At 71.4% G+C, this 57671-nt stretch carries 46 protein-coding genes and 1 pseudogene (1 of these 47 cut by a window edge); 14 read left to right on the forward strand and 33 right to left on the reverse strand.

The genetic code is table 11. The annotated features are described in order from the left end of the window. Positions 1-115: 115 nt before the first annotated feature. The 7 genes from ACFXOA_RS02185 to ACFXOA_RS02215 form a co-directional block, all read right to left on the reverse strand. On the reverse strand, positions 116-532 hold the full coding sequence (locus ACFXOA_RS02185; RefSeq protein ID WP_385021123.1) for a VOC family protein: 417 nt from the start codon (positions 530-532) through the stop codon (positions 116-118). A 118-nt stretch (positions 533-650) separates the two neighbouring features. Next, positions 651-1619, reverse strand: a complete 969-nt coding sequence (locus ACFXOA_RS02190; RefSeq protein WP_385021126.1) for an ArsR/SmtB family transcription factor — start codon at positions 1617-1619, stop codon at positions 651-653. A gap of 514 nt (positions 1620-2133) precedes the next feature. Then, positions 2134-4845, reverse strand: a complete 2712-nt coding sequence (gene ppdK / locus ACFXOA_RS02195) for a pyruvate, phosphate dikinase (protein WP_385021128.1) — start codon at positions 4843-4845, stop codon at positions 2134-2136. A 574-nt stretch (positions 4846-5419) separates the two neighbouring features. Continuing rightward, entirely contained in the window at positions 5420-6568 is a 1149-nt protein-coding gene (dusB, locus tag ACFXOA_RS02200) for a tRNA dihydrouridine synthase DusB (RefSeq protein WP_385021131.1), read from the reverse strand. A 390-nt stretch (positions 6569-6958) separates the two neighbouring features. Then, a complete protein-coding gene (locus tag ACFXOA_RS02205; RefSeq protein ID WP_385021134.1) occupies positions 6959-7159 on the reverse strand; it encodes a DUF6243 family protein in 201 nt (66 codons plus the stop codon). Positions 7160-7337: 178 nt separating this feature from the next. Next, the gene (locus ACFXOA_RS02210) at positions 7338-7541 is read right to left on the reverse strand and encodes a hypothetical protein (RefSeq protein ID WP_385021137.1); all 204 of its coding nucleotides are present in this window, start codon (positions 7539-7541) and stop codon (positions 7338-7340) included. 95 nt (positions 7542-7636) lie between these two features. Further along, positions 7637-9019: a glycine--tRNA ligase gene (locus tag ACFXOA_RS02215; RefSeq protein WP_385021140.1), complete on the reverse strand. Its 1383-nt coding sequence runs from the start codon at positions 9017-9019 to the stop codon at positions 7637-7639. 217 nt (positions 9020-9236) lie between these two features. Here ACFXOA_RS02215 and ACFXOA_RS02220 point away from each other — a divergent pair, with 217 nt between their 5' ends. From ACFXOA_RS02220 to ACFXOA_RS02235, 4 genes are all read left to right on the forward strand, one after another. After that, positions 9237-10208 (forward strand): metal ABC transporter substrate-binding protein, encoded by a 972-nt coding sequence (locus tag ACFXOA_RS02220; RefSeq protein WP_385021143.1) that lies wholly within the window; start codon positions 9237-9239, stop codon positions 10206-10208. A 77-nt stretch (positions 10209-10285) separates the two neighbouring features. Further along, the gene (locus ACFXOA_RS02225; RefSeq protein WP_385021416.1) at positions 10286-11026 is read left to right on the forward strand and encodes a metal ABC transporter ATP-binding protein; all 741 of its coding nucleotides are present in this window, start codon (positions 10286-10288) and stop codon (positions 11024-11026) included. Continuing rightward, positions 11026-11925: a metal ABC transporter permease gene (locus ACFXOA_RS02230; RefSeq protein WP_385021419.1), complete on the forward strand. Its 900-nt coding sequence runs from the start codon at positions 11026-11028 to the stop codon at positions 11923-11925. The genes ACFXOA_RS02225 and ACFXOA_RS02230 overlap by 1 nt, the downstream gene beginning before the upstream one ends. Before the next feature lie 65 nt (positions 11926-11990). Continuing rightward, positions 11991-12425 carry a Fur family transcriptional regulator gene (locus tag ACFXOA_RS02235; protein WP_385021146.1) on the forward strand — a complete coding sequence of 145 codons (435 nt, stop codon included), beginning with the start codon at positions 11991-11993 and terminating at the stop codon, positions 12423-12425. A gap of 63 nt (positions 12426-12488) precedes the next feature. Here the strand turns inward: ACFXOA_RS02235 and ACFXOA_RS02240 are convergent, their stop codons facing one another. The 4 genes from ACFXOA_RS02240 to leuA all read right to left on the reverse strand — a co-directional run bounded on the left by ACFXOA_RS02240 (position 12489) and on the right by leuA (position 16882). Then, the gene (locus tag ACFXOA_RS02240) at positions 12489-13301 is read right to left on the reverse strand and encodes an isoprenyl transferase (protein WP_073747053.1); all 813 of its coding nucleotides are present in this window, start codon (positions 13299-13301) and stop codon (positions 12489-12491) included. A gap of 22 nt (positions 13302-13323) precedes the next feature. Beyond that, entirely contained in the window at positions 13324-14070 is a 747-nt protein-coding gene (gene recO, locus ACFXOA_RS02245) for a DNA repair protein RecO (RefSeq protein ID WP_383560716.1), read from the reverse strand. An 81-nt stretch (positions 14071-14151) separates the two neighbouring features. Further along, a complete protein-coding gene (locus ACFXOA_RS02250) occupies positions 14152-14853 on the reverse strand; it encodes a TerB family tellurite resistance protein (protein ID WP_385021149.1) in 702 nt (233 codons plus the stop codon). A gap of 235 nt (positions 14854-15088) precedes the next feature. After that, positions 15089-16882, reverse strand: a complete 1794-nt coding sequence (leuA, locus tag ACFXOA_RS02255) for a 2-isopropylmalate synthase (protein ID WP_385021152.1) — start codon at positions 16880-16882, stop codon at positions 15089-15091. 292 nt (positions 16883-17174) lie between these two features. Between leuA and ACFXOA_RS02260 the strand changes: the two genes are divergently transcribed. Next, positions 17175-18251 (forward strand): M4 family metallopeptidase, encoded by a 1077-nt coding sequence (locus tag ACFXOA_RS02260; protein WP_385021155.1) that lies wholly within the window; start codon positions 17175-17177, stop codon positions 18249-18251. A gap of 48 nt (positions 18252-18299) precedes the next feature. Beyond that, entirely contained in the window at positions 18300-18566 is a 267-nt protein-coding gene (locus tag ACFXOA_RS02265; protein WP_385021158.1) for a protealysin inhibitor emfourin, read from the forward strand. 48 nt (positions 18567-18614) lie between these two features. Here ACFXOA_RS02265 and ACFXOA_RS02270 read toward each other — a convergent pair whose 3' ends face one another. Genes ACFXOA_RS02270 through ACFXOA_RS02280 form a run of 3 tightly spaced genes read right to left on the reverse strand, consistent with a single transcriptional unit; the run spans position 18615 to position 20919 of the window. Next, positions 18615-19643, reverse strand: a complete 1029-nt coding sequence (locus tag ACFXOA_RS02270; protein WP_385021161.1) for a GTPase Era — start codon at positions 19641-19643, stop codon at positions 18615-18617. Positions 19644-19694: 51 nt separating this feature from the next. Then, on the reverse strand, positions 19695-20048 hold the full coding sequence (locus tag ACFXOA_RS02275) for a cytidine deaminase (RefSeq protein ID WP_385021164.1): 354 nt from the start codon (positions 20046-20048) through the stop codon (positions 19695-19697). Positions 20049-20097: 49 nt separating this feature from the next. Next, a complete protein-coding gene (locus ACFXOA_RS02280) occupies positions 20098-20919 on the reverse strand; it encodes a helix-turn-helix transcriptional regulator (protein ID WP_385021422.1) in 822 nt (273 codons plus the stop codon). A gap of 200 nt (positions 20920-21119) precedes the next feature. On the opposite strand from ACFXOA_RS02280, the gene ACFXOA_RS02285 reads away from it, so the two are divergent. After that, the gene (locus ACFXOA_RS02285) at positions 21120-22529 is read left to right on the forward strand and encodes an MFS transporter (RefSeq protein WP_385021167.1); all 1410 of its coding nucleotides are present in this window, start codon (positions 21120-21122) and stop codon (positions 22527-22529) included. 39 nt (positions 22530-22568) lie between these two features. Here the strand turns inward: ACFXOA_RS02285 and ACFXOA_RS02290 are convergent, their stop codons facing one another. The 5 genes from ACFXOA_RS02290 to ACFXOA_RS02310 all read right to left on the reverse strand — a co-directional run bounded on the left by ACFXOA_RS02290 (position 22569) and on the right by ACFXOA_RS02310 (position 28097). Continuing rightward, positions 22569-22922: an MmcQ/YjbR family DNA-binding protein gene (locus tag ACFXOA_RS02290; RefSeq protein ID WP_385021170.1), complete on the reverse strand. Its 354-nt coding sequence runs from the start codon at positions 22920-22922 to the stop codon at positions 22569-22571. Then, entirely contained in the window at positions 22919-24205 is a 1287-nt protein-coding gene (locus ACFXOA_RS02295; RefSeq protein ID WP_385021173.1) for a hemolysin family protein, read from the reverse strand. Before ACFXOA_RS02295 ends, ACFXOA_RS02290 begins: the two co-directional genes overlap by 4 nt. Beyond that, on the reverse strand, positions 24202-24699 hold the full coding sequence (gene ybeY, locus ACFXOA_RS02300) for an rRNA maturation RNase YbeY (RefSeq protein ID WP_277334053.1): 498 nt from the start codon (positions 24697-24699) through the stop codon (positions 24202-24204). Before ybeY ends, ACFXOA_RS02295 begins: the two co-directional genes overlap by 4 nt. Positions 24700-24711: 12 nt before the next feature. Further along, on the reverse strand, positions 24712-26853 hold the full coding sequence (locus ACFXOA_RS02305) for a PhoH family protein (protein ID WP_385021177.1): 2142 nt from the start codon (positions 26851-26853) through the stop codon (positions 24712-24714). Between the two features lie 140 nt (positions 26854-26993). Beyond that, positions 26994-28097, reverse strand: a complete 1104-nt coding sequence (locus ACFXOA_RS02310; RefSeq protein ID WP_385021180.1) for a carbohydrate kinase family protein — start codon at positions 28095-28097, stop codon at positions 26994-26996. A gap of 377 nt (positions 28098-28474) precedes the next feature. Between ACFXOA_RS02310 and ACFXOA_RS02315 the strand changes: the two genes are divergently transcribed. Next, positions 28475-29830, forward strand: a complete 1356-nt coding sequence (locus tag ACFXOA_RS02315) for an MFS transporter (protein ID WP_385021183.1) — start codon at positions 28475-28477, stop codon at positions 29828-29830. Here the strand turns inward: ACFXOA_RS02315 and ACFXOA_RS02320 are convergent. The 8 genes from ACFXOA_RS02320 to hrcA all read right to left on the reverse strand — a co-directional run bounded on the left by ACFXOA_RS02320 (position 29794) and on the right by hrcA (position 39695). Further along, positions 29794-30786, reverse strand: a complete 993-nt coding sequence (locus ACFXOA_RS02320) for an adenosine deaminase (RefSeq protein WP_385021186.1) — start codon at positions 30784-30786, stop codon at positions 29794-29796. The two genes, ACFXOA_RS02315 and ACFXOA_RS02320, sit on opposite strands and share 37 nt — an antisense overlap. A 15-nt stretch (positions 30787-30801) precedes the next feature. After that, on the reverse strand, positions 30802-31710 hold the full coding sequence (locus ACFXOA_RS02325; RefSeq protein WP_385021189.1) for a ribonuclease Z: 909 nt from the start codon (positions 31708-31710) through the stop codon (positions 30802-30804). Between the two features lie 12 nt (positions 31711-31722). Beyond that, a complete protein-coding gene (locus ACFXOA_RS02330; RefSeq protein ID WP_385021192.1) occupies positions 31723-32082 on the reverse strand; it encodes a histidine triad nucleotide-binding protein in 360 nt (119 codons plus the stop codon). Between the two features lie 173 nt (positions 32083-32255). Further along, on the reverse strand, positions 32256-35489 hold the full coding sequence (locus ACFXOA_RS02335) for a S41 family peptidase (RefSeq protein WP_385021195.1): 3234 nt from the start codon (positions 35487-35489) through the stop codon (positions 32256-32258). Between the two features lie 85 nt (positions 35490-35574). Continuing rightward, positions 35575-36318 (reverse strand): 16S rRNA (uracil(1498)-N(3))-methyltransferase, encoded by a 744-nt coding sequence (locus ACFXOA_RS02340; RefSeq protein ID WP_385021198.1) that lies wholly within the window; start codon positions 36316-36318, stop codon positions 35575-35577. Next, positions 36315-37388 (reverse strand): nitronate monooxygenase, encoded by a 1074-nt coding sequence (locus ACFXOA_RS02345; RefSeq protein WP_385021201.1) that lies wholly within the window; start codon positions 37386-37388, stop codon positions 36315-36317. Before ACFXOA_RS02345 ends, ACFXOA_RS02340 begins: the two co-directional genes overlap by 4 nt. A gap of 153 nt (positions 37389-37541) precedes the next feature. Continuing rightward, entirely contained in the window at positions 37542-38678 is a 1137-nt protein-coding gene (dnaJ, locus tag ACFXOA_RS02350) for a molecular chaperone DnaJ (protein ID WP_385021204.1), read from the reverse strand. Continuing rightward, positions 38679-39695 carry a heat-inducible transcriptional repressor HrcA gene (hrcA, locus tag ACFXOA_RS02355; protein ID WP_014156352.1) on the reverse strand — a complete coding sequence of 339 codons (1017 nt, stop codon included), beginning with the start codon at positions 39693-39695 and terminating at the stop codon, positions 38679-38681. It abuts the gene before it with no gap. A 164-nt stretch (positions 39696-39859) separates the two neighbouring features. Between hrcA and ACFXOA_RS02360 the strand changes: the two genes are divergently transcribed. The 3 genes from ACFXOA_RS02360 (at position 39860) to ACFXOA_RS02370 (ending at position 44432) form a co-directional block, all read left to right on the forward strand. Beyond that, complete coding sequence (locus tag ACFXOA_RS02360) at positions 39860-40582, forward strand: MBL fold metallo-hydrolase (protein ID WP_385021208.1); 723 nt, start codon at positions 39860-39862, stop codon at positions 40580-40582. Between the two features lie 25 nt (positions 40583-40607). Further along, positions 40608-41426, forward strand: coding sequence for a DUF3097 domain-containing protein (locus ACFXOA_RS02365; RefSeq protein ID WP_385021211.1), 819 nt, complete (start codon positions 40608-40610; stop codon positions 41424-41426). A 120-nt stretch (positions 41427-41546) separates the two neighbouring features. After that, complete coding sequence (locus ACFXOA_RS02370; protein WP_385021214.1) at positions 41547-44432, forward strand: ABC transporter substrate-binding protein; 2886 nt, start codon at positions 41547-41549, stop codon at positions 44430-44432. A 99-nt stretch (positions 44433-44531) separates the two neighbouring features. Here ACFXOA_RS02370 and hemW read toward each other — a convergent pair whose 3' ends face one another. From hemW to lepA, 4 genes are all read right to left on the reverse strand, one after another. Further along, the gene (gene hemW, locus ACFXOA_RS02375) at positions 44532-45764 is read right to left on the reverse strand and encodes a radical SAM family heme chaperone HemW (RefSeq protein WP_385021217.1); all 1233 of its coding nucleotides are present in this window, start codon (positions 45762-45764) and stop codon (positions 44532-44534) included. Between the two features lie 11 nt (positions 45765-45775). Continuing rightward, complete coding sequence (locus tag ACFXOA_RS02380; protein ID WP_385021220.1) at positions 45776-47716, reverse strand: SpoIIE family protein phosphatase; 1941 nt, start codon at positions 47714-47716, stop codon at positions 45776-45778. A 247-nt stretch (positions 47717-47963) separates the two neighbouring features. Further along, entirely contained in the window at positions 47964-49853 is a 1890-nt protein-coding gene (locus tag ACFXOA_RS02385; protein ID WP_385021223.1) for an AMP-dependent synthetase/ligase, read from the reverse strand. A 333-nt stretch (positions 49854-50186) separates the two neighbouring features. Beyond that, positions 50187-52061, reverse strand: coding sequence for a translation elongation factor 4 (gene lepA / locus ACFXOA_RS02390; protein WP_385021226.1), 1875 nt, complete (start codon positions 52059-52061; stop codon positions 50187-50189). 214 nt (positions 52062-52275) lie between these two features. Here lepA and rpsT point away from each other — a divergent pair, with 214 nt between their 5' ends. Further along, positions 52276-52542, forward strand: coding sequence for a 30S ribosomal protein S20 (gene rpsT / locus ACFXOA_RS02395; protein ID WP_014156344.1), 267 nt, complete (start codon positions 52276-52278; stop codon positions 52540-52542). Between the two features lie 722 nt (positions 52543-53264). Here rpsT and holA read toward each other — a convergent pair. Continuing rightward, a complete protein-coding gene (holA, locus tag ACFXOA_RS02400) occupies positions 53265-54254 on the reverse strand; it encodes a DNA polymerase III subunit delta (RefSeq protein WP_385021230.1) in 990 nt (329 codons plus the stop codon). A gap of 90 nt (positions 54255-54344) precedes the next feature. On the opposite strand from holA, the gene ACFXOA_RS02405 reads away from it, so the two are divergent. Next, a complete protein-coding gene (locus ACFXOA_RS02405) occupies positions 54345-54590 on the forward strand; it encodes a hypothetical protein (RefSeq protein ID WP_385021233.1) in 246 nt (81 codons plus the stop codon). Between the two features lie 296 nt (positions 54591-54886). Then, positions 54887-55016 (forward strand): annotated as a pseudogene (locus ACFXOA_RS02410) (pyridoxamine 5'-phosphate oxidase); the annotation flags it as partial. A gap of 139 nt (positions 55017-55155) precedes the next feature. On the opposite strand, the gene ACFXOA_RS02415 reads toward ACFXOA_RS02410, so the two are convergent. Beyond that, on the reverse strand, positions 55156-57671 hold the 3' portion of the coding sequence (locus ACFXOA_RS02415) for a ComEC/Rec2 family competence protein (RefSeq protein WP_385021236.1). It continues 28 nt past the right edge of the window; the window shows 2516 of its 2544 coding nt (coding positions 29-2544); the start codon falls outside the window, past its right edge — the gene reads right to left on this strand; the stop codon is at positions 55156-55158.

Here is a 57671-nt window from a genome sequence, read left to right on the forward strand (position 1 = left end):
CTCCTGCGGCCCTCCTGGGGCGGGCTAATCTCACGTGGGGGGGCGGCCCCCCCCCCCCCCCCCGCGGGGGGGGGGGGGGGGGGCCCCCCCCCCCCCCCCCGCCGCCGTCCGAAGGTCAGCCCTGGCCCTCGACCGCGGCCGGGTCCATCCAGACGACCTCCCAGATGTGGTGGTCGGGGTCCTGGAAGGAGCGGCCGTACATGAAGCCCTCGTCCATGGGGTCGTTGGCGGGCGACCCGCCGTTGGCGAGTGCGGCGTCCGCCAGCTCGTCGACCCTCTCACGGCTCTCGGCGCTCAGGGCGATGAGGACCTCGGTCGTTCTCGAGGAGTCGGCGATCTCCTTCTTGGTGAAGTCCTTGAAGCGCGACTCGCTGATCAGCATGGCGAAGATGGTGTCGCTGATGACCAGGCAGGCGGTCGAGTCGTCGCTGAACTGCGGGTTGAAGCCGAAGCCGAGCTTCCCGAAGAAGTTCTTCGTCGTCTCCAGGTCCTTGACGGGCAGGTTCACGAAGATCATCTGAGGCTGGGGCATGGTGTCCTACTCTTCCGTCCGGCACGTCGAGGTGCTTGAGCGTTCGTGCGCTTACGGAAGGTAGACGGCCGCGCGGCCAGGAACTCATCGGTGCGCGCGGGATGTTCCGGCGGGGCCGTCAGGACACGGGCAGCGGGGCCCCGCCCCTGAGCAGGGCCGCGCCCAGCGGGGTGAGCGTGTGCAGTACGGAGCCCCCGTGGCGCAGGGTACGGACCAGCCCGGCCTCCCGCAGTACGCAGGCGTGCTGGCTGGCCGATGCGAGGGAGACACCGGTCCTGCGGGCCAGCTCGCTCGTCGTACAGCCGTTGCCTATGGACCGCAGGACCGTGGAGCGGGTGTGGCCCACGAGCCGGCCGAGCCAGGGGCCGGGATCCGCGGAGGCCGGCGCCTCGGGATGGGTGACGGGGTAGACGAGGACCGGCGGCAGCGAGGGATCGCGGTAGACGACGGGGGTGCCCCGGCAGAAGAACGACGGCTGCAGGAGCAGCCCTCTGCCGTCCAGTCGCAGTTCGCGGTCGACGGGGTAGTCCGCCTCCAGCACGGGGGCGCGCCATCGGATCATCGGCGGCAGGGTGGCCAGCAGTTCGTCCGCCCCGCCGTCCATCAGGGCCCTGCCCCGGATCGCCCGGTCGGCCTCGACGCTGGCACGGATGTGCGGCCAGTAGGGCTCGACCGCCGAGCGGTGGTAGGCGCGCAGGGTGGAGATGAGGTGGCCCAGGGGCTCCGTACGCCCTTCGCCGAGCCCCTGGGGCACGGTCGTGGGCAGCAGCCCGAGTTCGGTGCGGACGCGCTCCTCGGGTGTGTCGCGCAGTGCCTCCGTGCCCGCGTCGAACCCGAGGGGCCCGGCGCCGCCCCCGGAGGGCGTCAGGAAGTCGGGGAAGTAGCCGCGGGGAGGGATGACGGCGGACAGCAGGCGCCCCTCACCGTTCAGCCGGGTGCGGGATTCCTTCCGCCATTTCCCGAACACCGTCGACCCCCGCCGGTCCCGCAGCCGGTGAAAGCTGAGAACCGTCTCCCACATGGCGTCCGGGCGGGTTGCCATCCGCACGCGCGAAAGGTCGACCCCGGACACATGGATACGCAGCACTCTTCCCCCACCTGTTGCACCCGCAATTGCCCCCGCAGAAGCGTATGCAAAGGGTCACAGGAGGTCACCACGGGGTTTCGGCCAGAGTTGAAATGTCTCGCCCGAATCGCCGCCAACCGAAAGGCTGTACGACGTCGGGTGCGTATCCGGCGTCACCGAATGGGCGGGTGAGGGCCGTGGGGGGCTTCGTTCGTCCGGCGGCGGTGATCGACGGTGCGGCTCCGTACCCGGCAGGGGTAAGCGGGCGCGGTCCGGGGGTGGGGATCCCCTGGCCGCGCCCGGGCCCGGCGCCTTCGCTTTGCGCACCGAATGGTGAAAAGCGAACCAAGTGAACGCGAGATTCGTTCGCTGTTCAATTTCCCGTGAACCCGGTGAAACCGGCAGAGCGAAGCGGCGGCACCCCCGCACAGGGTGCCGCCGCTTCCGGTAATCCGGTTCCCCGCCGCCGGGCGAATGAGGGTCTCCTTCCCGCCGGCGGTTCCCGGACGTGTCGCGGGCTGCCGCCCGCCCGGTCTCAGCGGCTGTCGCTGCCGTGCGACGCGGCGGCGGCGCGGCCCGCTTCCAGCCGGGCGACCGGAATCCGGAACGGGGAGCAGGAGACGTAGTCCAGGCCGACCTCGTGGAAGAAGTGGACGGACTCGGGGTCACCGCCGTGCTCACCGCAGACCCCGAGCTTGAGGTCCGGGCGGGTGGCCCGGCCGGCCTCGGCGGCGCTGCGTACGAGCGAGCCGACGCCGTCCTTGTCGATCGTCTCGAACGGCGACACCCCGAAGATGCCCTTCTCCAGGTAGGCGGTGAAGAACGAGGCCTCCACGTCGTCGCGGGAGAAGCCCCACACCGTCTGGGTGAGGTCGTTCGTGCCGAAGGAGAAGAACTGCGCGGCCTCGGCGATCTGAGCGGCGGTCAGCGCGGCGCGCGGCAGCTCGATCATCGTGCCGATCGTCAGCTTCAGCCGGGTGCCGGTGGCCTCCTCGACCTCCGCGATGACCCGGTCGGCCTCGTCGCGGACGATCTCCAGCTCCTGGACGGTGCCGACGAGCGGGATCATGATCTCCGCGCGCGGGTCGCCCTTGGCGTTCTTGCGCTGCGCCGCCGCCTCCGCGATCGCCCGGACCTGCATGGCGAACAGTCCCGGGATGACCAGCCCCAGACGGACACCGCGCAGCCCCAGCATCGGGTTCTGCTCGTGCAGCTTGTGCACCGCCTGGAGCAGCCGCAGGTCGTTCTCGTTGGCGTCCTTGCGGGACTCGGCGAGGGCGACGCGCACGGAGAGCTCGGTGATGTCGGGCAGGAACTCGTGCAGCGGCGGGTCGAGCAGCCGTACGGTCACCGGCAGTCCGTCCATCGACTCGAACAGCTCGATGAAGTCGGCCTTCTGGAGGGGCAGCAGCGCGGCCAGCGCCTCCTCGCGCTCGTCGTCGGTGTCGGCGAGGATCAGCTTCTCGACCATCCCGCGGCGCTCACCGAGGAACATGTGCTCGGTGCGGCACAGGCCGATGCCCTGCGCGCCGAAGCGACGGGCCCGCAGCGCGTCCTCGGCGTTGTCCGCGTTCGCGCGGACGCGCAGCCGGCGCACCCGGTCGGCGTAGGCCATGATCCGGTGCACGGCGGCGACGAGTTCGTCGGCGTCGTCGGCTCCCGCGTGCATCCGGCCCTCGAAGTACTCGACGACGGGGGACGGTACGACGGGAACCTCACCGAGGTACACCTTGCCGGTGGAACCGTCGACGGAGACGAGGTCGCCCTCCTCGACGACCGTGTCCCCGACGGTGAGGCGGCGGCGCTTGGTGTCGACCTCGATCTCCTCGGCACCGCAGACACAGGTCTTGCCCATGCCGCGGGCGACCACGGCGGCGTGCGAGGTCTTGCCGCCGCGTGAGGTCAGGATTCCCTCCGCGGCGATCATGCCGTCGAGGTCGTCGGGGTTGGTCTCCCGGCGGATCAGGATGACCTTCTCCCCCGACCTGGACCACTTGATCGCGGTGTACGAGTCGAAGACGGCCTTGCCCACCGCCGCGCCCGGCGACGCCGCGATGCCCCGGCCCAGCAGGACGGTGGCGGCCTCGTCGTCGAAGCGCGGGAACATCAGCTGCGCGAGCTGCGCGCCGTTGACGCGCTGCAGCGCCTCGGCCTCGTCGATGAGGCCCTGGTCGACGAGCTGGGTGGCGATACGGAACGCGGCACCGGCGGTGCGCTTGCCCACGCGGGTCTGGAGCATCCAGAGCTGACCGCGCTCGATCGTGAACTCGATGTCGCAGAGATCCTTGTAGTGGGTCTCCAGCGTCTCCATGATCTTCATGAGCTGGTCGTACGACGTCTTGTCGATGGACTCCAGCTCGGCGAGCGGCACGGTGTTGCGGATACCCGCTACGACGTCCTCCCCCTGCGCGTTCTGGAGGTAGTCGCCGTAGACGCCCTGGTGGCCGCTGGCCGGGTCACGGGTGAAGGCGACACCCGTACCCGAGTCGGGACCGAGGTTGCCGAAGACCATGGAGCAGATGTTGACGGCCGTACCGAGGTCGCCGGGGATGCGCTCCTGGCGGCGGTAGAGCTTGGCGCGGTCGGTGTTCCACGAGTCGAAGACGGCCTTTATGGCCAGGTCCATCTGCTCACGCGGATCCTGCGGGAAGTCCCGCCCGGCGTCCCGGGTGACGATCTTCTTGAACTGCTTGACGAGTTTCTTGAGATCGTCCGCGTCGAGATCCACGTCGACCGAGACGCCCTTGGCCTGCTTCGCGGCCTCCAGCGCCTCCTCGAAGAGGTCACCGTCGACCCCGAGGACGGTCTTGCCGAACATCTGGATGAGGCGGCGGTAGGAGTCCCAGGCGAATCGCTCGTCACCGGCCTGGGCGGCGAGACCCACGACCGAGGCGTCGGAGAGGCCGATGTTGAGCACCGTGTCCATCATCCCGGGCATCGAGAACTTGGCGCCGGAGCGGACGGAGACCAGCAGCGGGTCGTCGGCCTGGCCGAGGCTCTTGCCCATCCGCTGTTCGAGCGCCGTGAGGTGTGCGCTGACCTCGTCACGGAGCTCGGCCGGCTCGTCGCCGCTGTCGAGGTAGACCTTGCAGGCCTCGGTGGTGATGGTGAAGCCCGGAGGGACCGGGAGTCCGAGATTGGTCATCTCGGCGAGGTTGGCACCCTTGCCGCCCAGAAGGTCCTTCAGATCCTTGTTGCCCTCGGTGAAGTCGTAGACGAACTTCTGGCGATCAATGTTTTCCGACACGGGTCTCGACTCCTCGAGGACGCGGTGGCTGCCCTGACGGCGAGGAACATACCCAGATCGAAGGTGTCTCGGTACGGCCACTTGCGCGTCACGAGGTCTGAACCACCCGTCCGCCAGCAGATCGAAAGTGAGGGCACCGGCGCACCGTCCGCAGGCCCTCGTTCACTTCCTGAAGCCATCGTGACGGCATGTACGCGTACCACGCGATCACGATGACCTGGAGTGACGCACGCTTTGATCGATCAAAGCGAATGCAACTGGCACCCAGTGCCGCCATTTGAGAAGTGCAGCACCCGAAAGAGCGCTCATCTGAGCCGCGCACATCTCAAGGGTGGCGAGAATCACGCCCTCTGCCGCGCTCAGATGTCACGATGCGGATGCCTGGAGGCCTGCCATCGGTCACACTTCGTCCACCATGTGGTCACCCAAGGTGACAAAGGTCGGGCAGCAGTGCGCGCACTTCGCGCCATGTTCCGGGAGGAGCGCGGGATCACCGGCGATCTCGACGAAAAGGCCCGCTCGTTTGAGCGGGCTTTTTCCGAGGCACCGGGTGCCCCGGGACGGCAGGGGCCGATCAGCCGCCCGAGGTGTCCAGCTCGGCCTCCGCGCCCACACCCGCGCAGTCGTACGGGTCGTTGAGCCAGCCGTCCGGCAGCGCCACCCGGTTGTTGCCCGAGGTACGCCCCCGGGGGCCGTCGGCTCCGTCCGGCCAGGGCTGGTCGAGGTCCAGCTCCTGGAGCTGGCCGCCCAGCTCCTCCAGCGACGAGGTGACCGCGAGCCTCCGGCGCATGTCCGAGCCGACCGCGAAGCCCTTGAGGTACCAGGCCACGTGCTTGCGGAAGTCGATGACGCCCCGGCTCTCGTCGCCGATCCACTCACCCAGCAGGGTCGCGTGGCGCAGCATCACGTCCGCGACCTGGCGCAGGGTGGGCGCCTGCCTGGTGCCCGTCCCCTCGAAGGCGCTGACGAGGTCACCGAAGAGCCAGGGCCTGCCGAGGCAGCCCCGGCCGACGACGACGCCGTCGCAGCCCGTCTCGCGCATCATCCGCAGGGCGTCGTCGGCGCACCAGATGTCGCCGTTGCCGAGCACCGGGATCTCGGGGACGTGCTCCTTGAGGCGCGCGATGGCGTCCCAGTCGGCCGTGCCGCCGTAGTGCTGGGCGGTGGTCCTGCCGTGGAGTGCGACGGCGGTGATCCCCTCCTCGACGGCGATGCGGCCCGCGTCGAGGTAGGTGGTGTGGTCGTCGTCGATGCCCTTGCGCATCTTGATGGTGACCGGGAGCTCGCCCGCCTGCGCCACGGCCTCGCGGAGGATCGCCCGGAGCAGGGGCCGCTTGTACGGGAGCGCGGAGCCGCCGCCCTTGCGGGTCACCTTGGGGACGGGGCAGCCGAAGTTCAGGTCGATGTGGTCGGCGAGGTCCTCGTCCACGATCATCCGGACCGCCTTGCCGACGGTGACCGGGTCCACTCCGTAGAGCTGGATGGAGCGCGGGGTCTCGCTCGCGTCGAAGTGGATGAGCTGCATGGTCTTCTCGTTGCGCTCGACCAGCGCCCGCGTCGTGATCATCTCACTGACGAACAGCCCCTTGCCGCCGGAGAACTCTCGGCACAGGGTACGGAAGGGCGCGTTGGTGATGCCTGCCATGGGGGCGAGCACGACCGGCGGCTGCACGGTGTGCGGGCCGATCCGGAGCAGCGGGAGGGCGGGGGCGAGCGTGGTCATGTGCCCCATTGTCCCGCACCCGGACCGCGACGCGGATGCCGCCCGGCAGGCCCCGGGGGACGCCTGGTCACAGGCGTCGCGAGGGCCGGCTCCGGCCGGCCTCTCCGGTCCGGCCGCGGCCCCTCGTCGGTGCGGCCGTCACGGGACCGCGGCCCCTCGTCGGTGCGCGTCACCGGACCGGGGGCCCGTCGCGGGTGCGGCGTCACCGGACCGGGGGCCGTCGTGGGTGCGGCCGTCGCACCGACGGTGCTCCTGATCCTGCGGCTCCCACGCGCCGTCCGCCCGGGCGTCCCTGCGGACGCGAGCCGTGCAGCGGGTCGCACACGGGCACGGGCCCGGACCGCCGAGGTGGCGGTCCGGGCCCGTGCCGTCGTGGGTGGTGCGAGGGTGTCAGCTCTCGGCCGGTGCGTCCTGCTCCGGTGCGGCCTGGGTGGCGGCGCGCTCACGCATCTTGCGTACCAGCTCCTGCTTCCTGTCCTCGGCGGCCTTGCGGTCGTCGTTGCGCGCGGGTCCCGCGCCCTGCTGTTCGGCGCGGGACAGCTTCTTGCGCTGTCCGCCCACGCCGAGGAGGTTGTTGCGGCCCTTGGCCATGTGGTTCTCCCGTCCGGGATGCGAAGTGAGGATGACGTGTGGTGTATCGATCCGATGGGCGACGGGCGCCGGGCCCGTCGCGCGCTCACTCGTAGATCTGGAAGAACGAATACATGGCCTCAAAGTACCCCGGCGCGGCGGGAGTCTCACCTGGTTTTCCGGCGCGCCGCCGCGGCTGTCAGGCGGTGGGGTCGACGTTCGCCTGGTGCGCCTCGGTGAGGTGCTCCTCGGCCTTCAGCCAGGGCAGGAACTGAGCCCCCTTGCGCCAGCCGCAGGTGTCGCAGCTCAACTGCCGCTGCATCCCCGACTTCCGTACGTGGACGGTGTGTTCACGTCCGTGCTGGTCCCATCTGCTGACCTTGCTCGTGGTCGTGGACGGCATGCCGGCCTCCCCTGTGGACGAATGGCGCCCAGTGTGCACGATGCCCCCGGTTCCGTGGACCGGAACCGAGGGCATCGTTACGGGGCCGAGGGGCGTCAGCAGCCCAGCAGGCGGGAGCCGAGGTAGCTCTGGATCTGGTCCAGGGAGACGCGCTCCTGCTTCATGGTGTCGCGCTCGCGCACGGTCACCGCGTTGTCGTCGAGGGTGTCGAAGTCGACGGTGACGCAGAACGGGGTGCCGATCTCGTCCTGACGGCGGTAGCGGCGGCCGATGGCGCCGGCGTCGTCGAACTCGATGTTCCAGTTCTGCCGCAGGTCGGCGGCGAGGCCCTTGGCCTTCGGCGAGAGCTGAGCGTTGCGGGACAGCGGCAGCACGGCGACCTTGACCGGCGCCAGGCGCGGGTCGAGGCGCATCACTGCGCGCTTCTCCATGACGCCCTTGGCGTTGGGCGCCTCGTCCTCGCTGTACGCGTCGAGGAGGAACGCCAGCATCGAGCGGCCGACACCGGCCGCCGGCTCGATGACGTACGGCGTGTAGCGCTCGCCCTTCTCCTGGTCGAAGTACTGGAGGTCCGTGCCGGAGGCCTCGGAGTGCGCCTTGAGGTCGTAGTCCGTGCGGTTGGCGACGCCCTCCAGCTCGCCCCACTCGCTGCCGCCGAAGCGGAAGCGGTACTCGATGTCAGCGGTGCGCTTGGAGTAGTGGGAGAGCTTCTCCTGCGGGTGCTCGAACCACCGCATGTTCTCCTCGCGCAGGCCGAGACCGGTGTACCAGTTCCAGCGCTGCTCCATCCAGTACTCCTGCCACTGCTCGTCCTCGCCCGGCTTGACGAAGAACTCCATCTCCATCTGCTCGAACTCGCGCGTGCGGAAGATGAAGTTGCCCGGAGTGATCTCGTTGCGGAAGGACTTGCCCATCTGGGCGATGCCGAACGGCGGCTTCCTGCGCGAGGTCTGCAGCACCTGGCCGAAGTTGGTGAAGATGCCCTGGGCGGTCTCGGGGCGGAGGTAGGCGACCGAGCCGCTGTCCTGCGTCGGGCCGAGGTGGGTGGAGAGGAGCCCGGAGAACGCCTTGGGCTCGGTGAAGGTGCCCTTGTTGCCGCAGTTGGGGCAGTTGAGGTCGGCCAGGCCGTTCACCGGGGGCTTGCCGTGCTTCTCCTCGTACGCCTCCTCCAGGTGGTCGGCGCGGTAGCGCTTGTGACAGGAGGTGCACTCGGTGAGCGGGTCGGTGAAGGTGGCGACGTGACCGGAGGCCACCCAGACCTCGGGGGCCAGGATGACGGACGAGTCGATACCGACCACGTCCTCACGCGCGGTGACCATGTAACGCCACCACTGGCGCTTGAGGTTCTCCTTCAGCTCGACGCCCAGCGGCCCGTAGTCCCAAGCGGCGCGCTGGCCACCGTAGATCTCGCTGCAGGGGTAGACGAAGCCACGGCGCTTGCTCAGGCTGACGATGGTGTCGATCTTGTCGGCGGCCACGGTGCTCTCTTCATTACGACGGCGGAACTGGACAGGGACGGCGCGCGGCGCCTCGGCGGGGTGGTGATCGGGAGACGGGCGGGCGAATACCCCAGATTACCGGCGGGCGCACCCCCTGGATCAAATCGGTGGGACACATCGCGGTCACCGGGTTCGGATCCGGGCATCTCGTCCAGCTTGTTGACAACCGTTTCCAGTTTTGTTGAAAATGACTGTCATGAACGTACGCCGCCTCATACCCGCAGCCGCCGTCGCCGGCGCGGTCGCCCTCGGCCTGACCGCACTTTCCGCCTGCTCCTCCTCGGACGCCGCCGAGGGCGGGAGCGACGGCAAGCTGGACGTGGTGGCGTCCTTCTACCCGATGCAGTTCCTGGCCGAGGAGATCGGCGGGTCGCACGTCTCCGTCACCACCCTCACCAAGCCGGGGACCGAGCCGCACGACCTGGAGCTCTCCCCCCGGCAGATCGGCGGTCTGTCGGACGCCGACTACATCCTCTTCCTCAAGGGCGTGCAGCCCGCCGTCGACGACGCCGTCGCCCAGGCGGGTGTGAAGAACACCGTGGACGCCGCGAAGCTCACCACCCTCGAGAAGCACGGCTCCGAGGTGGGCCACGACCACGGGCACGAGGAGGGCGGCGAGGAGGAGCACGAGGGCGAGAACGAAGCCGGACTCGACCCGCACATCTGGCTGGACCCGGTGAAGTACGCCGAGGTCGCCGAGGGCGTCGGCAAGTCCCTGGAGAAGGCGGACCCCGACCACGCGGCGGACTACCGCAAGAACACCGGCACCCTGGTCTCCGAGCTGAAGGCCCTCGACAAGGCGTACGCGAGCGGGCTGAAGGACACCGCGACCAGGACCTTCGTCACCACCCACTCCGCCTTCGGCTACCTCGCCGAGCGCTACGGCCTCACCCAGGAGGGCATCGCGGGCATCGACCCCGAGGCCGAGCCGAGCCCCGCCCGGATCGACGAGATCCACCACGTCGCCGAGGAGTCCGAGGCCACCACCGTGTTCTTCGAGACGCTCGCCAGCGACAAGACCGCCAGGACCCTGGCGAAGGACCTCGGCCTCAGGACCGATGTACTGGACCCGCTGGAGGGAATCACCGGCAAGTCCGCCGGCACCGACTACATCGAGGTCATGAAGTCCAACCTGGCCGCGCTGGAGAAGGCTCTCGGCGCGAAGTGACCCAGGCAGCACCCCGAACCGCAGCAGCACCGGAGGCGATCGTGACCGAGCCCACCACACAGGAAGCCGTGATCCGTATGCGCGGAGCCACGGCCACGCTCGGCGCACGCCCCGTGCTGCGAGGAGTCGACCTGGACGTCCACCGCGGCGAGGTCGTGGCACTCCTCGGCGCCAACGGATCCGGAAAGTCCACCGCCGTACGCTCCGTCATCGGCCAGGTACCGCTGACGAGCGGGACGGTCGAGCTGTTCGGCACCCCACTGCGCCGCTTCCGCCGGTGGTCCCGCATCGGATACGTGCCCCAGCGCACCACGGCCGCGGGCGGCGTCCCCGCGACGATCCGCGAGGTCGTCTCCTCCGGGCGGCTCTCGCGCACGGGGCTCCGGCTGCCGGGCCGTGCGGACCGCGCGGCCGTGGACCGGGCCATCGAGCTCGTCGGCCTCACGGACCGTGCCAAGGACTCGGTGAACGCCCTCTCCGGCGGACAGCACCAGCGCGTCCTGATCGCCCGCGCGCTCGCCGCCGAACCCGAGCTGCTGATCATGGACGAGCCGATGGCCGGTGTCGACCTGGCCAGCCAGGAGATCCTCGCCTCGACGCTGCGCGAGCAGGTCGCCGGCGGCTCGACGGTGCTGCTCGTCCTGCACGAGCTGGGCCCGCTGGAGCCGCTGATCGACCGGGCGGTCGTCCTGCGCGACGGCTGCGTCCTGCACGACGGACCGCCCCCCGAGGCAGTGGGCCAGCACGCCCTGCCCGGCCACGACCACGTACACCCCCACGCGGCCTCCGAGCCCGTCCGGACGGGACTGCTGACCTGATCATGCTCGAATTCCTGAACCCTCCCTTCATGCAGCGGGCCCTGATCGCCGCCGTCCTCGTCGGCATCACCGCGCCCGCCATCGGCATCTACCTGGTCCAGCGCCGCCAGGCCCTGATGGGCGACGGCATCGGGCACGTCGCGATGACCGGCGTCGGCCTCGGCTTCCTGCTCTCCACCAGCCCCGTCTGGATGGCGACCCTCGTCGCCGTGGCCGGCTCGGTCGTGATGGAACTGATCCGCTGGTACGGCCGCACCCGCGGCGACATCGCCCTGGCCATGCTCTTCTACGGCGGCATGGCGGGCGGGGTGATGCTGATCAACCTCTCGGACACCGGCTCCAACGCCAACCTGACCTCGTACCTCTTCGGCTCCCTGTCGACGGTCTCCGAGGAGGACGTCACCGCGATCGTCGCGCTGGCCGCCTTCGTGGTCCTGGTCACCGTGGGCCTGCGGCGGCAGCTGTTCGCCGTCAGCCAGGACGAGGAGTTCGCCCGGGTCACCGGGCTGCCGGTGCGCTTCCTCAACCTGCTGGTCGCCGTGACGGCGGCGATCACCGTCACCGTGGCGATGCGGGTCGTCGGCCTGCTGCTGGTCAGCGCGCTGATGGTGGTGCCGGTCGCCGCCGCGCAGCAGATCGCGAAGTCCTTCAAGGTGACGTTCGTGCTGGCCGTCGTCATCGGTACCGCCGTCACCCTTGCCGGCACCGTGACCTCGTACTACCAGGACGTCCCGCCCGGTGCCACGATCGTGCTCCTGGCGATCGCCGCCTTCGTCCTGCTGACGGCGCTCGCCGCGCCGCTGGCCCGCAGGCGGGCCCGGGCCGCCGCGGACGAGGCCGACCGGTGCACCCTTGAAGTACCGGCGGCACGCCCCGCACCCGACGACGTGCGCGTGTGACCGTGCCACCGGGCCGGGCTGGCACAATGGCCCGACACACGTACGGGCGACACGAGGAGGCAGCTGTGGCGACAGCGCCGATCAGTGGCACCAACGCGGCACCGGTACGGGGCCGGTCCACCCGTCAGCGGGCGGCGGTCGCGGCTGCGCTCGACGAGGTCGACGAGTTCCGCAGCGCCCAGGAACTGCACGACGTGCTCAAGCACCGGGGCGACTCCGTCGGTCTGACCACCGTCTACCGCACGCTCCAGTCGCTCGCCGACGCCGGCGAGGTCGACGTGCTGCGGACGACCGACGGCGAGGCCGTCTACCGGCGCTGCTCGACCGAGGACCACCACCACCACCTGGTCTGCCGGATCTGCGGCAAGGCCGTCGAGGTGGAAGGGCCGGCCGTGGAGCAGTGGGCGGAGTCCGTCGCCTCTCAGCACGGCTATGTGAACGTCGCCCACACGGTGGAGATCTTCGGCACCTGCGCGGACTGCGCGGGCGCCACGGGCTGAGACCGGGCCCGAGACGCACGGACGGACACGGAGGGGCCCGCGACGGGCCCCTCCGTCGTCCTGTCAGCCCTTGGTGATCTCCTCCGCGCCGCCGAAGCGCCGGTCGCGGCGCGCGAACTCCAGGCACGCGTTCCACAGGTCGCGGCGGTCGAAGTCCGGCCACAGGACGTCCTGGAAGACCATCTCGGCGTACGCGCTCTGCCAGATCAGGTAGTTGGACGTGCGCTGCTCGCCGCTGGGACGCACGAAGAGGTCCACGTCCGGCATGTCCGGGTAGTAGATGTACTTCGCGAAGGTCTTCTCGTTGACCTTCGAGGGGTCGAGCTTCCCGGCGGCGACGTCCTCCGCGATCCGCTGCGCGGCGTCCGCGATCTCGGCCCTTCCGCCGTAGTTGACGCAGAAGTACAGCGTCATCCTGTCGTTGTCCTTGGTCTGCTCCTGCGCGACCTGGAGCTCCTGGACGACGGACTTCCACAGCTTCGGCATCCGGCCGACCCAGCGGATGCGGATGCCGAGTTCGTCCATCTCGTCGCGGCGGCGCCGGATGACGTCCCGGTTGAAGTTCATCAGGAACTTCACCTCCTCCGGGGACCGCTTCCAGTTCTCGGTGGAGAAGGCGTACAGCGAGAGGTTCTTGACACCCATCTCGATGCAGCCCTTGAGGACGTCCATGACGACGCCCTCGCCGACCTTGTGGCCCTCGGTGCGCGGAAGACCCCGCTCCTTGGCCCACCGGCCGTTGCCGTCCATCACGACGGCGACGTGCTTGGGGACGAGCTCACCGGGGATCTTCGGCGGGGTGGCGCCGGAGGGGTGCGGCTCGGGGGTCTTGTACTCACGCCGGTTACGGCCGCCGAGCATCCCGCGTACTGCCATGGGTTTAGATCGTCTCCCTGTGTCACTTCTCTACGTACCGCAGCGAGCGCAGGCCGCGCTCCAGATGCCAGTGCAGATAGGCGGACACGAGTCCGCTGCCCTCCCTGACGTGACGCGCCTCCGACGCGTCGGCCGTCTCCCAGTCACCGGTGAGCAAGGCGCTCAGCAGTTCGACGGCCTCCGCCGAGGGTACGACGCTGCCCGGCACCCGGCAGTCGCCGCATATGACCCCGCCGGCCGCGACGGAGAAGAACCGGTTCGGTCCGGGCATACCGCACCTGGCGCAGTCGTCGAAGCTCGGCGCGTAGCCGTTGACCGCGAGGGAGCGCAGCAGGAACGCGTCGAGGATGAGGTTGGGCGCGTGCTCGGCGCGTGCGAGTGTCCGGAGCCCGCCGACGAGCAGCAGGTACTGCTGGACCGCCGGCTCGCCCTCGTGGTCGGTGAACCGCTCGGCGGTCTCCAGCATCGCGGTGCCCGCGGTGTAGCGGGCGTAGTCGGACACGATGCCGCCGCCGTACGGGGCGATCGTCTCGCTCTGGGTGCACAGCGGGAGCCCGCGGCCGACCAGCTCGCTGCCGCGGGCGAAGAACTGCACGTCCACGTGGGAGAAGGGCTCCAGCCGTGCCCCGAACTTCGACTTGGTCCGGCGCACCCCGCGGGCCACGGCCCGCACCCGCCCGTGGCCGCGGGTCAGGATCGTGATGATCCGGTCGGCCTCGCCCAGCTTCTGCGTACGCAGCACGACGCCGTCGTCCCGGAACAAGCTCATGGCCCCATTGTCGCCCACCTCGCCCCGAGGCCGGGCAGGGGCCGCTGAAGTCCCTCACGGCCCGTGCGACGCCCCGGGAGGCTAGGAGGGCGTACGGGCGGCCTCGAGCAGCTTCGCGGTGTCGGAGGGACAGAGCTGGAGCGCCCCGCCCACCGTGGTCAGCACCTCGCGCTCCGCCTTGGTGTACGGGCCGTCGGCGAGGGCGATCCTGGCCCCTCGCAGCAGCACCGCCTCGCGGCCCGCGACCGCCAGGTGCGGCGCGAGCGGTTCCAGGACCTCGTGGAGCTCGATGGCGAGTGCGGCGCCGCACGCCTCGGCCGCCGCCTCGCCCCCACGGGCCGCGCCGGTCTCCGCGGCGAGCACCTCGACGATGGTGAAGAGCTGTTCCTGGGAGCAGTCGTCGAGCCCGGCGTCCCGGACGACCGCCGCGGCGGTCTCCAGCACCGAGCGGGAGGTGGTGCCGCCGGCGGCGAGCACGGCGAGGGTGACGGTGTGCACGGCCTCCCGCAGCATCGCGGAGAAGCGCGTCGTGGTGGGACGGTCCAGCGCGTCCGGGGCGAAGTGCGTCGAGCAGGCGGCGCATTCGACGACGGGGCCGGCGCTGCCGCGGGTCAGCAGCGGCACTCCGAGGACGGTGAGGCGCTCGCGGCCCGTCAGACGCCGGTAGTTGCGGTCTCCTCCGCAGCGGGGGCAGAAGAACTCGCCGTCCCCGACGGTTTCCCAGGCGGCGCGGATCCCGTAGATGCGCAGTCTCACGGCGCGTCGTCCTTTGGCTGCCCGCACGTCGCACACCTCCGTAACTCCCCCGTGGCCCTTCGGACGTCGGGGGGTACCCCCGCGGCAACATTGCCGCGTTGGACGTGATGTTAGCCACACACATGAGGTGGCGTCAGCATCCCGGACGTCACAACCGCCGGAGATGGCCGAACCCCGCCCACCCGGAAAGGGTGAACGGGGCTCTCGCGCCGGACGGTTCGGCGGCGTTCCGGACTCGTCTCCGGCGCGCGGGCCGACCGGGTCAGCGGGCGGCGCGGTTGACCGCCGAGACGACGGCCTTGAGCGAGGCACGCGTGGTGTTGGCGTCGATGCCGATGCCCCACAGGACCTTGCCGTCGATCGCGCACTCGATGTAGGAGGCCGCCTGCGCGCTCGCGCCCTCGCTCATGGTGTGCTCGGTGTAGTCCAGCAGGCGGGCGTCGATGCCGATGCCCTGCAGCGCCTCGAAGAACGCGGAGATCGGCCCGTTGCCCGTACCGGTCAGCACCGTGTCGGCGCCGTCGACGGTGGCCTCGACCGTGATCGTGTCCTGGCCGTCGGTGCCGGTCGTCGTCTGGCCGGACCGGATCTGCACCCGGCCCCAGGCGTTCTCCGGGTTCGGCAGGTACTCGTCCTGGAAGGTCGACCAGATCTGGGCCGGCGTGACCTCGCCGCCCTCGGCGTCGGTCTTGGCCTGAATGATCCGGGAGAACTCGATCTGCATCCGGCGCGGCAGGTCCAGCTTGTGGTCGTTCTTCAGGACGTACGAGATCCCGCCCTTGCCGGACTGCGAGTTGACGCGGATGACGGCCTCGTAGGAACGGCCGACGTCCTTCGGGTCGATGGGCAGGTAGGGCACCGCCCACTCGATCTCGTCGACGGTCTTCCCCTGGGCCGCGGCGTCGGCCTCCATCGCGTCGAAGCCCTTCTTGATGGCGTCCTGGTGGGAGCCGGAGAAGGCGGTGTAGACCAGGTCGCCCGCGTAGGGGTGGCGCGGGTGGACCTCCATCTGGTTGCAGTACTCGCTGGTGCGGCGGATCTCGTCGATCTGCGAGAAGTCGATCTGCGGGTCGACGCCCTGGGAGAAGAGGTTCATGCCCAGGGTGACCAGGTCGACGTTGCCGGTGCGCTCGCCCTGGCCGAACAGGCAGCCCTCGATGCGGTCGGCGCCGGCCATGATCGCCAGCTCCGCGGCGGCGACGGCGGTCCCGCGGTCGTTGTGCGGGTGGACCGACAGGCAGACGTACTCGCGGCGGCTCAGGTTGCGCGACATCCACTCGAACCGGTCCGCGTGGGTGGAGGGCGTCGAGCGCTCCACGGTCGCGGGCAGGTTGAGGATGATCTCGCGGCCCTCCTCCGGCTGCCAGACGTCGCAGACGGCCTCGCAGACCTCCAGGGCGAAGTCCAGCTCGGTGTCGGTGAAGATCTCCGGGCTGTACTGGTAGCCGAAGATCGTCTCGTCGCCCAGGATCTTGTCCGCGTACTCCATCACCAGGCGGGTGCCGTCCACCGCGATCTGCTTGACCTGCTCCTTCGAGCCGCGGAACACCACACGGCGGAAGGTGGGGGCGGTGGCGTTGTACAGGTGGACCGTGGCCCGGTGGGCGCCGCGCAGCGACTCGACGGTGCGCTCGATCAGTTCCTCACGGGCCTGCGTCAGGACGGAGATCGTCACGTCCTCGGGGATCGCGCCCTCTTCGATGATGGAGCGCACGAAGGCGAAGTCGGTCTCGCCGGAGGACGGGAAGCCGACCTCGATCTCCTTGTAGCCCATGCGTACCAGCAGGTCGAACATCTCGCGCTTGCGTGCGGGCGACATGGGGTCGATCAGGGCCTGGTTGCCGTCGCGCAGGTCGGTGGACAGCCAGCGGGGCGCCGCCGTGATGCGGTTGTCCGGCCAGGTGCGGTCGGCGATGTCCACGGCCTCGTAACCGCGGTACTTGTGGACGGGCATCCCGGAAGGCTTCTGCAGCTGCCCGGCGTTGGTCACCGGCGTGGGCCCGCCGACGGGGGTGGCTACGGCATCGGTGCGCGCGGGGGGATTCACTGCGTTCATGGCGTACGGCTCCTCTGAGGTCCAGCAGGGGCGGCCGACTGTGTCGCTGCAACAGCGAACTCCGCGGGGAGGGAGCCGGCCTACGACTACAGGCCCTCGCCGCGGCAGCTAAGAAGGAGCAGCCCGAAACGCATGATGCGGCAACACTAACCGAGGGGCGCCTGGTGCGTCGGTCCGTATCAGTATGCGGGATCGCGGTGATGTAAAGGCATAACAGTGATACATCACTCCATTTCGTCAATCACGATCGCAACCAGTGACAGCGCGGTGACGGAGTGCCACAGTCATTTGCATGCAGCCTCGACCGAACAACGGATTCCAGCCCGTCTTCTGCACCATCGTGCCGCCCCACGTCCTGGACAAGCTGTCCCAGGCCGACGACCCGCGTCTGGCCGGACCCGCCCGCCGCACCCTGGAGGCCGACGGGGCCCGGCGCCGCCACCGGCAGGTCACCGCGCTGGCCCGCTTCCCCCTCCCCGCGAGCACCTCGGCCCCGGTCCCGGCCAAGCCCCACCGCACCCTGTACGACTGCCGCAACGGCACGGACCTGCCGGGCGTGAAGGTCCGCGACGAGGGCGACGAGCCCACGGACGACGCGAGCGTGAACCGCGCCTACGCGGGCCTCGGCGCCACCTTCGAGCTCCTGCTCAGCGAGTACGGCCGCAGCTCGATCGACGGCAAGGGCCTCCCCCTCGTCGGCTCCGTGCACTACGACGAGAAGTACAACAACGCCTTCTTCGACGGCGAGCAGATGGTCTTCGGGGACGGCGACGGCGAGATCTTCCTCGACTTCACCGTCGCCATCGACGTGATCGCCCACGAGCTGGCGCACGGGCTGACCCAGTACACGGCGAACCTCGCCTACGAGGGCCAGTCGGGCGCGCTCAACGAGTCCGTGTCGGACGTCTTCGGCTCCCTCGTCAAGCAGTACTCCCTGGGCCAGAGCGCGGAGCAGGGCGACTGGCTGATCGGAGCGGGGCTCCTCGCCCCCCGGGTCAGCGGTGTCGCCCTGCGCTCGATGAAGGCCCCGGGCACGGCGTACGACGACGACGTGCTCGGCAAGGACCCGCAACCCGCGTCCATGGACGACTACGTCGAGACCCAGGAGGACAACGGCGGGGTCCACATCAACTCGGGCATCCCCAACCGGGCCTTCTACCTGCTGGCCACCGCACTCGGGGGCAACGCCTGGGAGCGCGCCGGACGGATCTGGTTCGACGTGCTCACCGGTGGGGAGCTGGCCCAGGACGCCTCGTTCACCGAGTTCGCGAAGCTGACGGTAGCCGCGGCGCGGCACAGGTTCGGGGAGGGCGACGAGGCGGAGGCCGTACTGAAGGCCTGGTCGGAGGTGGGCGTGCCGACCCGGTGACCGGGTAGGAAGTCGCGGGACCGTCGGGCGGGCCAGTCAGGAGCCGGGATGCGTATTCGGGTCAGAAGGACCGGCGGGTTCGCCGGGATCGCTCGCGAGGGCGAGATCGACACCTCCGGCCGGGCCGACGCGGCCGAGTGGGAGGCCCTGGCCGCCTCCGTCCTCGCGGAGGACCGGGACGGTCCCTCCGCTCCGGTACCGGACGGCTTCCGCTACCGGATCACGGTGGGCGGACGCACCCTCGACTGCGCGGATCCGCGGCTGACCGAGGCCCAGCGGGCACTGGTCTCCCGGGTGCTCCAGGAGGGCGCGTAGGCCGGCGCCTCCGTGTCTCCCGGGCCCCGCGGGGCCCGGGAGGCGGCCTCAGAAGCCGAGCTTGCGGAGCTGCTTCGGGTCGCGCTGCCAGTCCTTGGCGACCTTCACGTGCAGGTCCAGGTAGACGGGCGTGCCGAGCAGTGCCTCGATGTGCTTGCGCGACTTCGTGCCGACGTCCTTGAGCCGCTTGCCCTTCGGGCCGATGATGATGCCCTTCTGGCTGGGCCTCTCGATGTAGACGTTCGCGTGGATGTCCAGCAGCGGCTTGTCCGCCGGCCGGTCCTCACGCGGCAGCATCTCCTCGACGACGACCGCGATGGAGTGCGGCAGCTCGTCCCGTACGCCTTCCAGCGCAGCCTCACGGATGAGCTCGGCGACCATGACCATCTCGGGCTCGTCGGTGAGGTCGCCCTCCGGGTAGAGCGGCGGGCTCTCGGGCAGGAGCGGGGCGATCAGGTCCGCGAGCAGGCTCACCTGGCCTGCCCCTCGCCCGTCGTCGCCCTTGTCCGAGGAGCCGCGTCCCGCCTCCTGCTCCTCCTTGACCGCCGACACCGGCACGATCTCGGCCCACTCGAAGCCGAGCTCGTCCGCCAGCGCGGAGACGGCGAGCAGCTGCTCGGCGAGCGCCTTCGACCCGACCAGGTCGGTCTTGGTGATGATCGCGATCTTCGGCGTCTTCTTGATCGCGGCGAGTTCCTTGACGATGAACTTGTCGCCGGGGCCGAGCTTCTGGTCGGCGGGCAGGCAGAACCCGATGACGTCGACCTCGGCCCAGGTGGTGCGCACCACGTCGTTGAGCCGCTCCCCGAGCAGGGTGCGCGGCTTGTGGAGGCCGGGCGTGTCCACCAGGATCAGCTGGGCGTCGTCACGGTGCACGATGCCCCGCACGGTGTGCCGGGTGGTCTGGGGGCGGTTGGAGGTGATCGCCACCTTCTGACCGACCAGAGCGTTCGTGAGGGTGGACTTGCCCGCGTTGGGGCGGCCCACGAAGCAGGCGAAGCCGGCCCGGTGGGGGGCGGGGTTCTCAGCCTGCCGCGCAGCGGCTTCAGTGTTCGGTCGAGCGCTCATGGCGCCCATTCTCCCCGATCCTGGCGGTGGCGTTGCACAGCAGCCCGCCACCGCCCCGGATCAGCCGGCGGTGACCGAGGCCCGCACGGTCCCGTCGGGGCCCGCGAGCAGCACGGGTGTCTCCGGCCCGCCCAGGTCGCGTACGGCCGCACGGTCGGCGTCCGAGGCGCTCTCGGACTCGGAGACGACCGCGGCCGCCTCCAGTGAGGTGGCACCGCTCGCCACGGCCATCGCGACGGCGGTCTGCAGCGCGCTGAGCTTCAGGGACTCCAGGGCCACCGTTCCGGCGGCGTAGGTGCGTCCTGTCTCGTCCCGTACCGCCGCGCCCTCGGGCACTGAGTTCCGGGCTCGGACGCTGCGCGCCAGTGTGACGATCTTGCGGTCCTCGGGGCCGAGGTCGGTGCTGTCGGTCATGGCCCGAGCATACGGAGGGAGGGGGCGTGCTCCCCACGACGGGGTGCGCTCACCCCGCGACCGGGTACATGGAACCGCGCCTGCCCTCGGGCGAGTCGAGCCACTGGAGCTTGGCCTCGGTGCCGGTCTCGGGCAGCGGGGTGTGCAGGACGATCACCAGGTCCGGGCGGGCGGGGACGCGCAGCTGGGTGGACTCCACCATGAGGGTGCCGACGAGCGGATGCTCCAGTTCCTTGCGGACCTGCCCTCCGGGGGCGACGTCCCGGCGGTCCCAGAGGTCCGCGAACTCGGGGCTGAGCTCCCTGGCCTCGGCGACCACGGCGCGGAAGCCCTCGTCCTCGGGGGACTCCGAGCAGGCGGCCCGGTACTGCGCGACGACCTGCGAGGCGATGGTCTCCCAGTGCTTCGACCTGGCCCGGTAGACCGGGTCGGTGAAGAAGGCGATCATGCAGTTCTGGACGATGCCCGGGCGCATGCCGAGGACCGCCGAGGCCGCGTCGTTGTAGAGCACGGTGTTCCAGTACCGGTCCATGATGTGCGCCGGGAAGGGCATCCAGGCGTCGATGAGCCTGGTCAGGCCCTCGCACATGTCCCGGTGGGCCGGATCGACCTCCAGGGCCGGCGGGTTGAGCCCGGCGAGGACGTAGAGGTGGCGGCGCTCCGCGCTGCTCAGGCGCAGCACCCGGGCGACCGAGTCCAGGACCTGCGGAGAGACGGTGATGTCGCGGCCCTGTTCCAGCCACTGGTACCAGGAGACACCCACCCCCGCGAGGACGGCGACCTCCTCACGGCGGAGCCCGGGCGTACGGCGTCGTGCCCCGCCGTCCGGCAGTCCGGCCTCGGCCGGGGTGACCCTGGCCCTGCGGCTCATCAGGAACTCGCGCAGCTCCGCGAGTCGGTGGGACTTGTCGTCGGTGCCGCCCGGGACCGTGGTCCGGGTCGGGCCGGTGTGCTGGGCCGGTGAAGCCACGTACTCCCCCTGGTGTCCGTGCGCGCGCCTGCCTGGTGGTGCGGCCAACAGGATAAGTGCCCGCTCCCCAGGGATATTCCGGCGCGACCAGGCTGTGCGACATGGCGATCGAAACCCCGAATCCCGTGTCCGCCGGCACCACTGCCGCCCCCGCTCCGCCCGCGTTCTCGGGCCGCGCCCGGCTGGTCCTCTTCGTCCTCTGCGCCGCCCAGTTCATGGTGGCGCTCGACTTCTCCGTACTGAACGTCGCGCTGCCGGTCCTCGGTGAGGACCTGGGGCTGAGCCGTTCCGGGCTGCAGTGGGCGGTGACCGCGTTCGCGCTGCCGTCCGGCGGCTTCCTGCTCCTCTTCGGCCGGATCGCCGATCTCTACGGCAGACGGCGGCTGTTCCTCGCCGGGCTCGTCGTCTTCGGGGCCTCCTCGCTCCTGGCGACGGCGGCGTGGGATCCCGCGTCCTTCCTGACGGGACGGGCGCTGCAGGGGCTCGGTGCGGCCGTGATCGTGCCCACCGGGATGTCCCTGCTGACCACCACCTTCCCGGAGGGCCCGCTGCGGGACCGGGCTCTGGGCATCAGCGGGACGCTGCTCTCGCTGGGCTTCACCACCGGCATGGTGGCGGGCGGCGTGCTCACCGACACGCTGGGCTGGCGGTCCACGATGGGCCTGCTGAGCGTCGCCTCGGTGATCGTGCTGGTTCTGGCGCCGACGCTGCTGGCGGAGTCGCGTACGCCGGAGCGGCCGAAGCTGGACGTGCCCGGCGCCGTCACCGTGACCGGTGGACTGCTCGCTCTGATCTACTCGCTGTCGACGGCGGCCGAGCGCGGCTTCGGCGGTGCGGACGTGCTGGTGACCCTGGTCCTGGGGGTCGTCCTGCTGGCCGCGTTCACCGTCGTCGAGTCCCGGTCGGCGGCACCGCTGGTCTCCCTGCCGATGCTTCGCCGCCGCACGGTCGCCTTCGGCAACCTGGGCGGCCTGGTCACCTTCTCGATGATGAGCACCATCGTCTTCGTCCTGACCCTCTACCTCCAGGACCTGCTCGGCCTCTCCGCCTTCGGTACCGGGCTCGTCTTCGGGGTGCAGGGCCTGCTGTCGGTCGCCGCCGGGGTCTTCGCCCCGAAGGTGATCGGCCGGTTCGGCGCCCGCCGGGTGCTGGTTCTCTCGCTGCTCGGCCAGGGCCTGTTCATCGGGGCGCTGCTCGGTCTCGGCGAGGACTCGGGTGCATGGCTGGCCACCGTGGCGGTGTCGCTGGCGAGCGCCTTCCACCTGGGCGCCATCATCGCCTACGGGCTGACGGTGACCTCGGGTGTCCCCGACGAGGAGCAGGGCCTGGCGACCGGCCTGGTCACCACGACCCAGCAGGTCGGCATCACGGTCGGCATCCCGCTGCTGGGGGTCCTGGCGACCACGCAGGGTTCGCTGTTCGACGGCGTACGGCTGGTGGTGACGGCCGCGGCGGTGATCCTGGTCGCGACGGGGCTCGTCGTGGGCGTGGGCCTTCGGCGGGGACGCTGAGAGCGTCCTCCCGGGTCCCCGCCGCAGGACCCGGGAAGGCTACGGCCGGTCCAGGCGGAGGCGTTCCGCCTTCGGCAGCCCCGAGACCACCAGGTCGTAGCTGTCCTCCACGAGCTCCCGGACCATCCGGTCCGGGAGCTCGGAGACCGTCACGGTGTTCCAGTGGCGCTTGTTGAGGTGCCATCCCGGGACGATCGCGGGATGGTCCTTGCGGAGCCGCAGCGCGTCGTCCGGGTCGCACTTGAGGCTGACCTTCAGAGGCTCGGCGTCGAGGACGCTCAGGGCGAACATCTTCCCCACGACCTTGAAGACCGATGCCTCCGGTCCGAAGGGGAACTCCTCCGCACTGGCGTTGAACTCCAGGCAGAACATGCGCAGTTCCTCGGGAGTCATGCCACTGCCTCGCTTCCCTCCGGTTCGGCCAGCACCGTGACGATCTTGTTCCTGCGGCCCGCCGAGGACTCCGCGGTGAGCCGGAGCTTGCGCCCGTCGGGGAGGTCGACGACCGAGGTGGCCCCGGAGATCGGGACGCGCCCGAGCGCCTTCGCCAGCAGGCCGCCGACGGTCTCCACGTCCTCGTCGTCGTAGGAGTCGAGGCCGAAGAGCTCCCCGAGGTCCCCGATGTCGAGCCGGGCGGTCACCCGGAAGCTGCCGTTCTCCAGCTCCTGGACCGGGGGCAGCTCGCGGTCGTACTCGTCGGTGATCTCTCCGACGATCTCCTCGAGGATGTCCTCGATGGTGACGATGCCGGCGGTGCCGCCGTACTCGTCGATGACGACCGCCACATGGCTGCGGTCCTGCTGCATCTCGCGCAGCAGGTCCCCGGCGTTCTTCGTGTCGGGCACGAAGGCGGCGGGACGCATCGCCGTGGAGACCAGGTCCGCCTCCGCCTCCCGGTTGATGTGCGTCTTGCGGACCAGGTCCTTGAGGTAGACGATCCCGACGATGTCGTCCTCGTTCTCCCCGGTGACCGGGATACGCGAGAACCCGGAGCGCAGCGCGAGGGTCAGGGCCTGCCGGACCGTCTTGTAACGCTCGATGCAGACCAGGTCGGTGCGGGGCACCATGACCTCCCGCACCAGGGTGTCGCCGAGCTCGAAGACCGAGTGCACCATGCGGCGTTCGTCGTCCTCGATGAGCGACTCCTGCTCGGCGAGGTCGACCATCGCGCGGAGCTCGGCCTCGCTCGCGAAGGGGCCCTTGCGGAAGCCCTTGCCCGGGGTGAGCGCGTTCCCGAGGAGGATCAGCAGCTGCGGGACCGGGCCCATGATCCTGGCGAGCGGCAGCAGGACGTACGCCGCCGCGGTGGCGGTGTTCAGCGGGTGCTGGCGGCCGATGGTGCGCGGGGAGACCCCGATGGCGACGTAGCTGACGAGCACCATGACGCCCATGGCGAGGGCGAGGGCCTGCCAGGTCTCGGGGAACTCCTCGAGGCAGGCGTAGGTGACCAGGACACCGGCCGACATCTCGCAGGCCACCCGGACGAGCAGTGCGACGTTGAGGTAGCGGGTGGGGTCCGCGGCGACCTGTTCCAGCTTCGCGCTGCCGCGGCGCCCCGCCCGCACGGCCTCGGCCGCGCGGAAGCTCGACGTGCGCGCGATGCCCGCCTCGGCGCAGGCGGCGAGCCAGCCCACCACGATGAGCAGGACGGCGCCGGTGACGAGGGGGACGCTCACGAGACCGTGGGGGCGGGCGACGGGCCGGTCAGGCCGCGCTCACCGCGCCAGCCGTCGACGATGGCGGCTTGGAGGCCGAACATCTCGGCCTTCTCGTCCGGCTCCTCGTGGTCGTACCCGAGGAGGTGCAGCACCCCGTGGACCGTGAGGAGCTGGAGCTCCTCGTCCATGGAGTGCTGCGTCTCGGCGTCCTCGCCCTGCTTCTTCGCGACCTCCGGGCAGAGCACGATGTCGCCGAGGAGCCCCTGCGGGGGCTCCTCGTCGTCCTTGGCCGGGGGACGCAGCTCGTCCATCGGGAAGGACATGACATCGGTCGGGCCCGGGAGGTCCATCCACTGGATGTGGAGCTGCTCCATGGCGGCGGTGTCCACCACGATCACCGAGAGCTCGGACAGCGGGTGGATCCGCATCCGGGCGAGCGCGTAGCGGGCGATGTCGAGGATCGCCTGCTCGTCGACCTCGGTTCCGGACTCGTTGTTGACGTCGATCGACATGGTGCGCTGCGACTACTTCCCTTTTCGGCGGTCACGTCGGCCGTCTTCGCGGCCTTCCGGGCGTCCGTCTCGCTGACCGGCTCGGTTGTCGTACTTCTCGTACGCGTCGACGATACGGCCGACGAGCTTGTGCCGGACGACATCCTGGGAGGTGAGCCGGGAGAAGTGGACGTCCTCGACGCCGTCGAGGATGTCCTGGACCTGGCGCAGACCGCTCTTCGTGCCACCGGGGAGGTCGACCTGGGTGACGTCACCGGTGATGACGATCTTGGAGTCGAATCCGAGCCGGGTGAGGAACATCTTCATCTGCTCGGTGCTGGTGTTCTGCGCCTCGTCCAGGATGATGAAGGCGTCGTTGAGGGTGTTGTGCGTCAGAAGGTAGTCCTGAGTCACGTACAGAGAGTCCTCGGCAGCCACCTGGATGCACACCGCTTCCTCGCAGCCTGCGGGCTCGATGCTGTCGATGAACCGCATGGGCCTGCCACCCCCGCCTGCCGCGTGGTAGGTGTCGCGCTTTCGGGCGAGCCGGAACGGTTCGACGCCCTCGGGGAGACGGATGTCGACGACATGTGCGTCATAGCGGTGTTGAATCTTGCGGCCCCTGGCCAGACCTGGCTCACGACCATCTGCGGGCCGACGGCGACTGTAGGCAACACCTCCCAGCGACCGGACCAGGGCGACCACATCGTCCCGGAGCATGATCGACGCGGTGGTGTACTGCACGCGGCACGTGCGCTCGGCCTGGGTGACTGGCCCACCGTCAGCGTCGAGAAGCCCTTGCAGAACAGCTAGCCGGACGTCGGCTGAATTGTTGAGGTAGTCGTCCGGGATGAATGTGGAATGCGAGCGGGTACCGAGAAGTTCGAGGGCGCGAAGAGCACCCGTGACCGGGTTTTCCAGGGTGACCACATCGCCGGGCGACTTCACTCGGTTCAGGACATAGTCGGGGCCCGACTTGTGCCGTACGGAAACTCCGGGGAGCGACTCCTCCAACGCATGGGCAAGCTCCGGATCGTTCGTCGCGAACGAGGGGGTGGTGGATCCGGTCAGGCATCCGTCGCCCAGCAGAAGGCCGAGCGCGTAGGGATCCATCGGGACATCCCGCTCCGGCATGCTGACCGGTGCGGTCAGCATCGGCAGTTCGTATCGGCGAGCGTGCGCAGCACGGAGGTTGCCGATCATCTCCTTGGTCTCCAGTACCCTCCATGGCTCGTCCCGGCGGCGGTCCGAGGCCGTCCGGACCGTCCACAGGTGCTCACCGCAGCACAGGGTCCAGGAGCCGTCCTGCGCACTGACGCGGTAGATGTCCTTCTTCCCCTGCGGGTACACGCCGAGAACCGGGGTCGGCTCTCCGTTGGATCCGATGACCAGGTCACCCACTCGGAGGTCGCCGATAGGGCGCCAGCCCTCCGGCGTGAGGACGTTGGTGAAGACCGGTTGTGCACGCCCCCTCATGTACGCCAGCGGCGCGACCTCGATCGTGCCCGCGGCCATGAGCCGGGGGATCGAGTCGGGGTCGAGCATGTCGTGCAGGGCGTCGTAGAGCGGGCGCAGATACGGGTCGATCTTGTCGAAGAGCGTGCCGGGCAGGAAGCCGAGCCGCTCCCCCGCCTCCACGGCGGGCCTGGTCAGGATGATCCGGCTGACCTGCTTGGACTGCAGGGCCTGGACGGCCTTGGCCATGGCGAGGTAGGTCTTGCCGGTACCCGCGGGGCCGATGCCGAAGACGATGGTGTGCTTGTCGATCGCGTCGACGTACCGCTTCTGGTTGAGCGTCTTGGGACGGATCGTCCGGCCGCGGCTGGAGAGGATGTTCTGGGTGAGGACCTCGGCGGGGGTCTCGGGGCCGTCGGCCTCGCCGTTCCCGCTCGCCTTGAGCATCGCGATCGAGCGTTCCACGGCGTCCTCCGTCATCGGCAGCCCGGTGCGGAGCACGAGCACCATCTCGTCGAAAAGGCGCTGGACCAGGGCGACGTCCGCCGTGTCTCCAGTCGCGTTGATCTCGTTGCCCCGGACATGGATGTCGACGGCCGGGAACGCCGTTTCGATCACGCGCAGCAGCGAATCGCCCGACCCCAGGAGCATCACCATGGGGTGTGCGGCCGGGATGCTGATCCGGGCCGTCGCCTGCGGCTGTGTTGGTGACTGCGTCATGGGCCGGCCCTCGGGCCTGCGCATACCTCCCGTTCAGGGTCGTCGCTGCTCGACGGCCTCTGGACTACCAGCCTACGACTCCCCACCGACAACGCCGAGAGGTTTTCCCCGGTGATCATCAGCACTTCACCGCCCGGTCCTCAGCTCCGGAAACCGATGGTCGGGACGGCCCTGCGCAGGGGCCAGGGCCGGTCCGTCGCGGGCAGCAGTTCCTCCAGGAAGGCGTAGCGCTCCAGCGCCGCCGGGTCCTGCCCCGGAGTGGTGCGGACCTGCTGCCACCAGCCGGCGACCTCGGCCCACCCCGGCGCGGACAGCGATCCGCCGAACTCCTGCACGGACAGGGCGGCCGTGAGCCCGGCGAAGGCGAGGCGGTCGGCGAGCGGCCAGCCGGCCAGGGTCCCGGTGACGAAGCCGGCGACGAACACGTCCCCGGCGCCGGTCGGGTCGAGCGCCTCCACCTCGATGGCGGGCACCTCCGCCGCGGCCCCGGTCTCCCGGTCCACCGCGTAGGCCCCCTCGGAGCCCAGGGTGACGACGGCCAGGGGCACCCGCTCGGCGAGGGCGTGGGCCGCCGCGCGCGGGCAGTCGGTCCGGGTGTAGCGCATGGCCTCCTCGGCGTTGGGGAGGAAGGCGGCGCAGTGCTCCAGGTCGGGCAGGGCGTCCAGGTCCCACCGGCCGGTCTCGTCCCAGCCGACGTCGGCGAAGACCATGGCGCCGTTGCGGGCGGCGCCGGCCACCCAGGGCTCCCTGCGGCCGGGGACCAGCGAGGCCACGGCGGCGCGGGCACGCGGCGGGCAGTGCGGAAGGGCGCGCCCCGGCTCGGGGGACGCGGTGGCGGCGGGTGCCTCGTGGCCGTGCGAGACCATGGTGCGCTCCCCCTCGTACGCCATGGAGACGGTGACCGGGGAGTGCCAGCCCGGGACGGTGCGGGACATGGACAGGTCGATGCCCTCCCCCTGTTCGAGGGCGTCCCAGCAGTACTCCCCGTAGTGGTCGTCGCCGAAGGCCGCGGCCAGGGAGGTGCGCAGGCCGAGCCGGGCGAGCGCGGTCGCCATGTTGGCGACGCCGCCGGGGCTGGAGCCCATGCCCCGGGCCCAGGACTCCGTCCCGCGTACCGGCGCGCTGTCCAGGCCGGTGAAGACGATGTCCAGGAAGACCGTGCCGGTCAGGAAGACGTCGCAGGCCGGGTCCTGCGGGGCACGCAGCCCCAGCAGCGGGTCGATGCCTGGATCTGCTGTGCTCACCGTGCGCTCCCCGGCCGTGGTGGTTCTGGATCGATGCGGGTTACGGGCCAGTGTGCCGGATCCTGCCCCGCATCCGGTGAGTCCGCGCCGCGTCGCACGGCCTGCCCTCACCTGCATAAACATGCGCGAATACCCGGCCCTTGACTGCATAAACCTCAATGTGACCCAGATCACAACAGGCCGACTTTCCGAGGGCTGGGCGCGCTTGATACAAATTGCCCGCGAGCACCGATCGGGACGGTTGACGACGAGTGCCGCTTCTCCCGCTTTTTCTCGCCTTACCCCCCTCTGCCCTGATCCAGGGTCGCACAGCTGTTCCCCGCACCGCCCTCCCCTGCCTTCCCCCTGCCTCCTCTGGCATGTCTTTTGGAACGCCCATGTCCTCGCGCCCGCGCGCCGCGTGGCCCCTGGTCGCCGTGTTCACCGCCGGTTACCTCGCCGCCTATCTGCTCCCCACCATCGTCGGCCGTCTCAGCAACTACCTGGGTCTGAGTTCCGCCCAGGCCGGTCTGGTCGGAAGCGCCCTCCTGCTCAGCTCGGCCTCGGCCGGCTTCGCGCTCGCGGGACGCGTCGACAGACTCGGTGCGCGCAGACCCGCCCGCGTGGGACTGCTGCTCGCCGTCGCCGGATACGGCTGCGCGGCGCTGACCACGTCGATCCCGCTGGTCGTCGCCGGCGTGGTGGTCGGCGGCTTCGGCTCCGGTGCGGCGACCGCGGTGGCGGCGTCCGGCATCGCGGAGCAGAGCGATCCGCACCGGACCTCGTCACTGGGACTGCTGAGCGTCTCGGCGACCGCGGGCGCCCTCTACCTGACGGTCCCCCACCTGGGCGGCGGGCACCGGCTGCCCTTCGCGTCCATCGCGCTGGTCGCCCTGCTCGTGTGGCCCGCCACCGCCCGGCTGGGCGGCCCGGCGCCGGTCAGCGCGACGTCGTCCGTCCAGGCACGGCTGCCGCACCGGCGGTCGGGGCTGGTGCTGGCCGGCGGGATGCTCGTCTGGTCCATGGCGCAGAACGCCCTGTGGGGCGTCAGCAGCCGCATCGGCGCCATCCAGGTCGGCCTCTCCGAGGTGACGATCGGCGCGGTGTTCGCGGCCGCACTCGGCGCGGGGCTGCTCGGTGTCATGGGTGCCGGCATGCTGGGCTCCCGTCTCGGGCGGGCGGTGCCGATCGGCGCCGGGACGATGATCATCGCGGGGAGCATCGTGCTGAGCTCGTCCGCCGAGGACCTGGGGTCCTTCGCCACGGGCGAGATCGCGTGGAACACCTTCTACCCGGTGGTCCTGTCCTACCTGATCGGTCTGGCGGCCTCGCTGGACGTGCGCGGCCGCTGGGCGGTCCTGGCGGGTTCGGCGTCCTCCGTCGGCACCGCCTGCGGCCCCCTGCTCGGCAGCGTGCTCTCCGAGCAGGCCGGTTACGCGGTGATGGGGCTGATCCTCGGGGCGGCCACCCTGCTGGTCGTGGCACCCGTCACCGCCGTGGCGCTGCACACCGGTGGGCGTCCGCTGGTGCCCGGCTCCGTCCGGCGCAGGGGCGGCGCACCCGCCGCCCTGCTCGCCGCGACCACCAACAGCCTGTCCGGCGCGGTGCCCAAGCTGGGCGCGCCGGAGCAGGCGGTGGCGGAGATCAGCCTGCCCGCGCTTCGGCGCAGGCGGCTGGTGCGCAGCGCGTTCCGGACGGCCGGACCGTCCGGGACCGGTCAGTCGAACGCGTACGCCTCGACCTCGGAGAGGTAGCGCGCCCGGCGCTCCTCGTCGTGGTCGAGGAAGGCCGCCTCGAAGGAGTTGCGGGCGAGCGCGCGCAGCTGCTCCCGGTCCAGGCCGAGCGCCTCGTGGACCGCGTGGAAGGTGTCTCCGACGTATCCGCCGAAGTAGGCCGGGTCGTCGGAGTTCACCGTGCAGAGCAGGCCGGCGTCCATCATGGCCCGCAGCGGGTGCTCCTCCAGGATGTCCACGGCGCGCAGCCGTACGTTGGACAGCGGGCACAGCGTCAGCGGGATCCGCTCGGAGACGAGGCGGTCCACCAGTTCCCCGTCCTCCATGCAGCGCAGGCCGTGGTCGATCCTCTCGACGCCGAGGACGTCCAGCGCCTCACGGATGTACTCCGGCGGCCCCTCCTCACCGGCGTGGGCGACCTTGCGCAGGCCGAGGGCGGTGGCCGCCGCGTACACCTCACGGAACTTCGCGGGCGGGTTCCCGACCTCCGCGGAGTCCAGGCCGACGGCGCTGATCCGCCGGATGTACGGCTTCGCGGCCTCCAGCGTCTCCAGGGCCGACTCCGCGGACTTGTCGCGCAGGAAGCACATGATCAGCTGGGTGGAGATGCCGTGGGTCTCCTCGCTGCGGTCCAGGGCCCGGCCGAGCCCTTCGATGACCGTGCCGATCGGGACCCCGCGGTCGGTGTGCGCCTGCGGGTCGAAGAAGATCTCCGCGTGCCGGACGCCCTGGGCCGCGGCGCGGGCGAGGTAGGCGTCGGCGAGTTCGGCGAAGTCCTCCTCGGTGCGCAGCACGGCCATCAGGGCGTAATAGAGGTCGAGGAAGCTCTGCAGGTCTTCGAAGAGGTAGGCCCGGCGGAGTGCCTCGGTGTCCGCGTACGGGAGGTCCACGCCGTTGCGGGCGGCGAGCGCGAAGGCCAGTTCGGGTTCGAGGGTGCCCTCGATGTGGAGGTGGAGTTCGGCTTTGGGGAGGTGCACGGGGATCTCGTTACGTTACGTGTGGCGGGTGGGTACCGGGACCGTGATCAGGTCCTCGGCGATGGTCAGTTCGCCTTCGAAGCCGGCGGCCCTGGCCTGCTCCTCGAAGGCTCCGGGGTCGGAGTAGCGCTGGGAGAAGTGCGTCAGCACCAGGTGCCGTACGCCCGACTCCTCCGCCACCCGGGCCGCCTGGCCGGCGGTGAGGTGGCCGTGGTCGGCGGCGAGCCGGCCGTCCTCGTCGAGGAAGGTCGACTCGATGACCAGCATGTCGCATCCTTCGGCGAGGGCGAACGCGCCGTCACAGAGCCTGGTGTCCATGACGAAGGCGAAACGCTGGCCCCTGCGGGGCTCGGAGACCTCGTCCAGTGCGACGCCTCGCAGGGAGCCGTCCCGCTGGATCCGTCCGACGTCGGGCCCCGTGATGCCGTGCTCGGCCAGTTTCGCGGGCAGCATCCGCAGCCGGTCGGGCTCGGTGAGGCGGTAGCCGTAGGACTCCACGGGGTGCGAGAGCCGGTGGCTGTCGAGCGTGTACGCGCCGGTCGTGGCGAGCACCCCGTCGGCGGCGACGGGGGCCTCGGTCAGCTCGACGGACTCGCGGTAGGCGGTGGCGTGGCGCAGCCGGTCGAAGAAGTGCTGTCCGCTCGCGGGGTAGTGGGCGGTGACCTGGTGCGGGACCTGGTCGAGGTTGATGCGCTGGATCACGCCCGCGAGCCCCAGTGAGTGGTCACCGTGGAAGTGGGTGACGCAGATCCGGTTGATGTCGTGCGCGGCGACGCCCGCCCGCAGCATCTGGCGCTGGGTCCCCTCGCCGGGATCGAAGAGGATGCCCTCGCCGTCCCAGCGCAGGAGGTAGCCGTTGTGGTTGCGGTGCCGGGTCGGCACCTGGCTGGCGGTGCCGAGGACCACGAGTTCGCGTACGGACACGGGTGAGGCCGCCTAACCGGGGGGCCACTGCAGCCCGCGGCCGCCCAGGACGTGGGCGTGCGCGTGGAAGACGGTCTGTCCGGCGCCCGCACCGGTGTTCAGGACGATGCGGTACCCCGTCCCGGTGAGCTTCTCGTCGGCCGCGACGAGACCGGCCTCGCGCAGCACGTCGGCGGCGGTGGCGGGTTCGGCGGCGGCGAGGGAGGCGGCGTCCGGGTAGTGCGCCTTGGGGATGACCAGGACGTGCGTCGGGGCCTGGGGGTTTATGTCGCGGAAGGCGACGGTCGTCTCGCTCTCGCGCACGATGGTCGCCGGGATGTCCCCGGTGACGATCTTGCAGAACAGACAGTCGGTCTGCGGCTCTCCCGCCATGGGTGCTCCTCGGTCGTGGTGATCGGCCGGGGCGCGCCTCGAGAGCCCGTCGGGCCCGGGGCGCGCCCGAAAGGGCAGCCTAGCGGGCGTCACCCGGCGGGCGACGGCCGACTCGGCAGGTCCGGCGATCGCCGGCGGGCGCGCGGACCTCCCCGCGCCCGCCGTGCGTACGGCTACCGCGCCGGGTCCTCGGACGGGAGGGGCGGGGCGGTCTTCGCGGGCGTCCGCGCCAGCGACTCCAGTGCGATGCGGATGGCCTCGTCCAGCTGCGGGTCCCGCCCGGCGGCGTGGTCCTGGGGCGTCATGACGACCTCGACGTCCGGGTCGACACCGTGGTTCTCGACGTCCCAGCCGTATCCCTCCAGCCAGAAGGCGTACTTGGGCTGGGTGACGAGGGTGCCGTCGACCAGGTGGTAGCGGCTGTCGATGCCCACCACCCCGCCCCAGGTGCGTGTCCCGACCACCGGCCCGACGCCGAGGGCCTTGACCGCGGCGTTCACGATGTCGCCGTCGGAGCCGGAGAACTCGTTGGCCACGAGCACGACCGGTCCGCGTGGCGCGTCCACCGGGTAGCTGACGGGCCGCATGCCGCGCGGGAGGTCCCAGCCGACGATGCGCCGGGCCAGCTTCTCGACGACCAGCTGCGAGGTGTGGCCGCCGCGGTTCTCCCGTACGTCCACCACCAGTCCCTCGCGGGACACCTCGACGCGCAGGTCCCGGTGGATCTGGGCCCATCCGGAGCCGACCATGTCGGGGACGTGGAGGTAGCCGAGACGGCCGCCGGACTTCTCGTGCACGTACGCTCGCCGGCCGGCGACCCACGCGTGGTAGCGCAGCGCCTCCTCGTCGGCGACGGGTACGACGACGACATGGCGTGGGTCGCCTCCGTCCACCGGCAGGACCGTCAGCTCGACGGGTTTGCCGGCGGCGCGGTCGAGGAGCGGCGCGGGGCCGGTGACGCCGTCGACGGGGCGGCCGTCGACCGCGAGGACCGTGTCCCCGGGGCGCACGGCGACGCCGGGCGCGGTGAGCGGGGACCAGGCGTCGGGGTCCGAGGTCTCCGTCGGCAGGATCCGGTCGATGCGCCAGCTGCCGTCGTCGGCCCGGGAGAGGTCGGCGCCCAGGAGCCCTTGGCCGTCCCGGGGGCCGCCCCAGGCGGGTGGGTTCACATAGGCGTGGGAGGTGCCGAGTTCGCCCTGGACCTCCCAGAGCAGATCGATGAGGTCGTCGTAGGTGGCGATCCGGTCGAGGACCGGCCGGTAGCGGTCGAGGACCCCGTCCCAGTCGACGCCGCCCATGTCGGGGCGCCAGAAGTTGTCCCGCATGACGCGGCCGGTCTCCTCGTACATCTGGCGCCACTCGGCGCCCGGGTCGAGGGTGCGCCGGACACGGGAGAGGTCCACGGTGACGTGGCTCTCGCCGTCGTCGCCTGAGTCCGCGGACAGCCGGCCGTCGGAGGGGATCACCTTCAGCCGGCCGTCGCTGTGGAGGACCAGCCTCCTACCGTCGCCGCTGACCGCGAACCGGCCGATGTCGCAGGCCACTTCGTCATGGCTTCGCTTCGCCAGGTCGTAGCGCTCCAGGACGGGCCCCGGGGTGTGGGCGCCCGGCGCGGCGACGCCCGTGCCCAGTACGCCGTTCAACGGGTGCCGCAGCCACAGCAGCGCGCCCTTCGCCGCCGTCAGCGAGGAGTAGCGGGCGGCCTCGACGGGCACCGGCACGATCCGGTCGGCGAGTGAGTCGAGGTCGACGCGGGTGACGGGGAGCGCGGTCGGGTTGTCGTCCTCGTCGTCCTTCTCCTTCTCGGTCGGGCGTCCGTGGAGCTGCGGCCCGAACGGCGAGGGTGTGGTGGCGGCGAGTGTCAGCAGGTGCGGCCGGCAGGTCCCGACGAACGCCATGTCGAAGACGTGTGAGTCGTAGACCGGGTCGAAGGCGCGCTCGGAGAGGAAGGCGAGGTGCTTGCCGTCGGTGGTGAAGGCGGGGGCGAAGTCCCGGAACCGCAGCGGGGTGGCGTCGGTGACCCCCTGGTCCGCGAGGTGGGCCAGTTTGATCTGGCTGAGGGAGGCGGGCCCGGGGTGGGACCAGGCGAGCCAGGCGGAGTCGGGTGAGAAGACCAGTCCTGAGGCGTCACCGTCCTCGCTGCGGTCCAGCTCGTGCACCTCTCCGCTCTCCCGCTCGACGACCAGCACCCGGCCGTCGTGCGCGGCGACGGCGAAGCGGCTTCCGTCGGGGGCGGGGGCCAGGTCCAGGACCCGGCCGATCCGGCCGGCCGCGAGGCGGCGCGGCACGGCGCCGGGCGCGGTGCCGGTGGCGGGGGCGCACTCCAGGGCGTCGTCGCCCTCGGCGTCGGTGACCCAGACGGCGTACTGGTCGCCCTCGGCCTGGAAGGCCCTCGGGAGCCTGGCCCGTACACCGGGTTCGGCTGCCAGCACCCGGGCAGGGCCCTCGCGGTGGGTGACCCAGTGGACGGCGCCCCGGGAGCCGACGGCGCTGCCACGGCCGGTGCGGTCGGGGGACGCGCTGCAGGAGTGGCCGTCGGCGTGCACGGGGTAGGGCTGCAGGTCGGTGCGCTGTCCGCCGAGGCGGATGTCCAGGCGGCGGGCCGCGTCGCTCTCCAGGCTGTCCAGGAGCCACAGTTCGCCCGCCTGGGCGTAGCAGATCCGCGTTCCGTCGGTCGTGGCGTGCCGGGCGTAGAAGCCGTCGGTGGCGGTGTGGCGGCGCAGGTCCGTTCCGTCGGGCCGGGAGGAGTAGACGGCGCCCACTCCCTCGTGGTCGCTGAGGAAGGCGATACGCCCGCCGACCCACATGGGGCATTCGAGGTTGCCGTCGAGATCCGCGTGGATGCGGACGAACTCCTCCGGGGCGCCCTCCGGCCGGTCCGCCGAGGCGATCCACAGCTTGCCGGCCGTTCCGCCCCGGTAGCGCTTCCACGCCGCCGCCTCGCGGCCCATGTCGGCCGAAAGCAGCAGGATCCTCCCGGCGGGGCCGTACGCCAGGGAGCCGACGGGTCCGTACGGCAGGGTGCGGGCCGGTCCGCCGTCGAGGGGGACGGCGCGGGCCCAGCTGCGCCGCAGCGACGCCTGCCCCTGGGTGCTGATCACCAGCACCTCCCCGTCGGGGGTCCAGCCGCGCACGGAGGTGCGGACGTCCCCCCAGTGGGTCAGCCGCCGCGAGGGGCCGCCGTCGGCAGGGGCGAGGTGGACCTCGGGGGCGCCGTCCCTTCTGGACGTCCAGGCGACGAGGCTGCCGTCCGGCGATATCCGCGGCTGGGTGACGGGTCGGTTGTCGGCGCTCACGCGCCATGCCCGGCCGCCGTCGAGCGGCGCCAGCCAGACATCGTCCTCGGCGGTGAAGGCGATCAAGTCGCCCTGGACATGGGGATACCGGAGGTAGGAAGGCTGTGTCACACGGATCACCCTAGGACCGTGTCCCGCTTCCCGGTACGGAGTTGGCCGGAGTCGGCCCCACGAGAGGGCGGCGCGGCACGGCCCCTCAGGACCAGCGGCCGGTGCGTCCCAGCAGCAGGGCTGTCGCCGCCGTGCCCGCGGTGGAGGTGCGCAGGACGGTCGGTCCCAGCCTGCAGGTCCGGGCGCCCGCGGCCGCGAACGTGGCCAGTTCGTCCGGGGAGACGCCGCCTTCCGGGCCGACGACGAGCACGATCGTGCCGGACTCGGGGAGGGACACGGTGGCCAGCGGCTCGCTGTCGTGGTCGCGGTCCTCGTGCAGGACCACGGCGAGATCCGCGGCCGCCAGGAGTGCGGCGGCCTGCTTCGTCGTCATCACGTCGGTCACCTCGGGGAATCGCACCCGGCGCGACTGCTTTCCCGCCTCACGCGCCGTGTTCCGCCACTTGGCCAGGGACTTGAGGCCGCGGTCGCCCTTCCACTGCGTGATGCAGCGCGAGGCCTGCCAGGGCACGATCGCGTCGACGCCCGTCTCCGTCATGGTCTCCACGGCGAGTTCGCCGCGGTCCCCCTTGGGGAGCGCCTGGACGACGGTGACGAGGGGCGCCGGCGCGGGCTCCTCGCGGAGCTCTCCCAGGCCGACGACGAGCCGGTCCTTGCCCTCGGCCGCCCGTACGACACCCTCCGCCCAGTGGCCGCGGCCGTCGGTCAGGACGACGTCCTCGCCGGGGTTCAGCCGCTTCACCGAGACGGCGTGCCGCCCCTCGGGCCCCTCCAGGACGAACTCCGGCCCGGCGGGGAGCTGTTCGACGACGAAGACCGGTGCCGTCACTGGGCACTCCTCACACTCACTGCCGCACGCGCGGCTTCCATCTCTGCGGCGAGCAGACCGACGAGTTCACCGGCGGGCAGCTCCCGCGCCAGGCGGTGGCCCTGACCGGCCCAGAGCGCCATGCCCTGGGCGTCACCGGCCTCGGCCGCCGCCCTGCGCAGTCCGCCGGTGAGCTGGTGCACCTGCGGGTAGGCGGCGGGGGCGTACGGCCCGTGCTCCCGGACGAACCGGTTGACGAGGCCCCGCGCGGGCCGGCCGGAGAACGCCCGGGTCAGCGCGGTCGTCACGAACAGCGGGTTGGTCAGCGCCTGCTTGTGCAGAGGGTGCGCGCCGGACTCAGGGCAGGCCAGGAACGCCGTACCGAGCTGTGCCGCGTCGGCGCCGGACGCGAGGACGGCGGTGATCTGCGAGCCGCGCATCAGCCCTCCGGCCGCGATCAGCGGGAGGTCCACGGACGCGCGGACCTCGGCGAGCAGGGCCAGCAGCCCGGTGCCGGCGAGTCCTGCCTGCGGGTCGTCGCGGTGCGTGGACTGGTGGCCGCCCGCCTCGGTGCCCTGCACGCAGAGCGCGCCGGCCCCGGCCCAGCGGGCGTTCCGCGCCTCCTGGGGCGAGGTGACCGTGACGACGGTGAGGGTCCCGGCGGCCGCGAACGCCTGGAGGACCTCACGTGAGGGGCAGCCGAAGGTGAAGGACACCACGGGTACGGGGTCCTCGAGCAGGATCGCGACCTTGGCCTCGTAGCCGTCGTCGCCCCGGTCGTCCGGGACTCCGAGCGGGGTCTCGTACCAGCGGGCCTCCCCGGCGAGCTGGTCACGGTACATCTCGACGGCGCCGGGGTCGGCCACCAAAGGCTGCGGCATGAACAGGTTGACGCCGAAGGGGCCGCCGGTCGCCCTCCTGAGCCGCTCGATCTGCTTGTACATCCCGTCCGCCGTCTTGTAGCCGGCGGCGAGGAAGCCGATGCCTCCTGCCGCGGTCACGGCGGCGGCCAGCTCCGGCCCGGAGACCCCGCCGGCCATGGGGGCCTGGACGATCGGGTACCGGCTGAGACCGATGGGCGCCAAGGACATGACCGCATCGTGCCACGTCCGGTGGGTGGTGCCGAATCCGCCGTTCCACCCGGTGGACGGACCGGCCCGCGCCCGCGCACCACCTGCCGGGGACGGGGCGGTGGAAGCACGGCGCCGCCCGCCGGTCAGGACCGGCGGGCGGCGCGAGCGGCTTCAGCGGCCGTTGAAGGCGTCCTTCAGACGGGAGAACAGGCCCTGCTGGCCCGGCTGGAACTGCCCGGTCGGCCGCTCCTCGCCACGCAGCTGGGACAGCTCCCGCAGGAGGCGCTCCTGCTCGGGGTCCAGCTTCGTCGGGGTGGTGACCTCGACGTGCACGATGAGGTCACCGCGACCGTTGCCGCGCAGGTGCGTGATGCCGCGCCCGTGCAGCGGGACCGACTGCCCGGACTGGGTGCCCGGCCTGATGTCGATCTCCTCCAGGCCGTCGAGCGTCTCCAGCGGCACCTGCGTACCCAGCGCCGCGGCGGTCATCGGGATGGTGACCGTGCAGTGCAGATCGTCACCCCGCCGCTGGAACACGGCGTGCGAGAGCTCGTGGATCTCGACGTAGAGGTCGCCGGCGGGCCCGCCGCCGGGGCCGACCTCGCCCTCGCCCGCGAGCTGGATCCGGGTGCCGTTGTCGACACCGGCGGGGATCTTCACGGTCAGGGTGCGCCGCGAGCGGATGCGTCCGTCGCCGGCGCACTCGGGGCACGGGGTCGGCACGACCGTGCCGAAGCCCTGGCACTGCGGGCAGGGCCGCGAGGTCATGACCTGGCCGAGGAACGACCTGGTGACCTGCGAGACCTCACCGCGGCCGCGGCACATGTCACAGGTCTGCGCGGAGGTACCGGGCGCCGCGCCCTCGCCGCTGCAGGTGTTGCAGACGACGGCGGTGTCGACCTGGATGTCCTTGGTCGTGCCGAAGGCGGCCTCCGCGAGGTCGATCTCCAGCCGGATCATCGCGTCCTGGCCGCGCCGGGTGCGCGAACGCGGTCCGCGCTGCGACGCCGTGCCGAAGAACGCGTCCATGATGTCGCTGAAGTTGCCGAAGCCGCCGGCTCCGAAGCCTCCCGCGCCACCGCCGCCCGACTGGGACAGCGGGTCACCGCCGAGGTCGTAGACCTGCTTCTTCTGCGGGTCCGAGAGCACCTCGTAAGCGGCGTTGATCTCCTTGAACCGCTCCTGGGTCTTCGGGTCCGGGTTGACATCCGGGTGCAGCTCGCGGGCGAGCCGACGGAATGCCTTCTTGATCTCGTCCTGAGATGCGTCGCGGCGCACGCCGAGTACGGCGTAGTAGTCCGTGGCCACTTACGACTCCGCCAGGATCTGTCCGACGTAACGTGCCACTGCGCGTACCGCTCCCATCGTTCCGGGGTAGTCCATGCGGGTCGGTCCGACCACGCCGAGTTTGGCGACTGCCTCGTCGCCCGAACCGTAGCCGACCGCGACGACGGACGTGGCGTTGAGGCCCTCATGGGCGTTCTCGTGCCCGATCCGTACGGTCATGCCCGAATCCGTCGCCTCACCGAGCAGCTTCAGCAGCACGACCTGTTCCTCCAGTGCCTCCAGCACCGGCCGGATCATCACCGGGAAGTCGTGTCCGAAACGGGTGAGGTTGGAGGTGCCGCCGATGATCAGCCGCTCCTCCGTCTCTTCGACCAGGGTCTCGAGGAGGACGGAGAGCACCGTCGACACGGTGCCCCGGTCCTCGGTCTCGAAGGACTCCGGCAGGTCCTGCACCAGTCGTGGGACGTCCGCGAAGCGTCGTCCGACGACCCGGCTGTTGAGCCGGGCCCTCAGATCGGCGAGTGAGGTGTCACCGAACGGTGCGGGACAGTCGATCATACGCTGTTCGACCCGGCCCGTGTCCGTGATCAGTACGAGCATCAGCCTGGCCGGAGCCAGCGAAAGCAGCTCCACGTGGCGGACGGTCGACCGGGTCAGCGAGGGGTACTGCACGACGGCGACCTGTCTGGTCAGCTGCGCGAGCAGCCGGACCGTACGGCCCACCACGTCGTCGAGGTCGACCGCGCCGTCGAGGAAGTTCTGGATGGCCCGGCGCTCCGGCGACGAGAGGGGCTTGACGCCCGCGAGCTTGTCGACGAAGAGCCGGTACCCCTTGTCCGTCGGAATGCGCCCCGCACTGGTGTGCGGCTGGGCGATGAAGCCCTCGTCCTCCAGCACCGCCATGTCGTTGCGGACCGTCGCCGGGGAGACCCCGAGGCTGTGCCGCTCGGTGAGCGCCTTGGAGCCGACGGGCTCCTCGGTGCCGACGTAGTCCTGGACGATGGCGCGCAGCACTTCGAGTCTGCGTTCGCTGAGCACCGCGCACACCTCCAGCTGTGGTTCTTCGGCTTCTGCCTGGCACTCTGTGCGTCCGAGTGCCAGCAATCCCCCGGTCAGTGTACGGGGGCGGGGTGGTTCCGGGGCAAGGCCGACCGGCCATGCCGTCACGGGACCGCGCAGGTCGTTGCCGATAGCGTCGCCGCATGGATGTCTCTTGGGAAGAGTTCGGCTGGGAGCGTTTGGGCGACAGTGCGGGCCGGCGGCGCCTTCCCGTATGGGACGCGACCGTCGCGCTGGTGGCCGGACCCGACGCGGCGCTGCTCTACGACACCGGTTCGACGCTCCGGGAGGGCGTCGAACTGCGGACGCAGGCGGAGGCGATGCTGGGCCGGAGGGTGACACATATCGCACTGAGCCATCCGCACTTCGATCATGTGCTCGGAACCGCCGCCTTCTCCGGAGCGGCCGTCCACGGTGCCGTCGGCACCGCGGATCTGCTGGCCCGGGGCGCGGAGGCGCTGCGGGCGGACGCGTTGCGGCACGGGATGAGCGCGGCGGACGCCACGGCGGCCACCGACGCGCTGGTGGCGCCCCGGCACCAGGTGAGCGGGGAGTCGACCCTGGATCTGGGCGGTGGTCTCCAGGTGCTGCTGGCCAACGTGGGCCCCGGCCACAGCGGACACGATCTCGCGGTGCTCGTTCCCGGCTCCCCGGTCGTGGTGCTCTGCGGCGACCTGGTCGAGGAGTCCGGCGAGCCGCAGGCGGGCCCTGACGCGGTGCCCTCGCACTGGCCGGCCTCGCTGGACCGGCTGCTGGAGCTGGGCGGCGAGGAGGCGTTGTACGTACCGGGACACGGGGCGGTGGTCGACGCGGCCTTCGTACGCGCCCAGCGCGATCAACTGGCCGCCCGCTTCGGCGTGTCGTGAACGGGCGTCCGCATATCGTCGTGTCATGCGCAGCTACCAGCCGGACCTGACCCCGCCGTGGAAGCGGTCCGCCCCTGTACCCGAGGTCCCCGCCGAGCCCGGCCTGGTCGTGGAGGAAGCCGGCACCGGCTTCTGCGGGGCGGTGATCCGGTGCGAGAAGACCGCGCAGGGGCCGACGGTGACGCTGGAGGACCGGTTCGGCAAGCACCGGGTGTTCCCCATGGAGCCACGGGGCTTCCTGCTGGAGGGCAAGGCCGTCACCCTCGTACGCCCGTCCGCGGGGGGTCCGGTCCGCCCCTCCCGCACCGCCTCGGGGTCGGTGGCGGTGCCCGGGGCGCGGGCCCGGGTGGCCCGGGCCGGGCGGATCTACGTGGAGGGCCGGCACGACGCGGAGCTCGTGGAGCGGGTATGGGGAGACGACCTGCGCATCGAGGGCGTGGTGGTGGAGTACCTGGAGGGGATCGACGACCTGCCCGCGATCGTCCGGGAGTTCGCACCGGGGCCGGACGCCCGGCTGGGTGTGCTGGTGGACCACCTGGTGCCGGGGTCGAAGGAGTCCCGGATCGCCGCCCAGGTCACCGACGGGAACGTCCTGGTGGTGGGCCACCCCTTCATCGACGTCTGGGAGGCCGTGAAGCCGTCCTCCGTGGGCATCCCCGGCTGGCCGTCCGTACCGCGCGGCCAGGACTGGAAGACAGGGGTCTGCCGGTCACTGGGCTGGCCGGAGAACACCGGGGCCGCCTGGCAGCACATCCTGTCCAAGGTCGGCTCCTACAAGGATCTGGAGCCTCAACTGCTCGGCCGAGTCGAAGAATTGATTGATTTCGTCACGCTTCCTGCCTGATGTCCCAGCGCCGTCGGGGCGGATCCGGTACCGATCCCCTCGAACACCTGCGCTGCCCCCGTGCCATCCGTTATCGATGGGTGATCGAAAGGCGGGCCGGAGGGGAAGGCACGGGGGCGGATGGCGCGGAACAGATGGCGGGAAAGCGCGGAGAACGAGGCGGCCTCCGCGGTCTTCCACCTCATGCAGCAGCTGATCGACCAGTACCGGGACAACCGGCCGGTCATGCCCTTGGTGGTGGCGCAGGCGGAGGACGCCTCGGCGCCCCCTGAGATCGATCTCCGGGTCGAGCAGATCGTGCGCCAGGTCCATCGCGCGAACCTGGGCCGCAGGGTCCCGGTGAAGCTGGTCGAGGGACACGGCGACAGCCCGTACCTGGCGGCCCTCGCCACCGTCCGCGCCCTCACCGAGCGGCCGTGGGAGAACCGCCGCGCCTCGCAGTACAAGCCCTTCGCCTTCCCGCGCTCCCGGCTGCTGGCCGCCATCGAGCAGGCCACCGCCGCGGTCGTCGCGGGGCCGGACGTGCCGTCGCCAGGTGAGCGCGACGAACGCATCCTGGCGGAGCTGGGCGATCTGCGCTGGCGGGCCAGCCGGTCGGGGCGTGACAACGGGTGGGACTCGCTGCGCGCCGCGGTGCGGCCGGAGACCTTTCTGGGGGCGGTCTTCATCGCGGTGCTCAGCGTGCTGCTGGGCGAGATCGGCTGGCTGCTCACCGTGCTGGTGATGGTGGCGGCCGTGGCCGGCCTGACGATCGTGCGGCTGCTGACCCGGGCGGCGCCGCCGCTGCTGTGGCTGCGCCCGGCGAGCCGGTGGCTCGCGACCACCTCGTCACTGGCCGCGTCGAGCACGGCGTACCCCTCCGACGGCTGGTCGCTCCTGTCCCCCGGTGGTTCGTGGCGGGTGATCCGGGCGCGGGCCGCCGCCGTCGCCGAACGGGTGGCCGACGCCGGGACGGGCGACCAGCACGCGCGCCAGTTCCACCTGGAGCTGCGGGTCCAGGCGATGCTGGAGGACCTGCTGGACTGCTACCGGCCGCACGCGCCGGACTGGCGGCGCAGCAAGCGGACCGTCCCGCCGGTGGTGTTCCTGCCCCGCGCCACCGAGGCCAACGGCGGCATGCTGCTCATCAACGCCATCAACAACGTGCGCTCGCGCCGCAGCGAGGTGGACCCGCTGCTCCTCCTGGCGTCCCTGCCGGCGGGTGTGATCATGCGGCACACCCCGCCGCTCCCTCCGGACCCGCCGGCCGGCGGCGGCGGCCGGTCAGGGGCCCGCGCGCGCTACGAGACCTGGGTCGACGCCCTGAGCGTCGGCCAGGCGCCGGCCGCGGCCGTGGCGCTGGCCTGGGTGCTGTGGCTGCCGCTGCCCACCGGGCAGCTGACCCACGAACACGCCCACGCACAGCTCGTCACGCACCAGGTGCGGCGCACCTGGACCTGGTGGGTGATGTCGGGGAAGACGATCGCCGTCCTGCTGGTCTGCGCCCTGCTCGGCACCTTCCTGTGGAGCGAGCACTGGAAGGAGACGTACTGCTACGGACCGCTCGCGGGACGCAGCACCGACTCGGTACGGCTGCCCGGTCCCGACGGCGCCGTGGAGTGCATAGGGGTGGCGACGGTTCCCGAGGTGCGCTTCGCCGGAGGCAACACGCTGCAGCTGAGCGGAGCGGGCAAGGGGGTCACCTTCGAACGGATCGAGGAGGCGATACGGGAGCAGAACGCGGGCATAGGCGCGGGCGACCCCCACGTCACCGTCGTCTACGCGGGCCCGCTCACCGGCACCGACGCGAACCGGGAGGACACCCGCAAGGGCCTGGAGGAGCTGACCGGCGTCTACCTCCACCAGCGGTTCGTCAACGACACGGCCAACCGTTCGGTCAAACTGAGGGTCCTGACGGCCAACGGCGGCCAGGACATGCTGCGGCAGACGACGGCGGCCAGGAAGATCGTCGAGGTGGCCGGGCGGGACTCCTCCGTCGTCGGCGTGGTGGGTCTCGGACGCAACACCACGGAGAGCGCGGAGGCGACCCGGATCCTCCAGCGCGCCGGACTGCCCCTGGTGGACACCACGAACTCCGGCAGCGACCTGGCCCGCGGGTTCCCCAACTACTTCGGCCTCGCCGCCACCGACGAGGAGCAGGCGGACGCGCTCGGTCTGGTCGCCGGGCAGCTGACCGCGCGGCTGAAGGCCCCGCAGGCCGTCGTGCTCTCCCGGAAGGTCGGAAACGAGGACAAGGACCGCTACACGACCGAACAGCGCAGGGTGGGTCTGGAGATGCTCAGGCGGTCCGGCTTCGAGGTGGTCGCCGACGCCCGCTACTCCCTCTCCGAGGACGGCGGCTCCGCCAACCTCGACGGCCCCCTCCACGAGATCTGCGGACGGGAGCGGGTGCCCGACGCCTTCTACTTCGCCGGCCGCGTCGAGGACGTCAACACGCTGATGTCCGGGCTGGGGCAGTCCGCCGGCTGTGCGGACAAGGCCGTCACCGTCTTCACCGGGGACGATCTGACCAAGGCGCGCTTCGACGACTCGACGAAGCTCGCGGACCGGGTCACCCTCTACTACGGCGCACTCGCGCCCATGAGCCAGGGCGGCGGCCGCGGCTTCTACGAGGACTCGCGCAAATCACTCCAGGCCCTGCTCCCCGAGGGGGCCGAGCTGCCCGCGCTGCCGAAGGACCGCCCGTACGAGGACAAGCTGTTCGCCAGCGGCCAGACCGTCATGTCGTACCAGGCGACGGCGGCGCTCTACGCCGCGGCGACCCGGGGCGACACCCAGCAGAGCGCGGCGGAGACCTGGGCGACGCTGTACTCCGTGGCCCTGCACTCCATGCCGACGGGGACCATCACGTTCCGGGGGACGATCCCGTACGCCGACCAGAAGGTCCACGGGCTGAACATCGTCGAGGTCACCCGCCCCGGGCCGGACGCCCGCACCCGCGTGGTGTGCGGGCGCGCGGCCGGTGACCGCACGCCCCTGACCGAGGCGGACTGCAAGGTTCCGTAGACGTCGGGGACGGGGCCGGGCGGCGCCGGGTCCCAGGGAGCGACCGGGTGCATGAGGGGGTCGGGGATGGGGCCCCCGGGGCGGGCTCCCGGGGTGCCCTCAGTCCACCAGGTCGCGGACGACCGCGTCGGCGAGCAGCCGGCCGCGCAGGGTGAGGACCGCGCGCCCCTCCTCGTAGGGCGCGGGCTCCAGCAGCCCGTCCAGGACCGCCCGCCCGGCCGCGGCGAGCCCCTGGGGGGCAAGCAGCGACAGGGGACAGCCCTCGACGAGCCGGAGCTCCAGCAGGATGCGCTCGACGCGCCGGTCCTCGTCTCCGAGCACCTCGCGGCCGGCGCCGGGTGAGCGGCCTTCGGCGAGAGCCTGTGCGTACGCGCCCGGGTGCTTGACGTTCCACCAGCGCACCCCGCCGACGTGGCTGTGCGCCCCTGGTCCCGCGCCCCACCAGTCGGCCCCGCGCCAGTACAGCTCGTTGTGCAGGCAGCGGCCCTCGGGGGTGCGCGCCCAGTTCGACACCTCGTACCAGGAGAAGCCCGCCGCCGTCATGGCCTCGTCGGCGATCAGGTAGCGGTCCGCGTGGACGTCGTCGTCGGTCATCGGCACCTCGCCGCGCTTGATACGCCGGGCGAGGCCCGTGCCCTCCTCGACGATGAGCGCGTAGGCGGACACATGGTCGGGTCCGGCGCCGATCGCCGCGTCGAGGGAGGCCCGCCAGTCGTCGTCGGACTCGCCGGGTGTGCCGTAGATCAGGTCGAGGTTGACGTGCTCGAACCCGGCCGCGCGGGCCTCGGCGACGCAGGCCTCGGGCCGGCCCGGGGTGTGGGTGCGGTCCAGCACCTTCAGGACGTGCTGCCGGGCGCTCTGCATGCCGAAGGACACCCGGTTGAAGCCGCCCTCCCGGAGCGCGGCCAGGTAGGCCGGACCGACGGACTCCGGGTTGGCCTCCGTGGTGATCTCGGCGTCCTCGGCCAGCCCGAACTCCTCCCGGACCGCCGCCAGCATCCGGACGAGATCGGCCGCCGGCAGCAGCGTCGGGGTGCCGCCCCCGACGAAGACGGTGCGGACCGGGCGGGGGTCGTCACCGAGGACCTTGCGGGCCTGGCGGATCTCCTCGACCAGGTGGGCCGCGTAGTTGTCCCTGGACGCGAGCGCCCCGCCGGAGCCGCGGAGCTCGGTGGCGGTGTAGGTGTTGAAGTCGCAGTAGCCGCAGCGGGTGGCGCAGTAGGGCACGTGCAGGTAGAAGCCGAGCGGCCGGCCGGCGGCGCCTTCCAGGGCATGGCGGGGCAGTGCCCCGTCGTCGGGCACGGGCTCACCATCGGGCAGTACGGAAGGCATACCGTCCATTGTCACTCGCCGCCGGAGCCGCTCCGCACATCGGTGGTTCCGTCGACCTGGATCACCAGCAGGGCGAGGTCGTCGTCGGGCGGGCGCTCGGCGAACGCGTGGACGGCCTGCTTGATGCGTTCGGCCACCGCGGTGGCCGGAAGCCCCGCGCAGCCGGCCAGGACCCGGGCCAGACCGTCGCCGTCGTCGAACATCAGCGGGCCGGAGCGTCGCTCGGTGACCCCGTCGGTGACGCAGAGCAGGCTGTCACCCGGTTCCAGGTCGAAGCTCTGGCTGCCGTAGGCGACGTCCTCGACGACTCCGAGCAGCACCTGCGACTCGGCGGCCGGACGGACGGTCCCGTCGGGGCGCAGCAGCAGCGGCAGCGGATGGCCGGCGCTCGCCACGGTGCAGCGCACGCCGCCGTCCGGGAGCGGTACGAGATCGCCGTAGAGCAGCGAGAGGAAGCGGGACTGGGAGCCGTCCTGGATCTGCTCGCCGTCCTGGATCTGCTGTCCGCCCGCCGCCGCGACCATGAGGGCGGCGGCCTCCGCCGCCTCCATGGCGTCGTCCAGGAGGAGGCGGTTGAGCCGGTCCAGGACCTCGCCGACGCTGAAGCCCTCCCGGGACAGCAGCCGGAGCCACGGTCGGGCCAGGCCCGTGACGACGGCGGCCTCGGGGCCGCTGCCCTGGACGTCACCGAGGACGAAGCACCAGCGTCCTCCGGGGCAGGGGAAGAGGTCGTAGAAGTCGCCGCCGACGACGCCGTCGTCCCCGGGCTCGTACACCAGCGCACTGGTGACGCCGGGTATCTCGGCGACCTTGCTGGGGAGCAGTCCGCGCTGCAGGATGCGGCTGATGGTGGCCTGACGGGTGTAGGCGCGGGCGGCGCCCACCGCGAGGCCCACCCTGCGTACGAAGTCCGCGAGGAGCGCGACCACCTGGTCGGGGATGTCACCGGCGCCCTCGCGGCCCACCAGGACCGCGCCGAGCGTCCGCCCGCCCGAGGTGATGCGGTGGGCGAGCGCGACCCCTGTGCCCGCCTCCCGGTCCGTGCCCCCGCCTCCCCTCCAGGGAATGGGCACCGGGCCGGTACCGACGCTCCCGGGCAGCCGGAGCGGCTCCTTCTCGAGCGCGGCGCGCAGCATCCCCGCCCTGGCCTCGTCGCCGTGCCAGACGCCCGCGAGCCGGGGTTCGGCCGCCGGGCCCGCGCCCTCGCTCTCCAGCCATATCGCACACCAGTCGGCGAGCCGCGGCACGAGGAGCGCGCCCGCGGTCGACGCGACCAGGTTCTCGTCGAGCTGTCCGGCGAGCAGCCCGGAGGCCTCGGCGAGGAAGGAGAGCCCGCCGCGCCCGGCCCAGCTCGCGTCGTCACGCGCGGTGCGCCCCGAGGTGAGGGCCGGGGCCCCACCGGCGGCGCGGTCGGTACCGGCCGGGGCGTCCTCGGGCAGTCCGTAGCGGTCGTCGCCGAGGAGACGGGCCCAGACGGTCTTGAGACCGACGCGGTAGGTGATCCCCCAGGACTCGGCGAGGGTCGCGACGAGTTGCAGTCCCCGGCCGTACTCGGCGGGGTCGGGGCGTTCGGCCCCGGTGTCACGCACCGACCGGGCGGGGTGGTGGTCGGTGATCTCCAGAACCAGGGCGGCGGGGTCGGGCCCCGCGGAGTCCTCCAGTCGCAGGAGCAGGTCGACCGCGGTGCCCGCGTGCACCACCGCGTTGGTGACCAGCTCACTGGCCACGGTCAGCGCGTCGTCGGTGAGCCGGTCACCGAACTCGCCGCCCGAGGGCAGGCCGAGGTCGGACCAGTCGCCGAGCGCCGCCCGGACGAATCGGCGCGCGGCGGCCGACGCCTGCGGGATTCCGGGCAGGCTCGTACGCGCGACCATACGGACGTCATCGCTCTGACCTGCGACGACGATGCCGGGACGCTGAACGATGTCCCGCTGTAAGGGAACGGACCCCACGGTGCGGCTCCTGACGGTCTCACTGAACACCGCTGACGTACCCCGACAGAGTGACAGACCGGGCGCGCCCATAAGCGGCGAGTGACGGAAGTCGCGGGCAGGAGGCCGAGCGGGGCCGCGGAACGGCTCCTGGGCGCGGACCGGGTCCCCGGCGGGGGTCCCGGAATGGACGGCGGGGACGCGGGGTGCTCGCGCACCTCGCGTCCCCGCCGTCCGGGTCCTGGGCCGTCGGGCCGTCCCGTGGGCGTCAGGCCTCGCGGGAACCCGCGTACATGTCCTCGATGAGGTCCTTGTACTCGCGCTCGACCACCGGCCGCTTCAGCTTGAGGCTCGGCGTCAGCTCGCCGTGCTCGATGTCCAGGTCGCGCGGCAGCAGCCGGAACTTCTTGATGGTCTGCCAGCGCTGGAGTCCCTCGTTGAGCCGGTTCACATAGCCCTCGATGAGCTCCACGGCCTGCGGTGACGCGACCACCTCGGCGTACGGCCTGCCGCCGAGGCCGTTCTCCTCGGCCCAGCCCAGGATGGTGGGCTCGTCCAGCGCGATCAGGGCGGTGCAGAAGTTACGGTCGGCGCCGTGCACCAGGATGTTGGAGACGAACGGGCACACCGCCTTGAACTGGCCCTCGACCTCGGCCGGGGCGATGTACTTGCCGCCCGAGGTCTTGATCAGGTCCTTCTTGCGGTCGGTGATCCTCAGGTACCCGTCCTGGGAGAGCTCGCCGATGTCGCCGGTGTGGAACCAGCCGTCGGACTCCAGCACCTCGGCGGTCTTCTCGGGCAACTGGTGGTAGCCCTCCATGAGGCCGGGGCCGCGCAGGAGGATCTCGCCGTCGTCGGCGATCCGGACCTCGGTGCCGGGGAGCGGCTTGCCCACGGTGCCGGTGCGGTAGGCCTCGCCCGGGTTGACGAAGGAGGCGGCGCTGGACTCGGTGAGTCCGTAGCCTTCCAGGATGTGGATCCCGGCGCCGGAGAAGAAGAGGCCGATGTCGGGCGCGAGGGCGGCGGAGCCGGAGATGCAGGCGCGGAGCCGGCCGCCGAAGGCCTCGCGGATCTTGGCGAAGACCAGGGCGTCGGCGGCCTTGTGCTTGGCGGCCAGCCCGAAGGGCACGGATGCCTTGCCGGTCCTGCGGAAGTTGTCCTGCGACACCTTCGCGTACTCGCGCGCGACGCCCGCGGCCCACTGGAAGATCTTGTACTTGGCCCCGCCGCCCGCGCGCGCCTTGGCGGCGACGCCGTTGTAGACCTTCTCGAAGATGCGGGGCACGGCTGCCATGTAGGTCGGCCGGACCACCGGGAGGTTCTCGATGATCTTGTCGACGCGGCCGTCGACCGCCGTGACGTGACCGACCTCGATCTGGCCCGAGGTGAGTACCTTGCCGAAGACGTGCGCGAGCGGCAGCCAGAGGTACTGGACGTCGTCGGAGTTGATCATCCCGGTGGAGACGGTCGCCTTGGCCATGTACGACCAGTTGTCGTGCGGCAGCCGCACACCCTTGGGGCGGCCCGTGGTGCCCGAGGTGTAGATGAGCGTCGCGAGCTGGTCGGCCGTGATGGCGGCGACCCGCTCGGTGATCGCGGACGGGTTCTTCGCCAGGTACTCGGCCCCCCGGGCCTCCAGCTCGGCCAGGGTGAGCACCCAGCCCTCCGGGTCGCCCTCGGCCGGCCCGGCTCCCGCGGGGTCGATGACCACGACATGGGCGAGCGCGGGGAGCGAGGCCCTGCTCTCCCTCGCCTTGGCGAGCTGCGCGGCGTCCTCGGCGATGAGGACCCGGCTGTCGGAGTCGGCCAGGATGAAGGCGGACTCCTCGGTGTTGGTCGACGGGTAGACCGTCGTCGTCGCCGCGCCCGCGCACATCACGCCGAGGTCGGCGAGGATCCATTCGACACGGGTGGAGGAGGCCAGCGCGACACGCTCCTCCGGGAGCACCCCGAGGCTGATCAGACCCGCCGCGATGGCGTCGACCCTCTCGGCGGCCTGGGCCCAGGTCAGCGACTTCCATTCGTCCGGGCCCTGGCCCGAGGCGGCCGGCACGGGATAGCGGTAGGCCTCACCGTCCGGGGTGGCCGCCACGCGTTCGATGAAGAGGGTCGCCACGGAGGGCGGTCGGCTATCGATCTGGGTCTGTGTGTCGCTCACGACGTCCTCCGGGCCTGCGGCATTGCTACGACCGGTTCAGTGGGTGCTGCTGCTGTATGTCCTGCTTCTCGTTCCCGCTCGGCCTGCTTGTTTAACTGGCGAGTAACTACGGGTGGTGATCAGAGTAGAGCGCGTGGGTCCGCGGCGTAAGGGGCAACCGGCCGCCGCTTGATAACGAAGCGGGCCCCCGTGTCGCGGATGTCCGCGCCACAGGGGCCAGTTGGGCTACTCCGGGGTACGCCGGAAAACGTACGCACCGTGCTGCCCGCGAGCGGGTCGGGCCGGGCGCGCCTGCCGACGGTGACCGGGCCGGCGGGCCCGGTCACGACGGCGCTACTTCTTGGCCTTGCCCTCGCCGGCCGACTCGTCGGTCGACAGGACGGAGATGAACGCGTCCTGCGGCACCTCCACGTTGCCGACCATCTTCATCCGCTTCTTGCCTTCCTTCTGCTTCTCCAGCAGCTTCCGCTTACGGGAGATGTCACCGCCGTAGCACTTGGCGAGGACGTCCTTGCGGATGGCCCTGACGGTCTCACGGGCGATGACCCGGGAGCCGATGGCCGCCTGGATCGGCACCTCGAAGTTCTGCCGGGGGATGAGCTTCTGCAGCTTGGCGACGAGCCGGACGCCGTACGCGTACGCCTTGTCCTTGTGCGTGACGGCGGAGAAGGCGTCGACCTTGTCACCGTGCAGCAGGATGTCGACCTTGACGAGCTGGGCGGACTGCTCACCCGTGGGCTCGTAGTCGAGCGAGGCGTAGCCGCGGGTCTTGGACTTCAGCTGGTCGAAGAAGTCGAAGACGATCTCGGCGAGCGGCAGGGTGTAGCGGATCTCGACACGGTCCTCGGAGAGGTAGTCCATGCCGATCAGGGTGCCGCGCCGGTTCTGGCAGAGCTCCATGATCGCGCCGATGAACTCGCTGGGCGCGAGGACGGTGGCCCTGACGACCGGCTCGTGGACCTTGTCGATCTTGCCTTCGGGGAACTCGCTCGGGTTGGTGACGGTGTGCTCCGAGCCGTCCTCCATCTCGACGCGGTAGACCACGTTGGGGGCGGTCGCGATGAGCTCCAGGCCGAACTCCCGCTCCAGGCGCTCCCGGATGACGTCGAGGTGCAGCAGACCGAGGAAGCCCACGCGGAAGCCGAAGCCGAGTGCGGCGGAGGTCTCCGGCTCGTACACCAGGGCCGCGTCGTTGAGCTGGAGCTTGTCCAGGGCCTCGCGCAGGTCCGGGTAGTCGGAGCCGTCCAGGGGGTAGAGCCCCGAGAACACCATGGGCTTCGGGTCCTTGTAGCCGCCGAGCGGCTCCGTGGCGCCCTTGCTCAGGGAGGTGATGGTGTCACCGACCTTGGACTGCCGGACGTCCTTCACGCCGGTGATGATGTATCCGACCTCACCCACGCCGATGCCGTCGGCCGGGGTCATCTCCGGGGAGGAGACTCCGATCTCCAGCAGTTCGTGGGTCGCGCCGGTCGACATCATCTTGATGCGCTCACGCTTGTTGAGCTGGCCGTCGACCACCCTGACGTAGGTGACGACACCGCGGTAGGCGTCGTAGACGGAGTCGAAGATCATCGCGCGTGCCGGGGCGTCGGCCTGACCGACCGGGGCCGGTACGTCCCGGACGACCCGGTCGAGGAGGGCGTCCACGCCGACGCCGGTCTTCGCGGAGACCTTGAGCACGTCCTCCGGCTGGCAGCCGATGAGGTTGGCCAGTTCCTCGGAGAACTTCTCGGGCTGCGCGGCCGGCAGGTCGATCTTGTTGAGCACGGGGACGATGGTGAGGTCGTTCTCCATCGCCAGGTAGAGGTTGGCCAGCGTCTGCGCCTCGATGCCCTGCGCGGCGTCGACCAGGAGGATGGTGCCCTCGCAGGCGGCCAGGGAGCGGGAGACCTCGTAGGTGAAGTCCACGTGGCCGGGGGTGTCGATCATGTTGAGGATGTGGGTCGACCCCTTGGTCTCACCCTCGGTGGGCGCCCACGGCAGACGGACCGCCTGGGACTTGATGGTGATGCCGCGCTCGCGCTCGATGTCCATCCGGTCGAGATACTGGGCGCGCATCTGCCGTTGGTCGACCACGCCCGTCAGCTGGAGCATCCGGTCGGCAAGGGTCGACTTGCCGTGGTCGATGTGCGCGATGATGCAGAAGTTGCGGATCAGCGCCGGGTCGGTACGGCTCGGCTCGGGCACGTTGGTAGGAGTCGCGGGCACGCAGGGTCCTGATTCTTGAGACGCCGGACGCCGTGTCTCGGGTCGATGTCGGGTCGGACGGATCGATACGTAGCCTCCATGGTCCCACGCCGGGGGGACCGGGGCCGGTTTGGGCCGGTGAGAGGGTGACTGCTACCGTGGACAGCTGTGCCTCGTGGCCTCATGGGCGGCGTGGCGCACAAAGAAGATCCAACGAACCTGAAAAGGCTCTTTCGTGGCGAACATCAAGTCCCAGATCAAGCGGAACAAGACGAACGAGAAGGCGCGCCTGCGCAACAAGGCCGTCAAGTCCTCGCTCAAGACCTCGATCCGCAAGGCCCGTGAGGCTGCCGCTGCCGGTGACGTCGAGAAGGCCACTGTGGCCGTCCGTGACGCGTCGCGCCAGCTCGACAAGGCTGTCTCGAAGGGTGTCATCCACAAGAACGCCGCCGCCAACAAGAAGTCGGCGCTGGCGCTCAAGGTTGCCGCCCTCCAGGGCTGAGCTACTGATGTGATCGCCGGAAGGGACTCAGCGGGCCCTCTCTCCCGCTCCTGACCGGCACCCGCGCCGCACACCGAACCTGCGTTCGCCACGCGGGTGCGGCGCACCAAGTGTGAACCGAAGGCCCCGGCCGACGTCCTCCCCAGGACGGCGGCCGGGGCCTTCGCGCGTGACCGTGGCCCCGATGGCCGGATCCGGGTGTCCGTGGCCTGCGACGGGGCGGCCGGGGGCGGGACGGGTCGGGAGCCGGGAGGGCGCTCAGGGGCCTTCACGCCTGGGAGTGCGGCCGGGACATGGGCCTTGGGCACCCTGGAGGGCCGCCAGGACCGAGGGTTTCGGGCCCGAGGGGCGGCCGGGGCCGTGGGCCTTTCGGACCGGGGAGAGCCGCCGGAGCGGAAGGAAGCGGTTCGGGAACCGGGAAGGCCACGAGCGCGGGGCCTGGCTTCGCCTGGGCCCGCGCCAGGTCACGAGCCGGACATGGTGCGGGGCCGGGGCAGGCGCCAGGGCAGGTCAGTGGCTGCCGGCGCGAGTCGGCGCTCGGTTCGGGAGAGCGCAGGAGCCCGGAGTCCCCCCGGCTGGGCTTGTCCGGCAGGGGCGGGCGCGGCGCACCACTGGCAGGCGGCAAGCTGCGTGCCAACTCGTCCGCGCGGCAGCCGCGCGGAGCTCAGCCACCTGGTTCCGGGCACGTGGGCGCCGGGGCAACCCTCCCGCCCGAGGCGGAGTCAGCGGCTTCCGCCGCGTGCCGCGCGGGCGACGGCCACGACTGCCTTCTCCAGGGCGTACTCGGGGTCGTCCCCGCCCCCCTTGACGCCCGCGTCGGCAGCCGCGACGGCGATGAGAGCGGCGGCCACGCCGTCGGGGGTCCATCCCCGCATCTGCTGACGGACCCGGTCGATCTTCCAGGGCGGCATCCCCAGCTCACGGGCCAGGTCAGCGGGGCGTCCCCCCCGGGCCGACGAGAGCTTGCCGATGGCCCGGACGCCCTGGGCGAGGGCGCTCGTGATCAGGACGGGGGCGACACCGGTGGACAGCGACCAGCGCAGCGCCTCCAGTGCCTCGGCCGCGCGGCCCTCGACGGCCCGGTCGGCGACGGTGAAGGAGGATGCCTCCGCACGGCCCGTGTAGTAACGGCCGACGACCGCTTCGTCGATGGTCCCCTCGACATCCGCGGCCAGTTGCGAGACCGCGCCGGCGAGTTCCCGCAGATCACTCCCGATCGCGTCCACCAGAGCCTGGCAGGCCTCCGGCGTTGCCGAGCGTCCCAGCGCGCGGAACTCCGACCGCACGAAGGACAGCCGCTCGGCCGGCTTCGTGGTCTTCGGGCAGGCCACCTCACGTGCCCCGGCCTTGCGCACCGCGTCCAGCAGGCCCTTGCCCTTCGCCCCACCGGGGTGGAGAAGCACCAGGGTGATCTCTTCCGCGGGGGAGGACAGGTACGCCTTGACGTCCTTGATCGTGTCGGCGGAGAGATCCTGCGCGTTGCGAACGATCACCACCTTGCGCTCCGCGAAGAGCGAAGGGCTGGTGAGCTCGGCGAGAGTACCTGGCTGCAACTGGTCCGCGGTGAGGTCGCGGACGTCCGTGTCGGAGTCCGAGGCGCGGGCCGCGGCCACCACCTGCTGCACGGCACGGTCCAGGAGCAGGTCCTCCTGGCCCACCGCGAGCGTGACGGGGGCGAGCGGATCGTCGGTGGGATTGCGTCTGGTGGCCATCGCGGTCCAGCATCCCATGCCGCTGTGACAACGCCGCCGGACATGCACCCGGCGTGACGGTGGTGTGCGTGGGTGCCTGAGAATGGCCGGGTGAGCGATGTGAGACATGTGCTGGTGCTACCCGACCGGGACGCGGCCGAGGAGGTCGCCGGGGAGCTCCACGACCGGTTCGGTGTGGTCGATGAGCCGCAGCTGGTCCGGGACGCCCTGGCCGGCGAGGACGACGCGGAGGACGCCCAGTGGCTCGTCGTGGTGGAGGACCCGGCGGCCCGCCTGGACTCCCTGGCCCTGGACGCGCTCGCGGCCGAGTACGAGGGGTGGCTTGAGGCTCCGTAGGCCTCAGGCCCCCTGCCCCTCGGCCCCTGCTGCCGGCCCCGCACCCGAGCCGGGCCTTGCGGCCCGTGCCCCGTCGGCCCGTGGCCCGTCCGAATCCACAGGATCAGGCCGGCCACGGCCTCAGCGACGGCCGGGCACGAGCCGCGGCCGGGCACGGAAGCCACGGCCTGATACGAGCTGCGGCCGGGCAGGACGGTCGCCGCACCCGGCTGGGGCCGGGTGCCGCGGTCAGTGCTCGGATCGTGCCCTCGCACCCTCCGTCCTTGGGCACATCGTCGGAGCGCACACCGTCGGCGCTCGCCTGGGATCCACGCGGGCAGGGGGCCTGAGTGTCTGCGCATCTCGCCTCACACCGTCAAGGCATGGCGCGAGGTGAACGAACAGGCTGGGCGTGACCTGATGGCCGACGGGACCTGGCTGGTCTGACGTGGCGGCCGCCCGCGCGCTTCTCCCGCGCGGGCACCGGTGGACGCCGGTGGACGCCGGGTCCCGTGTGCGTGGTGGCCCGGGCCCCGAGCCCGCGGATGAGCGCTGGAGGCACGGGTGCTGGACTCGCTTCGTTCTCTCATGACCGGCCTGCCGCACGCAGGCCGGATCCGGAACCCGTGATGGCGATCGCCCCGTGGACATCGGTCCGCAGAACCTTCGCCCCCGTCGATTCGAGCGACTCGACCGTGCGGGCCGCCGGGTGCCCGTAAGGGTTGTCCCTGCCGCAGCTGATCAGCGCGATGCGCGGGTGGACTCTGCGCAGGAGTTCTCCGTCCTGATGGGCCGAACCGTGGTGCGCCACCTTGAGCACATCCACCCGGGGAAGGGCTGGATGGCTTCGCACCACTCCCTGCTGAGCGGGAGGTTCGAGATCTCCGAGCAGGAGCAGGCTCACGCCCGCGGACCGGACGAGGAGGGTGACGCTGGAGTCGTTGGGCTCCTCGGTCGTGTGCGCCGGTGCGGCTCCGTGCGGGACGGCGGCGGGCCACAGCACCTCCCAGTCGAGCGGCCCCGTCCTGCGCCGTTCCCCCGGCGCCGCCCGTGCCAGCGGGACCCGCGCCGCAGCAGCCGTTCGACGTACGAAGGCGGCCTGCTCCGGCGGTTCGTCGAGGCCGGTCGTCTGCACGACCCCGACCTCTCGGCCCCGCAGCACACCCGGCAGACCACGCACATGGTCGGCGTGGAAATGGGTCAGCAGCAGGAGAGGCACACGAGTGATGCCGAGATCACGCAGGCAGCGGTCCACCAGACGGGGCTCGGGCCCGGTGTCCACGACGACCCCGGAGCCCTTCCCCGAGGCGAGCACCATCGCGTCCCCCTGCCCCACGTCGCACAGGGCGAACGTCCAGCCGGCCGGTGGCCAGCCCGAGACGAACCGGGTGAGCGGCACCGGCCGGAGCACGGCCAGGACCAGGAGGAACACCGCGGCAGAACAGACCCAGGGGTGGCTGGCCAGACGGCGGGCCGACAGCGCCAGCACAGCCGTGAGTGCGGCCAGGAGCGCCGCTCCCCACCACCCGCCCGGCCAGTCCGCCTGCGCTCCGGGGAGGGCGGCACCGGTACGGGCCACCGAGGCGATCCACCCCACAGGCACTCCGGCGACCTCCGCCAAGGCTCGCGCGACGGGCATGGACAACGGCGCGACCGCGAGTGCGGCGAACCCCAGGACCGTCGCCGGTGCCACGGCGAACTCCACGAGCAGATTGCAGGGGATCGCCACTAGGCTCACCCTCGCCGCGAGGACGACGACCACCGGCGCGCAGACCGCCTGGGCGGCCGCCGCCGCGGCCAGCACCTCGGCGGGCCGGGCCGGGACGCCGTGTCCCTGAAGCGCCGACGCCCACCTCGGTGCGAGGGTCAGCAGAGCTCCGGTGGCCAGCACGGAGAGCAGGAACCCGTAACTACGTGCCAACCACGGGTCGTACAGCACGAGCAGCAGAACGGCGGCGGCCAGGGCGGGAATCAGGGAGCGTCGCCGTCCCGTCCCGATCGCCAGCAGTGTGATCAGTCCGCAGGCCGCCGCGCGCAGGACACTCGGCTCCGGGCGGCAGACGATCACGAAGGCGAGTGCGATGCCGCCACCGGTCAGCGCGGTGGCGCGCAGGGAGATTCCCAGTCTTGGCGCCAGGCCGCGGCGTTCGCTGCGGCCGGCCGTGCCAGGCGGCCCGATGAGGAGGAAGAGCAGGATCGACAGGTTGGCGCCCGAAACCGCCAGCAGGTGGGTGAGGTCGGTGGCCTTGAACGCGTCCTCGAGGTCGGGCGGCACCCGTGAGGTGTCGCCGACGACGAGCCCCGGAAGAAGTGCCCGGGCGTCCGCGTCGAGCCCTTCGGTTGCCTCCCGCAAGCCGGACCGCAGACGCCCCGCGAAGCGCTGCACCGACGAGGGCCCCGCGAGGACGTACGGCGGTTGATCCGCCTCGGTCCTGAGAACCGCGGCACTGCGCTCACCCGCGCGGTGCGGGGGTGCGAGCGTCCCGCTGACGCGTAGGCGTGTCGAGGGCAGCAACCGCTGCCACCGATGTGCCTCGTCCCCCGGGGCGACCATCACCAGCACCGGGGTCCGGAGCCGGGTGACCGTACCGTCCGGAGAGGTCACCCGGTCCACCTCCGCTCCCACGAGCAGGGACACGGGGGTGCTGTGGTCGCCGTGCACTCCCGGCTTGGTCCGCCTCGGGTCGGATGTGACCGTCACCTCCGCCTCGACCCGCGCATACGTCCCGGCCAGCCCGGGAACTGGTCCGGACCGGACCTCCGCACCGTGGAGCCCTGCTGACGCCGCTCCCGCCGCCGCGCACAACAGCATCCCGACGACAGCCGTGACGTGTTTCCCCGCACCGGGCGCATCCGCGTGCTCAGCGGCCGTCCCGCCATCCGCCGGGTACGACCGGCGTCCGCGACCGCCCCGGCACCGGTGTCCACGGGCGAGAAGGCCCGCCGTCACGCACAGGCACAGCCCCACCGCGATCGCAACCCACCTGCCGGGGATGTCGAGGGACAGGGCCGCCGCGGCCCAGGCCGCGAGGGCCGGTGGGACAAGCCGCAAGTCTGCCGGACCGTCCTGCCGTGGCTCGGCCACCCCGAGGCGCTTGCCTG

The organism is Streptomyces sp. NPDC059166 (genome assembly GCF_042755185.1).
Classification (GTDB): domain Bacteria; phylum Actinomycetota; class Actinomycetes; order Streptomycetales; family Streptomycetaceae; genus Streptomyces.

Excerpts from the sequence above, each read along its gene's own strand:
- ACFXOA_RS02185 (WP_385021123.1), bottom strand. The coding sequence starts at position 532 with ATGCCCCAGCCTCAGATGATCTTCGTGAACCTGCCCGTCAAGGACCTG.
- dusB (WP_385021131.1), bottom strand. The coding sequence starts at position 6,568 with ATGACCACGCTCGCCCCCGCCCTCCCGCTGCTCCGGATCGGCCCGCAC.
- ACFXOA_RS02205 (WP_385021134.1), bottom strand. The coding sequence starts at position 7,159 with ATGGCCAAGGGCCGCAACAACCTCCTCGGCGTGGGCGGACAGCGCAAG.
- ACFXOA_RS02210 (WP_385021137.1), bottom strand. The coding sequence starts at position 7,541 with ATGCCGTCCACGACCACGAGCAAGGTCAGCAGATGGGACCAGCACGGA.
- ACFXOA_RS02220 (WP_385021143.1), top strand. The coding sequence starts at position 9,237 with ATGAACGTACGCCGCCTCATACCCGCAGCCGCCGTCGCCGGCGCGGTC.
- ACFXOA_RS02225 (WP_385021416.1), top strand. The coding sequence starts at position 10,286 with ATGCGCGGAGCCACGGCCACGCTCGGCGCACGCCCCGTGCTGCGAGGA.
- ACFXOA_RS02240 (WP_073747053.1), bottom strand. The coding sequence starts at position 13,301 with ATGGCAGTACGCGGGATGCTCGGCGGCCGTAACCGGCGTGAGTACAAG.
- recO (WP_383560716.1), bottom strand. The coding sequence starts at position 14,070 with ATGAGCTTGTTCCGGGACGACGGCGTCGTGCTGCGTACGCAGAAGCTG.
- leuA (WP_385021152.1), bottom strand. The coding sequence starts at position 16,882 with ATGAACGCAGTGAATCCCCCCGCGCGCACCGATGCCGTAGCCACCCCC.
- ACFXOA_RS02260 (WP_385021155.1), top strand. The coding sequence starts at position 17,175 with ATGCAGCCTCGACCGAACAACGGATTCCAGCCCGTCTTCTGCACCATC.
- ACFXOA_RS02265 (WP_385021158.1), top strand. The coding sequence starts at position 18,300 with ATGCGTATTCGGGTCAGAAGGACCGGCGGGTTCGCCGGGATCGCTCGC.
- ACFXOA_RS02270 (WP_385021161.1), bottom strand. The coding sequence starts at position 19,643 with ATGGGCGCCATGAGCGCTCGACCGAACACTGAAGCCGCTGCGCGGCAG.
- ACFXOA_RS02275 (WP_385021164.1), bottom strand. The coding sequence starts at position 20,048 with ATGACCGACAGCACCGACCTCGGCCCCGAGGACCGCAAGATCGTCACA.
- ACFXOA_RS02280 (WP_385021422.1), bottom strand. The coding sequence starts at position 20,919 with ATGAGCCGCAGGGCCAGGGTCACCCCGGCCGAGGCCGGACTGCCGGAC.
- ACFXOA_RS02285 (WP_385021167.1), top strand. The coding sequence starts at position 21,120 with ATGGCGATCGAAACCCCGAATCCCGTGTCCGCCGGCACCACTGCCGCC.
- ACFXOA_RS02290 (WP_385021170.1), bottom strand. The coding sequence starts at position 22,922 with ATGACTCCCGAGGAACTGCGCATGTTCTGCCTGGAGTTCAACGCCAGT.
- ybeY (WP_277334053.1), bottom strand. The coding sequence starts at position 24,699 with ATGTCGATCGACGTCAACAACGAGTCCGGAACCGAGGTCGACGAGCAG.
- ACFXOA_RS02305 (WP_385021177.1), bottom strand. The coding sequence starts at position 26,853 with ATGACGCAGTCACCAACACAGCCGCAGGCGACGGCCCGGATCAGCATC.
- ACFXOA_RS02315 (WP_385021183.1), top strand. The coding sequence starts at position 28,475 with ATGTCCTCGCGCCCGCGCGCCGCGTGGCCCCTGGTCGCCGTGTTCACC.
- ACFXOA_RS02330 (WP_385021192.1), bottom strand. The coding sequence starts at position 32,082 with ATGGCGGGAGAGCCGCAGACCGACTGTCTGTTCTGCAAGATCGTCACC.
- ACFXOA_RS02345 (WP_385021201.1), bottom strand. The coding sequence starts at position 37,388 with ATGTCCTTGGCGCCCATCGGTCTCAGCCGGTACCCGATCGTCCAGGCC.
- ACFXOA_RS02360 (WP_385021208.1), top strand. The coding sequence starts at position 39,860 with ATGGATGTCTCTTGGGAAGAGTTCGGCTGGGAGCGTTTGGGCGACAGT.
- ACFXOA_RS02365 (WP_385021211.1), top strand. The coding sequence starts at position 40,608 with ATGCGCAGCTACCAGCCGGACCTGACCCCGCCGTGGAAGCGGTCCGCC.
- ACFXOA_RS02370 (WP_385021214.1), top strand. The coding sequence starts at position 41,547 with ATGGCGCGGAACAGATGGCGGGAAAGCGCGGAGAACGAGGCGGCCTCC.
- hemW (WP_385021217.1), bottom strand. The coding sequence starts at position 45,764 with ATGCCTTCCGTACTGCCCGATGGTGAGCCCGTGCCCGACGACGGGGCA.
- holA (WP_385021230.1), bottom strand. The coding sequence starts at position 54,254 with ATGGCCACCAGACGCAATCCCACCGACGATCCGCTCGCCCCCGTCACG.